The organism is Colwellia sp. BRX10-4, from assembly GCF_014077465.1.
In the GTDB taxonomy this organism is placed as follows: domain Bacteria; phylum Pseudomonadota; class Gammaproteobacteria; order Enterobacterales; family Alteromonadaceae; genus Colwellia_A.
Genome location: NZ_JACGVZ010000024.1, coordinates 1 through 57,671, shown reverse-complemented (window position 1 = coordinate 57,671; position 57,671 = coordinate 1). Strand labels below are relative to the sequence as shown.

The following is a 57,671-nucleotide window of genomic DNA, read 5'->3' as shown; positions in this document are numbered from 1 at the left end:
AAACAAAGGTGTGGATGTTTTAGTGGCAACCCCCGGAAGATTGCTTGACCATATTATTAATGGCTCTTTAGCGTTAACGGAACTGGAATTTTTAGTCTTTGATGAAGCTGACCGTATGTTAGATATGGGCTTTAAAGATGAGATAGACCGTATCTTAAATCGGGTACCACTTAAGCGCCAAACCCTTTTGTTTTCAGCAACTTTCGACGATGCAATTTTTAAACTGAGTAAAAACTTATTAACCGATCCTGAGTTAATTGAAGTCAGTGAGCGAAATGCTGCGGCGGCAAAAGTAGAACAAATCCTTTATACCGTTGATAGTGATCGAAAGCGTGAATTAACCTCATTTTTAATCGGTTCAAAGAATTGGAAACAAGTCCTTATTTTCACCCGTACTAAGGTAACTGCCGACGCATTAGCGAAAGAAATGTGTAAAGACGGTATTAAAACGCAATCGATTCATGGCGATAAATCTCAGGGCGCAAGAGAAAAAGCCTTAGCAGAGTTTAAAGAAGGAAAAACTCGTGCCTTAGTGGCTACCGATGTTGCTTCTCGTGGTTTAGATATTGCAAACTTAAACTATGTCATTAACTACGAACTCCCTTATATTGCTGAAGATTATATTCATAGAATAGGAAGAACGGGTCGAGCAGGTAATGAAGGGGTAGCTGTTTCGTTGATGAGCCCTAGCGAAGAATGGTTATTAGAAGCGGTTGAAAAAGTACTCGATACGCGCTTATTACAGCAATGGTATCCTGGTTATGAACCTGACTTAACAAAAACAGAGAAGCCCGCCCGTAAAGGTGGCCAAAAACAGCGCGATAGGAAAAAAGCGTTAGGTCAAAGCGCACGCTCGAAAAAACGAACAAGTACAGAAAGTAAATATGGGCGCCGTTAAACTTATCTTTGTCAACTAACCTAAATACTAACTGACAATGGGCCAACTCATTAATATGCTAGCGCCAACAGTGGCGCTTTTATTTTGTCTGTTTTCAACACTAAGCTGGCCAAAGTGATTTTTTATAATTTCAGCACATAACGATAGACCTATGCCAGATCCTCCAGGTTTAGTGGTATAAAAAGGGGTTAATACATTGTTGAGATTAGCAAAACCTGGCCCGTTATCTTCAACTTCAATTATTTGTTGCTCTTGTTTATAAAATGCTTTTATGACTATTTTAGTTTGGATATTTTCACTTGCTTCTTGAGCATTCTTTACTAAATTTATAATCACTTGAGCTATTTGTTCTTCATCACCGAAGCATTGTTGATTACCTTGGAATTCAATAGCACAAAGCTGCTCATTAACTAATAATTTCGTTTCATCAATAATTTCACTTAAATTAAACCACTCAAGCTTAGGTAATGGAAGTTGAGTTAATTTGCTGTATTCACTAATAAAAGACAATAATCGATTACTACGTTTATGGATACGAGAAAGTACTAAACGCGTTTGTTGCTCATCTAATTCATCAGCAGATAATAAAGTATCTGTCATAGAAGCCATCGGAGTAAGAGAGTTACGTAATTCATGCCCTAAAACACGTATTAGGTTTTGTTGGGTTACGCTACTATTCTTATTTAATAATTGAGAAATGTTGATAGCAGAAAAAAGCCAATGATCTTGGTTCTCTTGCTTGTATTGAATACTTTGACACTGCCATTGTTGATCAAACTTGGGGTGAGTTAACTGTCCATTTTGATGTTTGAAACCTAAGTCGCTTGCAAAACTTCCTACTAGCATAGGTTGTTGGATCTGTTCATTCATTGCTGTATTACGATAGGTGAGTTGTTGGTTTTCGTCGAACAAGCATACAGGTACAGACCAAGCATTGAGAATGTGATTTAATAAATTGTCTAAGCTTTGATGATTACGTGATTTGGTCAAATTTACTTGAGCTAATCCGGTAATTTCTTTTTGTAAAGCAAGCAGTAAATTATCGGGATGTTGTTGTTTAAAGCGAAGGTTCTGTTCACCCTCCTTAAGTATTTGGGTGAAAGTAGTCAGTTGCCTAATGGCTTGGCACCAAAATGAATAACAACGCCATGCTACCCAGATTAATGGGTAGGCAAGTGCAAATAATAATGTGGCTACACCGAGCAAGCTCCAACCTAAAGTTAAGGTGAGTGCGGCAACCAAACTTATTATTAATAAAACCACAAAACTTAGCGCGATGACTAAGTTTTTTTCATTGCTCACTTAACCGTACCTGCTTTCATATACTTACTCTTTAGAGATGTTTTCATTATTAGCAAATTTTTCTAAGCGTCGATAAAGCGCATTACGCGAAATATCCAAAATTTTAGCAGCTTCAATAACGTTACCTTGTGTAACCGTCATCGCCTTGTCGATAAGCTGCTGCTCGGCTACTTCTAACGGTTGTAGAACAATATGATTTTGTTCATTTTGTGGAACTTCAAGTAATAACTGTAAATCTGTTATTTCATTACTGGTTGCCATTAATACGGCTCGTTCAATAACGTGACTCAATTCGCGTATATTACCCGGCCAGTTATGTCGAGTAAGTTTAGTTAAAGCAGAGTCAGATAAGGTTATGGGATCCTTCTGATATTTTTTACAAAACGTATTAATAAAGTTTACTGTTAATAGCGCCATGTCAGCAAGGCGTTCTCGCAAAGGTGGTAAGGTGATTACGAACGTATTTAATCGGTAAAGTAAGTCTTGTCGAAAGCCACCTTCGGTAACCAAATAGTGTAAATTTGCATTGGTTGCGCTGATCAAACGAACATTAGCACTTTGTGTTTGGCTTGAACCTAATATTTCATATTGACCCGTTTCTAAAACGCGTAATAACTTAGGCTGTAAAATAAGGGGTAAAGAGCCGATTTCATCAAAAAACAAACTGCCTTGATCTGCTAATTGAAAACGGCCAATTCTATTTTGTTTCGCATCAGTAAATGCACCTTTTTGATGACCGAATAATTCACTTTCAAATAAATTTTCAGGTATCGCTGCCATGTTAACTGAAATTAAGGGGGCATTATGACGTGTTGAAAGTTGATGAATACGTTCTGCCAGAAGCGACTTTCCTGTACCGTTCTCACCTAAAATAAGTACATTGGCATCGATCGGAGCTATTTGCTTAACTAGTTGCTCGATGGCAATCATAGCAGGTGATTGGCAAATCCATGTCGATGGCGTTTTATTTTCTACTGCTGAATTTAATAAAGCACGATAGCCTTGATTTTCTTGCTGAAGTTTAGCCACATTAAGCTGCTGATGAATGCTATTGAGGAGCTTCTCTTTTTGCCATGGTTTTTCAATAAAATCGCACGCACCTTGTTTTAAACCCTTAACGGCAAGTTCAATACTGCCCCACGCGGTCATTAAAATAACGGGAATTTTATTTTTATGGAGTTGAGTGAGAATTTCTAAACCTTCTTTTCCGCTGGTGGTATCACGGCTAAAGTTCATGTCTAATAAAATTAAATCAGGCTTTTGTCGTTCTGCTTGAATAATCACTTCTTTAGGATTTTCGGCTTCAATTATACGAAAGCCACTCGCTTGTAATAGTAACGTTAGGGCTAACCTAATATCTTCATCATCATCGGCGATGAGAATCGTGGCATTATTTTTATAATCCAACAAAAAATCCTTAACTATTTATATTGTTAATGTTGAGGCAGTAATAGACATATACAAAGTGAGGAACTCTTGGTCAACCCTCACTTAACTTTATCAATTTACCTAATGATAACGTAATTTTAAGTATGAAAAAATGTTACTCTTCACGTAATGCTTGCATTGGGTCAGCACTTATTACGCGCCAAGCAGGAATAATGACAGACAAGAACACAATAAAAATCAAACCTAAATCTAATATCGTCATAGCGACGCCATTAAATTCAGGTAACATCGTTAAGTGCTTTTGAAGTTGCTCATAACCAAAAACTGAAAATGCAAAGCCTAGTCCTAAACCCAATACCAACATCCACAAAGCATCTTTTAAAATAAAGCGTACTAATAGTGACTGTTTCGCGCCAGTCGCCATGCGTACGGCTAATTCATACTTACGATGGTTTGTTGTCATTTGAGTCAAACCTGCAACACCAATAGCGGCAAGTATTATGGTCAGTAGTGTCACCGTGACTATTATCCATAAACTAGTACGATGCATTTGAGTCATTTCAGCCCACGTATCATTCAATGCGCTAATTTCTAAGTTTTTGAACAGAGGGAATTGCGCTTTGAACTTATCTTCTATCATTGAAGTCGTTAGTTTTTTTCCTTCAGGCATCATAACCGTGTAGGTTAAATAATTTGATGAACTGGGTTCCACGTTATAAACAATGGGTAGCTGATGTGTTTTCAAGTGTCCTGGTAGGCTTTTAAGTGTCGGCACAATGCCTTGGATAATCGCGTCTGAAACTCTTAGTTTTTTACCAATAATTTCATTAAATGAAAGCTTGGGGTACATGATTTTTGCCATCGCGGCGTCTACAATAACTATTTGCTCATCATTTTCTATTTGTTCTTTTGTAATGTTTTCCCCTGCTATCAAGGGGATTTTAAAGGCTGAAAAGTAACCTTCGTTGAAATATTTTTTTTCATAGCTTATTGAAAAATTAGTATTCTCTTCTTTATACGTTTGTATTGTAAAACTTCCATTAAGTGGCCCAGACGAAGGAACAATAACTTTGCTGCCACTTACATTGCTTTCAATAAACGTCATCATTGTTGTGTCATGATTACTTAATACCATCGTTTCAAGGTGTTCATATAGAACGTTTTTAGGTCCCTTCGTTTTAGGTTCCATACTAATCTGATAGCTATTACCTAATGTATAACCGACCTCACCAAAGACCTCTTCATAACTTTGCAGTGCGAGCATTACGCTTGATGTTAATAAAATAGAAGCTAAAGATAGCTGAAGTACCATTAATACTTTACTTAATGTTTGGTTGTTTTGTGTCTGTATACCTTTACCGCTGCTATTTAGATTATCTACTAAGCTATGTTTATTAACGTCAATAGTCGCGAGTAAACTAAAAATTAGTGTCAATAACATTACAATTAATAAAGCGGCGATCACCGTTGGAAAATCAAGGCTTATTGTTGCTAATAAAGGTAAATTGTTGCCAGCTAATATAGGCAAGAGTTTGATTATCCAGCCTGCTGACAATAAGCCAGTTATGGCTGCTAAACTGAAGCAAGGGAGGTTTTCCAAAAAAATTAGTAGCCGTAATTTATTTAGGTTGGCGCCTAAACTTAGCTGAATTGCAAATTCTTTACTTCTCGCCTGATAATGTGCAATAAACAAGTTTAATAAATTAAGTGTGGCCATTAATAATAAACCAACAACCGTTACCAATAAAGTGACAATAAGTGATACTGAAGAGCCTAGTAAATTTTCACGGTAGCTTTTATTACTAATGCTTAGTTCGAAGTTTTTACTAAACATTTTGAATGTGGCTGCTGCCTCAGCAGTAAAGTTGTTCTCTACGTATCTTGTACTCCATTCTTTAATTTCATTTTCAGTTAAAATTCTACGATTATCTTTTTGTAAAACAATAATATTTTCTAAGTCGCCATTAAGTGCGTTTGACTCAGGCTCAGACTTTTTCTGTGGTAAGTTACTTATCTGCCACACTTGTTTTGAATTGATAATTCCCGTACTTTTTATGGCTGTCACGTCTTCAATAACACCTGCAATGGTATAATTTTTATCTTCTAGTTGAATTATTGATCCTAAGGCAGAATTTTTGTTCGAAAATGCACTTTGCCATAAGCTATTTGAGATCCAAACAAAGCGTTCAGGTGAAGTAATATTAACGTCTTGGCCTTTAATTAATTTTGATCCCAATACGGTTAGAATGTTACTAGACGCTTTATGCTTATTTACCTCATATTGAGTATTATTGATGGAAATCTTGGCTGTTTGGGTAGAAATACTTGCCCACTCACCTAATGCTGAATAATCATCATAAAAGTGAGCTAGACGTTTCATTTCAAAAAAAGGCACAATAAAATCATCACTAAATGGAACATTTATTGAATAAGTATGAAGCTTATCCTCATTAGGCACACCTTGTAACGGCTGCAAAAAAAGAGTCGATGAAATCGCTATTACCGTTAACACCGCACCAAGTGTTAGCCCTAAGGTTAGAATAAGCGGTACACTTAAACGAGGTAAAGAAAATACCCGTCCGATGCCGCTATAGAAAGCTTTTCTGACTAAGCTCATGCAACCCCCTGCAATTTTCTATTTTTTTCGGCGTAGTTAGGTGGGGTTGTATTTGCTTGTGAAACTATTTGTCCATCAAGTAGCTGAATTTGGCGACTTGCACAACGTGCATAGCGAGAATCATGGGTTACCATTACAATAGTAGAGCCTGCTTTATTTAGTGTTTCCAATAAAGCCATAACTTGGTCACCATTTTTACTATCTAGGTTACCGGTGGGCTCATCCACTAAAATTAAATCAGGTTTCCCAACTAACGCACGAGCGATGGCGATACGTTGTTGTTGACCACCTGATAACTGATTAGGTCGATAACTTTGACGGTGTGCCATATCAACTTGTGCTAATACTTCTTCAACACGTTGCTTGATTTCTGCCTTTTTTACTTTCCTGTGTTCAAGTGGCAAAGCGACATTTTCAAAAACGGTCAAACTGTCGATTAAATTAAATGATTGAAATACATAGCCAATATGCTGGTTTCTTATTTGTGTTCTCTGGTCAACTTTCAAACCTTGGGTATTAATATCTGCTATTATATATTCACCTTCGCTGGCGTTATCCATTAACCCCATAATTGACAATAGTGTTGATTTTCCGCAACCAGAAGGTCCGGTAATAGCAACAAACTCACCTTGATTAATATCTAAAGACAGACCTTGTAGTGCATGCGTTTCAATTTGTTTGCTATCGAAACGTTTATGAACGTTATTCATGTTAACTATAGTTTTCATTATTATTTCCTTATTTTTATGATTGTTTTAATGACTACATTTTTATAATCAATACTTAGAATTACGTTAATAAGTAAGGGTTAATTCTTTGAATCTTTCATAATGGCGAGTATCACTGCTAATAATTTCATCGCCAATACTTAACCCCTCAATTATCATCAATTTGTTTTGAGAAAGTTCTCCGAAAACAACTTCTCGTTGCACAACAGTATTTTTGTTAGTTTTTACGAATACACTTTGTTTTGAACGTGGGCGAAGCCCCGATGTTTGCTTGATAAAAGTGGCATTGGTTTCGTGTTTTACAAATACTTGTGCAGACACTGACAAAGAGGGGCGAGCGTTCGAAGTCAGTTCGCTGTCAATTACCACCTCAGCTAATACAGAGCCATTCGTTACAATACTTTCAATACGGCTTATATGTGCTTTGACTGAGCCTTTTTGAGTGTTAATCGTGACGAGGGCACCAATATCAATTTGATCTGCTAACTGTTGAGGCAAGCGTAAACGCGCGATTAACGCTAAATCACTACCTACTTTCGCAAGTGATTGGCCCAACTGAACACTTTGGCCTAATTCAACTTCTAAACTTTGTAATGAACCGGAAATCCCACCTTTTACATGCATGTCTTCAAGTTGTTTTTCTAATAAAACCACTTGAGATTCTTGCTGAGTAATCGTGATATCGCGTTGGGTTAGTTGGTATCCTTGCATTTCAACAAATTGTATTAATTTTTCATTTTCAAACTTTAATCGCTTGGTTTGTTGTTTCACTGATAATTTAGCGCGTTGCAAATCTATTTGTGAGGAAACGCCTAAATCCATTAAGTTTTCATTAACAGAGAGTTCAAGCTGAGCTTTTTCAATTTCGGCCTCAATATCAGCGATACGACCTTGATAATTTAAGCGCAGACTTTGTTGCTCATATTTAAAGGCTTCACGTTGCGCTTGTTGTTGTGCTAACAAGCCTTTAGCTTGGTTAACTTCTTGCTCAAGTTTAGGGTTTGTTAATAATAGTATGATAGTTTCAGTTGTTATTTTTGTCCCTGGGCGAACTAAAATCTCAGCGACTTTACCCATTGCTGGCGCCGTGAGTAAACGCTCTTTGGCAGAATAAAACTCACCATAAGCATTTGTGTAAATATCAATAGCACCTTGCTCAACGGCTTGAAAAGTTAACGTGCCATAAGCTACTTCTTTGATCGCTTTACTACTCACAGCGAAAGCAGCATAACCAATAAGTGCAATAAATAAACTAAAGGCTAACCATTTTTTCCAAGGTTTTTGTTTTAATAATTTTATTTCCATTGAACGTCTATTGCTATAAGTATAAAGTTGAATAGTGCAATGGAAGAGTTGTGCCAATAATTAAATTGTATATATATCAATTGAATATGTATTTTAGTTTAATACAGAGGTGAGTAACTGTTCGTTTTTGATAGGCGTATGTTCGGAAATGTAAAATCTATTAAGTTCACCTTAATAGATTTTTATAATGGAGAAGGTAAATAATTGACCATTAAAGCGTAAAGAGGTGCGCGACTAATGCGGTGTAGTCAGCGAAAAAGTTTTTATCATCAAGGGCTTTAGAATTTATCAAATATTTACCATTAACCACCATAGTCGGAACACCGGTTAATTGACGAGCTGCTGATAACTTATCCTGAGTCTGCTTATTACGCTTAGCTTCACTAATAATGCTAAAGTTTTTCATGCCTTTATCAAATTTAGCACCATCTCCGCCACTCAATACAAAAATGTTACGAATATCTTCTTCGCTATTTATCGTTGCACGCTCGGTCTGTAAATAGTTAAAAATGGCAGGAGAGAATTTTTTAGCAATAGCCGTTTTCTCGGCAATAATAAGGGCTTTACTTAGCATAAACTGAATTTCTGGCGCAGTTTGTTGCATAAAGTCCACGTGCGTTTTTTCTAGCTTAGCCCCATTGGGCAATATCTTTTCGAATTCATTTAAATAGGGCTCATAAGCGCGACACGCAGGACAGTAATAAGAGAAGTATTCACGCAGCTCAGGTTTGTTGGTCGTTTGTTCAGATATAACGCTATAGTGCTTACCTTCTTCAAATTTACTGTCTTGTGCTGCAATCGCTGTCGCAGCGAATAAGGTCAAGGCGATGAATCCGCCAAATAGTGTTTTAAGAGCTTTCATGGTTATCCTTAGAGAATCATTTATTAGTTTTTATTGTTGCGAGTATAGACCAAAGTAAAAAGCGTCGGTTCATCGTAAAATGTAAAAGTTTATTACGAAAATTTTTTATCGAAAGTCATTATTTAAAATGAATTAAAAGACATAAGTTTAAATTATTTGAAATAATAGTTAAACGTTGTTGAATTGTAGCCGTTTTGTTTTTTAGTACATTACTATTTTCATCAGTAAATGGTTTGTTTATTTCATTATTATCAGTGGTTAATGTTTTTGTGGCTTTTCCATTATCTATCCTTATTTGTGGGTGTAAGACTATTCTGTCAAAACAATAAATGACAAACCAACGATATAAACTTACACTTAATATAAGTTAAGCTTATGGGCAATAAGTAAAAATGGATCAACGACTCAAGTATTTAAATGCAATGCGTACCTTTGAAAGTGCTGCTCGACATAAAAGCTATAGTCAAGCGGCAGAAGAGTTGTTTGTTTCTCAAGCGGCGGTTAGCCAACAAATGCGGCAATTGGAAAATGTTTTATCCGTAAAATTATTCGTTCGTACCGGCCGTAAAATGTTGTTAACGCCAAGCGGCGAGACTTTGTATGAGTCGACACATCAAGCGCTTAACACATTAATAAAAGGGCTTAACAGTATCCAACAAGAAGATATTGCTGGCGATTTAACGATTACGTCAACACAAGCATTTTGTTCTTTATGGTTAATGCCTCGTTTATATAAATTTTCTCAAGTACACCCGGATGTTAATGTACGCATATTAGGCTCAAATCAGAAAGAAGATTTACAACAAAAACATATAGATTTGGCGATACGCTTTGGTGTTAAAAAACAAATGTCCAACGCTGACAATCTCGTTATGGAAGATTTTGGTGAAGACGTTGTTTATCCCGTTTGCTCCCCCAAGTTATTACAACACATGTGGCTTCAAAGCCCCAAAGACCTCCTAGACTGCACCTTAGTTAGCTTAGCTAATGAGCAGGTAGTTACTTGGGATAAATGGTTTGAGCATGCAGGCGTCAAAGGCTTTGAAAACATGACTAAGAAAACAGAAGTTACCTCGAGCGACATGGCCTTAAATGCGGTATTAAGTGGTCATGGCGTTACACTTGCTGCCAATGCAATGTTTTCACAATACATTCAGACTAAGCAATTAGTTGTGCCTTTTAAAATTAAGCATCCAGTGATTTGGAAACGCTATTTGGCCTACGATCCCAATTCAGCTAAGCTTAAACGTATTCAGGTTTTTATTGACTGGGTGCGCGCCGAAATGGCAAGCTCAGCACCGAAAGTATTATTAAGATAATCTTGCTTTCGTTACATTTATCTAAGGAATATCAGTAGATGCCCTGTATTTTAGTTATTGATGACCGTCCGGATATCCGTCTAAGTTTAGCGGTATTGTTAGAAGATCATCACTACACCGTTATTGAAGCCGACAACCCTCAAGTTGCACAAGTGAAATTAAAAAACCATGCTATATCCTTGATATTGCTTGATATGAACTATCAATTAGACACAACGTCTGGTGAAGAAGGTTTAGCTTTTCTTACCTGGTTACAAAACTCTTCATTTGGACATACACCAATAATAGCAATGACCGCTTGGTCCAACACCGACCTAGTCGTAAAAGCAATGAACTTAGGTGCCAACGACTTTATTGAAAAGCCTTGGCGTAATAAACACTTACTACACACTGTGGCGCAGCAGCTCAATCTTTTAAACCTTTCAAGTCAAAATAAAAGATTAAAACAACAACTTATCAATGAAAGTTGTGACGATTACGTCTGGCAATCACCCGTTATGACGCAATTATTGAAAAAAGTAAAAGCGGTGGCACATACCGATGTCAGTATTTTATTAACCGGTGATAATGGCACAGGTAAAAGCGAACTTGCTCGTTTTATTCATCAAGGATCACCGCGTAATAACGAAGCTTTTATTGCCATAAATATGGGCGCTATCAGCGAGTCACTGTTTGAAAGCGAGATGTTTGGCCATAAAAAAGGCGCTTTTACTGATGCCAAACAAAACCGTATTGGGCGTTTTGAACTCGCTGAAAATGGCACTTTATTCTTGGATGAAATCGCCAATATTCCACTTTCCCAACAAGCTAAACTACTACGTGTATTAGAAAATGGAGAATACGAAACCCTTGGGTCAAGTCTAACACAAAAAACAAATACCCGCATAATATCAGCGACTAATGGTGACTTTGCTCAGTTACTAAGTACTGAGTTATTTAGAGAAGACTTATATTACCGTCTTAATACGATTGAATTTAGAGTACCGTCGTTAAAAGAACGCACGGAAGATATTTTATTGTTAGCGCAATTCTTTGTTGATAAATTCACTAAAAAATATCAACGGCCTACTTGTTCTATATCGCATGGTGCACAGCAAGCTATGCTTGATTACCATTGGCCAGGAAATGTGAGGGAAATGAGCCACTTAGTTGAACGAGCAGTCTTGTTAGCTGAACATGAACAGTTATTGGCAGAAGATTTGCACATTAGAAATGTCAGTCCTGCGGGGGCAGTCGAAAACTTAGCCAACAATGTGCTTCAAAATAATGAGCCGAGTAATCAATTACCATTAATGACATTGGCTGAAGCGGAAGTTGCTATGGTTAAATTAGCGCTCAAACAAAGCGCAGGAAATATACCCCAAGCGGCGTTATTACTGGGTTTAACAAAAGCGTCGATGTATCGACGTGTGGAGAAATATGGCCTTGCTAAAAACTAATTCTCTAGAAAGCTATATACAAAAAAAACTTGCCATACTCTGTACTGTTATTTTGTTGTTAACTGGTTATATTTCATGGCTTTTAACAATAAAGTGGCAGTGGATTGTTATTATTGAATTAGTGCTTTTTACGATTTGTTTTGGCTTTACTTTGTCAATAAAGCAGCGCGTGATGCGATCTTTTACCCGTGCTTCTTTACATTTAGATGCCATTACTCAGGAAGATTATAACCAATTTGGAAAATCAACTTTCCCAAAGGGTAAGGTTAGCGAATTTCATCAGCAATTGAAAAAACTAAGTGAAAAGTTACAAACACAAAAGTCTCATTATGATCAGCAGGCTTTTCTGGTTTATCAATTGATCTCACAGTTAGATACACCAGTTTTAATATTTAATGAAAAACAACAACTTACACTTGGTAACGAAGCTTTTTATTATCTGTTTAAGCAACCATGGCAAATGTTTCGTCACGCCACTGCCGATTTATTGGGCTTATATTACAATGAAGGACACTGGAAGTTCATAGACCAAGCGAAAAAAAATCGCTGGCAAATACGTCACAGTGAATTTATAGATGATGGTGAAAATCATCAACTGCTGCTTTTTATTGATATTGAACCCGCATTACGAGAAAGCCAATTAAATGCTTGGCAGCAAATCATTCGCGTACTCGGTCATGAGATCCGTAATTCATTAACACCGGTATCTTCAATGGCAGAGACGCTAGCAGATAAAGCAAGCAATGAACGAGACAAAATGGTGCTTGGTGTTATTACCGAGCGTTGTTTGCATTTACAATCTTTTGTGAACCGATACTCGTCGTTATCACAAAAGCTACAAATAAATTGCCAGTGGTTGTCTGTAGAGCATGTGATTAGATCTGTTTCAGGTTTGTTCACCGATATAAACATTACCCTTAACGCGCGTGTTAATGAATTTTGGGCAGATGGCGAATTTATAGAACAAATTTTTATTAACTTATTTAAAAATGCTAAAGAGGCAGGCGCCACAGAAATAACGGTTAGCCTTGCTTTAGAAGATCAATATTATATTATTGAAATTACCGACGATGGTCATGGTTTCTCTAACATGAACAACTTATTTGTTCCGCTCTATTCAACTAAGCCACAAGGTCAAGGAATAGGGTTAAGCTTTTGTCGTAATATTATTGAACAGCATCATGGGGTAATGGAACTGCATAATAATAACGAGAGTGATCAACAGCAACAAGGAGTTACCGTAATGATGATTCTTCCTAAACCCACTATTGACAAAGGTTAGCAGCGGGTTCAATTATGAACTAGGTATTAGTTCGAAAATGAACCTTTGTTTATTTGAGTAAGTTAACCCGATAAAACTGTTTGTAACAACAAGTTGATTTGGAAAAATATTTATTGTTATTTAATAGAGAAGTTTTGCTATAGTGATAAAAATTACCATAAGGACAATAAATAAAATGAAATTATTTACAAAAGTAGTAGCCGCGAGTATTTTTACTGTATTAGCTACAGGTGCAATCGCTAACTCAGCAAGCTCTTTAAAACATGCAGAAAAAGCGACTGACTTACGCCAATCAATATTTAGTTTATTGGGCAGCAACATGGGTCCTTTAGGCGGCATGGCTAAAGGAAAAATTGAATTTGACGCGGAAAAAGTATCAACGCATGCTTTACGCATTAATCAATTATCACTGATGATTGCAGACTACACCCGCACGAACACTTCGGCACATAAAGTGAAGACTGAAGCACTCGACAAAATTTGGGAACAACCAGATGCATTTTCAAAACGTATTGATGACTTAACACAAGCATCGGCTAATTTGCAAAAAGCAGCTTTAAGTGGAGATGAAAGTCTTATTAAAAAAGCGATTGGTGGTGTAGGTAAAACCTGTGGCGGCTGCCATGATGACTTTAAAGCAGAATAGTGCTTAACCCGTCACCATTTAACGGCTTTGAAGTCTGATGGTTTCGGGTTTAATTAACATAAATTAATAGGTGATTTCAGTGGTGCAAAAATCTTCTAATCACCTATTGTTAAAATAACAAATGTATTAGTAGTAATATTCTTCTATAACCGGTGCATTAAGCACAACCAGCCAATAAACAAAAACCACAGCCACTATTACAATTAAAAGCGCAATCCATAACTTAGAGTGTTTGATTACATTTTTATTATCTACTTTAGCAGTAAGCTTTTTTCCTGTGATCATCGGCAGTATTAACGACTGTTTTTTTATTCGTTCATAATAGGCGATTGCCAATAGGTGCATAGCAATGGCTGCAATCATAAAGTCAAAAACATTGTGATGTAAAAACATCATAACTTGTTCGACTTCTTTGCTAACACTATCGTAGTAAGGTCCAGAAGAAAATACATCATCATTGATAAACAAGCCACTTACTGCCTGTAAACTGATGAGAAAAATCATCAAAAAAACCATCAAACTGCCTAATGGATTATGACCACTACTATTTTTAACTTGATTGTTTTTTAGATCACCAATGTAGTTAATAAGGCGCTTAGGTGTTGGAACAAAAGAGCTAAAGAGTGAGTGTTTAGTACCGAAGAATCCCCACAAAATTCTGAAAACAAGTAAGCCTAAAGCGAAATAGCCAAGTTTCATATGAATATCAATCAGGTCATTGTCTTGATCAGAAGTGTACCAAGAGGCAATAACAGTAAAGGCAAATAGCCAATGAAAAAGTCGTAAAGGTAAATCCCAAATAAGAACATGTTTCAGCAAGAGTCTATCCCAAATAAAAATAAAGTATTAATTGTAATGGCTACAAATTATGAAGTAAAAAGGAATCACCGAATTACTTCACATCAATAACGAAAGTTTTTGAGTTCATTATCGAACTAGTACGAAAGTTGGTTTGCTGATTTAATGTTTCGTATTGATTTGTATGGGAAATATTATTGGCACGAAATTCGCTATATCAATAAATATAGAAAGACGGTTAAGCAACAGCCAAGAGAATAATGTGGATATTTTAAAACAGAAGCCTAAAAAGACATTGCTCAATAACAAAGGACTAATAGTAACGATCGCCGTTGTTATTGTTATTGTATTGGTAAGTTATGCAAAAGCGTCACTTAATAGTGTCAGCCTAGCAAGAAAAGATTTATTGCTTGCAACGGTAAAGCAAGGAAATATAGACGTTACCGTAGAAGGATACGGCAAGTTAACCTCAGATAAATTGCAATTAATTACTACCCTCACCAAAGCAACGGTTGAAGAAATCGTATTAAAACCTGGCGCGACTGTTACCAAAGAAAGTGTAATCGTAAAATTAGCGAACCCAGAACTGCAGCAACAAGTGCAAAGTGCTGAATATTCAGTAGCTGAGTCAAGAGCCAATTTACGTCAACTAAAATTAAACCAAAGACGCGAAACACTCACCGAAAAGTCTAGTTATTTAGAACTTGTATCACAGCACAAAGGGGCTCGTTTAACGTTAACCGCACAAAATAAATTGGTAAAAAGCGGTATTGTCAAACAAATAGACTATCAAGAAAGCATATTGCGTGAAGATCAGTTAAAAGAACGAATCGAAATTTTTAAAGAACGTAATGAACAGCTTAAAGAAGTACATAAAGAAGCGATAAATATACAATTAGAACGTATTAAGCAAGTCGAACAAAGACTAACAATCGCTAAAGACCGGAAAAATAAATTAGTAGTAAAGGCTGGCTTTGACGGTGTGCTACAACGTTTATCTGTAAATTTAGGACAAAGCTTGTCTGCAGGGCAAGAAGTCGCCTTAATTGGTAGTGTTACCGAATTAATTGCGTTAATCCGTGTGCCACAAAACCAAGTGCAATTAGTTAAAATTGGTCAGAACGTTATCGTTGATACCCGACAAGAACTCATTAAGGGAAAAGTTAAGCGTATTGACCCTATTGTTGACCAAAACACCGTCGAGGTTGAAATATCATTTTCTGGGAAACTGCCTAAAAGTGCAAGGCCCGAACAAAACATTGATGCCGTGATAACGGCTAAAGTGCTGAAAAACATTTACTACATAGACCGACCTGCCAATGTGCAAGCGCATAGTATAACTTCGCTGTACCAGCTTAATAAAGAAATGTCCGAAGCTAAAAGAGTCGACATAAGTTTTGGAGAAAAAACTGGACGATTTATTGAAATAAGTGCGGGAGCCAACTTAGGCGACCAATTTATTATTTCAGATTTAAATAACTATAAAACAGCAAAAATCTCGATTCTATAATTGAGTCATAAAATTACAAAAGGATAGGTACATGAGCAAAGCCATTTTATTATTAAAAAATATCGGTAAAATTTTTGAAACCGAAGAACTTGAAACACATGCTTTGAAATCAATTAACTTAACCGTTAATAAAGGAGATTACGTTTCAATATCTGGTCCTTCTGGCTGTGGTAAATCAACACTTTTATCAATTATGGGCTTACTTGATGTGAGTAGCGGTGGAGAGTATTTCATTGAAGGGGTCAATGTAACTGACTTATCGCTGGATCAAGCTGCAGAAGTCAGAAATGCAAAGATTGGATTTATATTTCAATCGTTTAATTTAATAGACGAGCTTTCAGTTTTCGACAACGTGGCGCTTCCATTACGCTACCATGCAGATAAGCCTAATAACGCGACAATTAAAAAGCGTGTCATAGAATGTTTAGAAAAAGTAGGCTTGTCACATCGAATTAGCCACAAACCTAATCAGCTTTCGGGCGGACAACAACAACGTGTTGCTATTGCTCGTGCCCTAGTCGCAAACCCTGCCGTCTTATTAGTCGATGAACCTACGGGTAACCTTGATTCAAAAAGTGCTGACCAAGTTATGGATGTACTCGACCAATTAAATAAAGCGGGTACAACTATTTGTATGGTAACGCATGATCCGCGCTATGCAGATATGGCGCGTACTAAAGTACAACTTCTTGATGGCGCTATTTTACACTCACCGGGTGTAAAACTAGTCGGGTAAATCGGCTAACTCAATAAGTACTTTGTACCGTCATACTGAATTTATTTCAGTATCTAAAGTTGTTGAAAAGTTTAAAAACCAGATCCTGAAACAAGTTCAGGATGACGATAGAGACTGCCTGAAACACAGGTTTATGTTCCAGACTAAACCTAAGCAACTACATACGTGTAGGCAAGTTCCGGGTGACGGCAGATATTACATTATGATCAACGGAAAACTTAACAAATGAACTTATTCTGCTATCAACTTAAACAAGCGTATTTAAGCTTGAAGCAAAAACCGATTTTTGTGCTCAGTGTAGTTTCTACCATGGGCGTAACCTTAGGTGCTTTACTATGTGTGCTGACCTTAGCGTATGTCATGTTAATAAAACCCTTACCGTATCCTGACCAAGACCGTTTATATAATGTTGAACATCAATTAATCAGTAATGAAAATGCTATTGATGGCCGCGCTTTTACTTACCCTAATCTAATGCATTTATATAACCAGCAATCGTTATTTGAGCAAAGTGTTTTAATGTATGTTGATGGCGGGGTCATTACTTCTTTGCCAAGCGAACCCATGGTGGCAATATCATTTATAACGCCGCAATGGTTTTCATTGTTCTCTGCCAAAATGGCGTTAGGGAAAGGATTTGAAGAAAGTGAAAAAGTTAACAGTTATAACCCCGTTGCCGTTTTAACTTATGAAACATGGCAAAATAAGTTTAATGGTGACATCAATGTACTTGAAAAAAGCCTGACGTTAAGCGGAAATAACTACCGAATTATTGGTGTACTCGCAGAAAATAACATTGAAGCGCCACTCGCCGGCGCTGGTTTTAAAACAGAGTTATACCTTCCATGGGATTATAATTCGGTAAGCGAACGAGAACGAAAACGTTGGGGAAATGATGATAGCGGTTTGATATATGTTGGTAAGCTGAATAAGCAATATGCGGAATATTCCAAGCCACAAATTGATCAAATACTAACAAAGGTCGTCAATGAGAATTGGCAAAGTAAGGTATCGGGTCATGATTTTTTTAAAAATTGGTCGATCGTACTCGAAACACAAACATTAAAATCTTTTATTGTGAGCGATGGTGAACGTAGTGTTTACTTATTATTAATTGGATCATTAGGGTTATTGTTTATTGCTTGCGCTAATATCGCCAATTTATTTGTTTCACGAACAGTAGAACGTCAACAACAACTTGCGATTTCTGCTGCCGTAGGTGCTTCTAAAGCACAATTGTTTCGCAATATTTTAGCTGAAACAGGGCTGTTAATGTTTGCTGCTATTTTACTCGCACAGGTCGTTATTTTTGTTGGCTTTAGCGTATTACAATATTACCTTGGTGATTTTCTACCACGCATTGATGAACTTGAACTTAGTGCATTTTCATTTTCAGTTTCTATTTTACTCTTAGTCTTGTTAACACTTGTCTTCTCACATTTATGTTTGAAAATGATTAACTATCATGCGCTTAACGCTACTTTGCAATCAAGTGGCAAAGGCAGTGGTATTCAAGTGTCAAAGCGTGTGAGAAACATCTTAATTAGCAGTCAAATAGCGACAGCAACCGCCTTAGTCTTTATTAATGTCGTTTTGTATAAAGACGCCAGTGAATTAGTAAACCAACCTTTGGGTTATCAAACAAATAATATTACCTCGGTTGTATTGGCATTACCCAATGTAGAAAACGGCATAAAAGCACAAAAACTCACCGCGCTTAAAGCTGAATTATTAGCCCATCCGAAAATAAAAAAGGTAAGCCAAGCGATGAGACCTACAGGCTTCGGTACTTTGGCATTAACAGCTATGGAAACAGACAATCGTTATACCGTGCTAGGGAAAGATATTGATGATCAATACTTTAGCATGCTCAAACAAGCGATTATTGAAGGTGACAACTTTAGTGCTGCAGATATTAAAGACAACAGAAGCGTGATGATTGTTAATGATATTTTTGCCAGAAAATTAGCACCAAATGGCAGTGCAATTGGCTTTAAATTTAAAAATGGTGTTGAAGTCATTGGTGTTGTAAAAAGTATTAATATGCCTGGCATCCAAAGAATAGATGCTCGTTTCTATTACCCCGCAAGTTTGGCAAGAAACATGTTGCTAATAGAGCAGCATCAAGGGCAAATATTTAATCGTGATGAAATGATTGAGGTAATGAAGAGCGTTGATAAAAAATTAAGTTTATTCACTTTCACATCACTCAATGAATATAAAGACCGTCGATTATTTTCTTCAGTAACAACAGCCGTTACGACACTGGTATTGGCTATTTTAACGTTATTACTCTCGGGTTTAGGTCTGTACGGTATTCTTAATTATTCTAGCCAAATGCGTCGTTTTGAAATTGGCACTCGCATGGCTATTGGTGCAAAAGGTAAAGACATTGTTAGCTTAGTATTTAAAGATAATGCTGGCGCATTAGGCATTGGTTTAGCGGTAAGCTTTATAGTATTACTTGTTTTGTATCTTGGTTTTAGTGACAGTTTAAGTGCTTATGTCAACGTAGAGCTTCTTCCTTTATTTATTCTCACACTGGGAGCAATATCGCTGCTTTCAGCTCTTGCTTGTTATGTGCCATTACGCCCGTTTATTAAAAATCCTGTTATTCATGCCTTAAAGGGGAGTGAATAATGCACCTGTTTGCCTATCAATTAAAACAAGCGTTTCTTAGTCTTAAACAAAAGCCGGGCTTTGTTTTTAGTATTGTTTCAACAATGGGTATAACGTTAGGTGCTTTGTTATGTGTGTTAACACTAGCCTATTTATTGTTGATTGAGCCATTGCCTTACCCCGAGCAAGATCGACTGTTTGTTGCAGAACATAAAGTTCTCGGAGATAAAAAAGAGACCAAAACAGTTGCTTATAGTTATGCTGGCTTGGTGCATTTATACAAAAGTAAAGTGGCCTTTGAAAAAGCGACAATCATGTATTATGACCAAGATGTGATCCTTTCTCACCTTAGCCAACCACTGGTTAATACCACTTATGCCACGCCGGAGTTACATCAACTGTTAGCGTCGACTATGGCAACAGGTCGAATGTTTGCGGCGAGCGAAGCCTTAGATACCAATAACCCAGTAGCTATGCTCAGTTATAATACTTGGCAGAATAAGTATGATGGCAGTGTGGATATTCTTGAGCAAAAAATGAATATCAGAGGAGTTAGTTATCGCATTATTGGTGTATTAGCCGAAAACTTTGTTGAACCCACATTGGCTGAGATTGGGCGTGAAACGCAAGTTTGGCTGCCATGGGATTATAATCAGACTGACCAAGTAAGCAGAAAAAGTTTTTTGAGCATAAAAGGTAACTTTAAATTTATTGGTCAATTGAAAAAAGGGCTTAGCCAAAGCCAAGCACAACAACTTTTAACCCCCTTAGTGAGTGAACGTTGGCAAGAAGGTGTTGCTGATATGGAATTCTTCAAGGATTGGTCAATCGAAATGCGAGTCAGCTCAGTGAAGGACGTTATGCTCGGGGAGAGTGAGTCTATTGCGTTAATGCTGCTAGCGGGTGTGATTGGTTTAGTATTGATTGCCTGCGCAAATATCTCTAATTTGTTTATCGCACGTACTGCAGAAAAACAGCGTCAAATGGCGATTCAAGCAGCGATTGGTGCCACTAAGAAACAGTTATTTAAAGGGATGTTTGCTGAAACTAGTTTGCTGATGTTGATGTCGATTATACTCGCCTTGATACTTGCCAAGGGCGGGTTTTATCTTATGCAGAAATATTTGGGGGCGGTATTACCGCGAGTAAACGAGTTATCGCTTAATCAGATAACCCTTAGCTGTGCGGCGCTGATCACCATTATTTTTGCATTATTTTTTGCTAAATTAAGTACGCGTATTATCAATTATTGTGAGCTCAATGCTAGCTTACAAAGTAGTGGTAAGGGCAGTGGTTTACGGGTATCAACAAAGACACGCCAAGTATTAATCGCCAGTCAAGTGGCATTAGCGACGCTATTAGTATTTGCCAACTTTAGCTTACTTAAAGATGCCGTTAAAACCATTAATACCCCGATAGGTTTTACCACTAATAATATCTCAACGTTAACTTTAAACTTCTCTTCAAACCCATTATCTAGCGAGGAAGAGGTCATAGCCATTATGGCTGAGATCATAGAAAAGCTTAAAACCTTACCACAGGTGGAAGCCATTGCGCATGGGAGTTCACCTTTAGATGGCTTTGGTATTAAATTGCTAACCAAACTTGATAATAATGAAGGGCATTCACCGTATTTAAAAAGAATTGATCATAGATATTTTAAACTAATTGAACAACCGCTATTACAAGGTGAAAATTTTACCAAGCTAGATAGCCGAGATAACAACTATTTGATGATTGTTAACCAAGCGTTTGCTAAGCAGTTAACACCTGACGGTGATGTCGTAGGTATGCGACTAGTATCGATAAATGAGCCTGAATTTAAAATAATAGGTATTGTTAAAGATATTGCTATTCCTGGCGATACTCCGTTTGGCAGCGACGATGTAGCTGCGCCTATACCAAGGGCCTATGTGCCCGATAATCTAAACGACAACAAATTTATACTTAAAATAAAGGCTGACCAGTCTATTAGTCGTCAACAGTTGGGAAAATTATTAGCCGAAGTTGACGCTAGATATTCTGTATTTAGCTTCAAATCAGCAGATGACATGCTTACTCAAAGCCTGTTTACTCAAATTACTACCGCGGTGACAACGACAGCTTTAACGTTAATCACTTTTTTCCTCGCGGGCATTGGCCTCTATGGCATTTTAAGTTACAGCACACAAATGCGCCGTTTTGAGATTGGAACACGAATGGCAATAGGCGCTAAACGTGGTGACTTAATATTACTGATCATAAAAGACAACGTGAAGCCTATTGTTTTCGGTTTATTGCTTAGCCTCGTTATTTTATTGAGTGTGTATTTCTTTTTTAGTGTAGAGCTTTCATCTTATATCACAGCGCAATTAGCGCCGTTGTTTCTCGTGACGCTTGTATTAATTTCTACTCTTTCGTTATTGGCTTGTTATTTACCATTAAGACGATTTATTAATTCTCCTGCGATAAATAGCTTACGAGGTAATGAATAATGACAACTATCCCTGAAAAAGTTATTCCCCGTCATGCTGAATTTATTTCAGTATCTCGCTGTCGCGAGCTGTCGTTTAAAAATAAAGCTAGTCATCAACATTGTCGAAGGATTTTCTAATGAACTTATTTACCTATCAACTAAAACAAGCATTTTTAAGCTTGAAGAAAAAACCGGGCTTTGTTTTTAGTGTTGTTTCAACCATGGGAATAACGTTAGGTGCTTTGCTTTGTGTATTAACGCTGGCGTATGTGATGTTGATTAAACCGCTACCGTATCCAGAGCAAGACCGATTGTTCTTAGTCGAGTCAACGGTGGTAGATAAAGATCAAAAGAAAATATTTAGCGCTTTTAATTATCGCTCACTAGTAGACTTATATCGCAAACAAACCAGTTTCGAAAGTGCGGCTTTATTAGCATATGGAAAGAATGTGCTTGTTTCGCAACCTTCACAACCGCAAGTGACAACCACTTATGTCACAGCAGAAATATTTGAATTATTGAATATTCCCATGGCTATCGGCCGTTCATTTGGCATTGATGAACAGCTTGATAGTTATAACCCCGTGGCTATTTTAAGTTATGACACTTGGCAAAACGAGTTTGCTGGTAGTCTTGATATTCTTGATGAAAAACTCGTTGTAGACAATGTAAGCTTTAGTATTATCGGTGTGGTGGCTGAGCGATTTGCCGAACCCAAAACTTATTATATAAAGCACCCGTTAACCGATGTTTGGTTCCCATGGGATTATAACTATATCAGTGCTGAACGCAGAAAAGAAACCGGTTCAATGTCACTTGATACTATGTTTTTAGGGCGAACAATTAAAGGTCTTTCTTCTTCACAAGTAGAGCAAACGATAACGCCATTAGTGAATTTACCATGGAAAGAAATGGTAAGTGAATTTGAATATTATTCATCGAAGAATATTCAAATGAAGTTAACCCCTTTGAAAGAAATACTCATTGGTGATTCAAACAATATTATTTTTATGTTAATTGCTGGCGTATTAGGTGTGTTATTGGTTGCAGTTACCAATATCGCTAATTTATTTATGGCGCGTGCGGCTGAACAAAAAGGGCTTTACAGTGTTCACGCTTCGCTTGGGGCAAGTAAAAGCACACTCTTTAAAACTATGCTAAGCGACGCTGCTTTGTTGATGTTTTCTTCATTACTGCTAGCTTTTGTTGTTGCGCTAGTGGGTTTTGAGCTACTTAGTAAGCATCTTTTAGAAATACTCCCTCGCGTTAACGAATTATCATTTAGCTACTTTTCATTTTGCCTCACCGGATTGATATTTTTTACCTTTACTTGGATTTTTGCCAAGCTATTAAGTAAAAGTATTGACCATGAAAATTTAAATACTCAACTTAAAAGCGGCATCAAAGGAGGCAGTAAGCAAGTATCTAAAGGTAAGCGTCAATTCCTTATTGTTAGCCAAATAGCGATAGCGACGCTGTTGGTTTTTATTAATCTCAATTTATTTATAGATACATGGAAAGTTATTAATAACCCGCTTAGCATAAATATCGAAAATACTATTCATGTTGAAATGTCGACAGACCCAACGACCACTTTAACAGATGAAGAAAAAATTCAGATAAATAAAAACATACAATCGGCTTTAGAAGTTTTACCGCAAGTTGAGCGAGTTAGTTTGGCAAATGGTTCACCTTTTATCGTTGGTCAAGGCCTAAGGCAGGCAAGAGTTAAAGGCAGTGAGACTACCTACCCGGGCAGCAGTTTAAAAATAGATAATGATTATTTTGCTCTTTATCAGCACAAATTATTAGCAGGCGATTTTTTCAGTAAAAGCGATGTTCTCGATGAAAATAAAATTGCTATTGTTAACGAAGACTTTGCCAAAATAGTCGCGCCTACGGGTAGTGCAATTGGCAAAGAGTTAGAGTTTTTTGGTGAATACATTTACACCATAACAGGAGTGATTAAAGGCTTTAAGAAGCCTGGGGAAGTAGAAAACGAAAACCGGATATATTTTCCAGGGGTGAGTGCTCGTAGTCGCATAGTTATACGTTTAAAAGAGCAGGCCAAATTTTCAAGGCAAGAATTTGCATCATTTTTAAAAACGGTGACCAGTAAATACCGCGTACAGCTTTTTGAAACAGACCATAATAAAAAAAATGAAATGCTTTTTATTCACTACATGGTGTTAACAACGACTGGGTTTTTAGCGTTATTAACCTTTTTCTTAGCAGCTATCGGTCTTTATGGTGTTCTTAGTTATAGCACGCAAATGCGTCAGTTTGAAATTGGTACTCGATTAGCTGTGGGCGCTAAACGTGGCGACGTGATCAAACTGATTATTAAAGACAATGTGAGTGCAATATTATCAGGTGTGTTAGTTAGTATCGGTGCTTTGTTGTTATTAACAATTGGGTTTAGCGAACAAATAAGCCGCTACTTAACACTACAGTTATTACCTATTTTCATCGTTACATTAGCTTTGGTAAGTGTGTTATCACTCTTCGCCTGTTATATCCCTTTGCGTCAATACATCAATAAACCTGTGATCCATTCTCTAAAGGGAAGCGAATAATGAATCTATTTATCTACCAATTGAAACAAGTATTTCTAAGCCTCAAGAAAAAGCCAGGCTTTGTCGTTAGTGTTGTTTCAACCATGGGAATAACGTTAGGTGCTTTGTTGTGTGTGATTACACTTGCGTATGTGATGTTACTTAAGCCGTTGCCATATCCTGAACAAGAGAAATTATATGTCGTTGAAAGTAAAATAAAAGGGAGTGAGCGTGCGCCCAAAATATCGATGTATTCATACCCAGTATTTATTGAATTATATAAAAAACAATCGGCTTTAAATAAAGTAGCAATGATCGCCTACGAAAATACCAATATTACCTCTCATGCCGAACAGCCAAGAATTAATAACGCTTTTATTAGCCCTGAATATTTTAGCTTACTTAATCCTCCTATAGCACTAGGACGAACTTTTGAAGCAAGCGAAGCATTGAACACGAACAACCCAGTGGCGGTTATTAGCTTTGCTACTTGGCAAATATTATATGACCAGCAAGTAGATGTGTTGGAAAAAAACTTAACCGTTAATGGAGTGAGCTTTCGTATTGTAGGCGTAAGTGCTGAGACATTTATAGAACCTAGCTTGTATCAAACAGGTGAAAAAACTCAAGTATGGTTGCCGTGGGATTTCAATCCTGTCTCTGAAATTAAACGTAAAGCATGGGGGAATTTCGCGCCGAATATGTTTTTATTAGCCAAGCTCGATAACACCCTAACGGCTAAACAAGCTGAAATGATATTAACACCACAATTAACGGAGCGCTGGCAACAAGAGTTAGTAGGTAATGCTCGCTTTAAAGGAATGTCATTAAAAGTTGAGATGAAACCACTAATCAATGTGATTTCAGGAAACAATAACACCAATCTTGTTTTGCTATTTTTAGCTATTGTGGGATTACTCGTGATCACTGTGACTAATGTTAGCCACTTATTTGTCGCACGTAGTGCAGAACAACAACATCAAATGGCAATAAAAGCGTCATTGGGTATGAATCGTAAACAAGGAGCTATGCAGATTTTTGTCGAAACGTCCTGCTTGATGATATTGGCATTCATTGTTGCATTGGCTACTGCTAACATTGGTTTTGTTATATTGAAAACCTATCTAGCAGAATTATTTAATCGAGTTGACGAGTTGTCAATCTCGCTGATGCCACTCTTTATTTTAGTGATCACAATGTTGTTAATTACGCTAATTCTAACGAAGTTAACCCTTAAAAATTTCAAGTTCATATCGTTAAATACCACGCTACAAAATAGCAATAAAGGGCAGGGAGCTAAAGTATCGACTTTTTTTCAGCAAGGCGTAATCATGAGCCAGATATTGGTGACCGTATTGATCATTTTTGCCAATATGGTTTTGTTCAAACAAGCATATGAAAGTGTTAATCATGAAACAGGTTTTGATATTGAGCAAATAGAACATTTAGTTTTAGCTTTTAATGGCTCGGGTCGCCCCAATGTTGCAGAGCAACAAGCGACATATAAACAAATAAAAGCGCAGTTATTGCAAATGCCGCAGGTGAGTTCAGTTAGTCTGGGAAATTCGCCTTTGTCTTCTTACAGCGTTAGAAAGTTCGGTTTAGGAAAAGGCGCGCTAGAGTTTTCTATTGAGCAGAAAGAGATTGATGAGCACTATTTTTCGATGATAAAGCAATCTTTGATCTCGGGTGATTACTTCACTAGCAGTGAACTTAATAACAATGACAATGTGGTTATTATTAATGAGAGCTTAGCAAAGCAGTTGAAAGAGTTTGGTGAAGTTATCGGGCAACAAATAAAAGGATCTCGTGACGAACTATTGATAGTCAAAGGTATTGTTACCGATATTCATTTACCCAATAGTGAACGGCCTGAAATGAACAATAATTTTCTACTTTATCGTCCAAGTAAGCTAGGCCGAGGGACAGGCTTTATGGTGAAACTTAAAGCGGATCAAATATTACCTCGAGAGCAATTAGTAACAATAATTACAGAGGCTGACGCAAGGTACTCTATTTATGAATACCAAAGCCTCACTGAAAACTATCAACAGCTACTGCTGAATAAAAAAATAACTTTGTTTACCACGGGTATTATTACTTTAGTAGTCATTATTCTGGCGGCATTAGGGGTGTTCGGTGTGCTTGATTTTAATACTCGAATTCGCCGCTTTGAAATAGGTACACGGTTGGCGATTGGCGCGAAAGGACAAGATATTATACAGCTAATTTTGAAAGATAATTCCAAGGGGATTTTTATTGGTGTAGGGCTTAGTATGATGATATTGCTTAGCGTATGGGGAGGCTTTGGCGAAAGTTTTCAACAGTATCTCAACTTGCAAATATTACCCTTGTTTATATTGACGTTAGCGCTTATTTCTCTTATTTCATTTATTGCCTGTTATTTACCTCTGCGACAATACATCAATAAACCTGTGATAAATGCGTTAAAGGGAAGCTGACCGTGATACTGCATAAATTCAGCAGTACGGCTTCATTTATATGCACATCTACTAATTCCTTCGTAATTAATGCTTGTATGATTTTTATACCAATGGTATAAAAAATAATGGAATAAAAAAGAGTATAAAATGGAATACAGTGAATCAATAATTGAAGGTAGTATAATCAATGAGTTAACTTGTCCTGATTGTGGTTGTAAGCATCATCAGGTGAAAGGTGTGATTAAATATGCCTTCTTTTTTATTGAGTCTATTCCATTTTACCCGGTTAAAAAAAGTACTATTGTTCAATGTCAGCAATGCTGGGTTCAAACCGATGCAGCTACTTTACCAAAACAGCGTGTCAAAGAATTGTCAAAAAATCTATTTCCCGCTTGGCGATTGTTCAGTAAATTTTTAGGATCGCTTTTAACGTTAATGTTCCTAAGTTACTTAGTACAAGGTGAAATCAAACAACATCAATTGTCTGATCATTTTATCGAAACCCCGGCTGTTAATGACTTCTATCATGTTGATTTTCGGTATCTTTCTAGTGAGTTACGACCCAATGAAAAATACCGTGTTGGGAAGGTTACTGATATTACCGGTGATGTAGCAACCGTAGTCTATAGCCGATTATTTTATCGTATGCAGCATGGTGCAGATGAAAGCATTAGAGTCGGGCATGTAACTCACTTTAGTTTTTTTTCAAGAAAAGAATATCATTACAGTTTTGCTGAATTATATAAAATGCGCACGCAAGGTGCTATTTATCGGGTTGAAAGACCGATTAAAAATGAATTAAGGGGTAAGCCCGTTGTAACCGCGAAAAAGCGTTTTTTAAGCAGTACTTACTTCCCCGGCGCAAGACAGAACAATTCAGGTTTAGCTTTTTTAGAAGCAAGCTATATAGATAACCATATTGAACTAGCCTTTGAAAAATTCAATCTCTCAGCTGAAAGAGGCTACAAGCTTGGGCAAGTTAATTTAGCTGAACTTTACATCACAGGTAAGCATGGTGAGCAAGACTTAAACCAAGCACTATTTTGGTTACAAGAAGCGGCCTTACAAGACCACCAACCCGCCATAGATAAATACCTTATTGTTTGCCAGCAAGTTGCACAGTGCAGTAAAAGTGACTTTATCAAGGTATTATCAGAGCAAGGTGTTAATTTTCATATAGACAAATAAAACCTAAATAGACTGGGTGGGTATAGATTTAAAAGTAAGAGACTGTAACATCGGATTTATTGTCGATGTTCATTAAGAAAACATGCTCTTTAAACGACTAAAGAGCTTCCCGTCACTTTGCGCAGACTCATCGTATTCGTAAGGTGAATCTAATACGGCTAAACGCAATGAATACGTGCCTCCGTGTCCCCAAGGCCACCATAACGCTATAATCGCTGGTGTTGAATCTGTGGCAGGTCGAGCTAAAATAAGTTGATCTTTGTTAAGTTTAATTAAGGGACCTAAGTATTCTTTAATTTCATGTGGTGCTTTTTTTGCCGTTTTTTTATTCCATTCATGTTGAAATTGCTGGCGAAGTGCGTCTAGCGTTTTATCTTTTTTATCACGAGAGAATTCAGACAGCATAGCGGAAAATCTGTCTTCCCAGCGCCATGTTAATTGGTCGCCTAATAAATTAATTATGGGATGAGTAAATTCTTCGATTTTTTCTTGGCAATATGACACAAAAAAGTCCTATAAAATACGCTAAAAAGAAACTAGCTCTTAGCATAACAACAAATTATAGCTGATATATTACAACTGAATCACCATAAAAATAAAGCCTTTATTGGTAATAATTATCATTTGTAATAAATGTAATATAAAAGTGATTAAAATGTAAACTTACAATAAGCAATTGAAAGAAGTAAAGTTAATGGAAAGGTTAACTTTACTTTTTGCATAACTTTTACAGGCTAGAAGTTAGAACTCTATTTATTTTTATCGCTATTTTCTTCTGGCTTATCTACGCCAAGCCATGCCAATAAAAATGCTTTTTGTGATTCGCTTATCTCTTCATCATCTAGGGCTATTACTTTCACTTCTGGATTTTCAATAAAGGTAATCGTGGTTGATAGTTTTTCACCACGTTGAATGTATTCAATCGTTGTACTTTCGCCCGGTTTAAATTGCCCTAAAGCACTTGTCCATTGACTGTCGTTACCTATAGTTCTTCGACCTACTTTAACTATTTGGTCAGTGCGTTCAAGACCTGCTTGATAAAGAGGAGAGCCAATTTTTATTGGTTTCTCAATAATGGCAGCTTCGCCACTAAAATTAAATTTAACCTGACCTAAAAAAGCATCACCCGGGTGAGCACTGACTACTTTTAAGCCAGCATGAGTTAATAGTGATGCGTAATCAGGCTTTACTTGTCCATAAATATATTGCTCAAAGAACTGCTTAGCAAAGGTATCATTATTTAATAAAGCCCCTAAGGTGTGGCGTAAATCTTCACGGGTGTAAGGAATTTCTGGTTTACCAAAATCTGTCCACATTTTTCTCATAAAATCATCAAGTGATTTTCCTGGAAATTGCTGGCGAATAGATAAATCTAGTGCTAATGCCATGGCACTGCCATAACTGTAATAGCTGAAAAAGATATTACTAAAATTAGTTTTATCAATAGAAGTACCCGCATCGGTAAACGTTGCCAGCATACTCGCACCTTCAGGGGTGAAAAATTGTCGACCAGGTAACTGCTCAACCTGATTAACTGTCTTGGTAACAGCTTTTAAGTATTCATCAACCGTAGACTCTTGCGCTCTGCGGATCATTAATTTGTCATAGTAAGAAGTAAAGCCTTCGGCAAACCATAAGTTTGTTGTCATGTTATGAGTACTGAAGTTAAAAGGTTCTAATGCTTTAGGTCTTATGCGTTCAACATTCCAAGCATGAAAGAACTCGTGTGATAAGGTGCCTATTTGCGAGAAATCACCTTCATCTAATGATTTGGTATTAGTGAGAATGGTTGAGTTTCTATGCTCCATGCCATCGCGATTGACGTGGGGTAAATAACAGGCAATAAAAGTGTATTCTCCGTAATCAAAAGCAGGTAATTCGCCATAAACTTTAATTTGTTCAGCAACTACAGCTTTAGCTTGACGGGTAAATTCAACTAAATCTTCTTCTAGACCATTGTGATGCACAGCTAAGTTAATTTGGTAATCTTTGCCACTTGAGCGAACAGTCCAGCTTTTTACTTGGTGGTCACTAAGCTCTGTTGGGCTGTCCATAAAATAGGCTAAGTTGGGGGCAGTGAAGGTATATTTATCTTGGGTTTTTTGTAGCTGAGTGGCCACTTTCCATGTTGAACTAAAAGGTTCAAATGTTACTTTTATAGGACGCTTCTCATGGTTTGATGCCCACATAAACGTAGCAGGAATATTCAAGTGAGCATGTGTTCTGTCTATTTGAGCATAAGTACCATCAGCGCGGTCACCAAATAAGGTGTACGTTACGGTTACCTCACCATCGTGATTGTCGATTGCCCACTGATAAGGGTTAGGTCGCGTAATTTCTAAGGGCTCGCCCATACTGTTTACAGCAGTCACGTTATAAACGTTTTTAGCAAATTCATGTAAAGCATAGCGCCCTGGAGAGGTGCGGCTCATTTGAACGGTCAAAACTTGGCTTTCAATGTCTGGAAAGGTTACCGAAATTCGCGCTTCATGATGAACCGCGTTTTCGAAAGTTACTTTATAATGTGTAACGTTGTCTTTAACAGGTAATGAGTGACTTGAAAAAGCCACTATTAATGCTAAAAGAACTGTGGGGGCAATTCTCATTTTTTAATCCTAAGCGTTTTATATTGTATAATTATTGGCTTAGTGTAGAGAATTATTACTATTTTTTACAGCAGTACTTTTAACAATAATGAAGGTAAGCAAGCCATATCATTAAAAAAAGCTCATGATAAACAATATTATAGCGTTAGCATTTTATTGGTGGCATTAATTAACTGATCTCTTGTTTCAGGTTCAATTGAAGCATGGCCAGCCATTGTACTGAACAATGTAGAATTTGGCAGTTGTTGATGTAAGAGCCAAGCATTGTCAAAAGGGCAGACAATATCGTAGCGGCCATGAACAATAACCATAGGAATATTTTCAATCTTATGACAATCTTTTAGTATCTGATTTTCAGATAAAAAGCAGCCATGCACCATATAATGAGCCTCATGACGAGAGAGAGTCCAAGAAGAATCATCGCCGGTGAGTGCAGCAACAAACTCTTCGTTAGGCTTTAGCGTGCAACAACGGATCTCCCATTTAGCCCATGCTTGTGCAACTCGCTCTGCGGCTATTTTATCGTCACCTGTCATAATGTCGTAGGCTGTTTTAACACCTGTCTGAATTTCACCATTAGGCAGAGCATCAAGATACTCTTGCCAATAATCAGGAAAAATTCGAGTACCACCTCCGCCTTCAAATGCCCATCGAGTATCCTCGGCACGCCCTAAAAAAATACCGCGTAATACCAAGCTGATCACTGATTCAGGGTGATTTTGTGCATAGACTAAAGCCAGTGTTGATCCCCAAGAACCACCAAAAGCATGCCATTTTTTAATCTTTAGCTTTATACGAATTTTCTCAATATCGGCAACTAATAACTGAGTATTATTATTATCTAAACTACCAAAAGGCAACGAACGACCACAGCCACGTTGGTCAAATAAAATGATATGGTATTTTTCTGGGTCAAAAAAACGTCGGTCATTGGCTGAACTCCCGGCTCCTGGTCCACCATGAATAAAAACAACGGCTTGTCCTTTTGGATCACCACATTGTTCTACATAGAGTTTATGTTGGTCACCGACGGGTAATAAAAAATGATTAAAAGGTGTGATTTCTGGATAAAGTTCGTTCATTGCTACGCTCATCGTTAATAATGAAATGAATTAATCTCACTAGGGTTAATGTTATCGCTATCTAGCTAGTTCATGAATAAATACATAGTTACACTGGAGTATAAATTATTTATAAAGTGCAGGTAAATCGGTAGGTAAATACCACCGCTACTATAGCGTGATACACCTAAAATAATGGCTAAAGGAAATAATATCACGAGTATGTTTATATCGTACTGGCCCGCATGAATTAAAGTAAATAACACACTGGTTATAATAATCGTAACAATAACACCTAAAGGCGATCTTGCTAATCCTTTAAAAATAAAGCCCCTAAAAATAACTTCTTCAAAAAATGGGGCGGCTATCACGACGGCAATAAAAAGCAAGAATAGATAATCAGTTGTATTGTAAATATTTATCATACTTTGTGGCGTTTTTATACCTAAGGCATCTGAGGCAAAGTAGGAAAAGATAAAATAACCTATTAGTGCAACATTATAATTAATGAAGATGGCTTTATTTGGTCGTTTGTCAAAACCTAAATAGGCCGCAGCTGTTGTTAGCTTTCTTCTTGCTGCGCAATAAAAGATCAAGGGGGTTAAGCATAAAGCCGTGATCAGATAGTTAATCGCATTAAAGTCACCATCGAGTGCTAACCTTTGACTTATTTTTACCCCAGCGGTTAAGGCGCGATCTATACTCATTCCTGGTGCGGCGACTTCTATGCCTGCAGCTATAGCAAGAACAGTAATCGAAATAATAAAGTAAAGGATGAAAAACAGTAAGGTTAACCCTAACGTTGCAGAAGCGCTCCACCGGCGAGGAGTTTCAGTTAATGTTACCGCTATTTTTTGTGTATCAGCTAACATTGCTTTTCCTTGGTATTAGGACATAAAGAGAAAACATTCAGTAGTATCATTTACAGTAAATAGGCAAAGTGTTTTTCCTCTGCTGATTAAGTACTTGCAGTACTAAATGTTTAAAAATTAGCGAGTTGGGAATTACGTTACAGTGCGGTGAAGTTATCTTTTTCAGTTAAATTAAATTTTTTAATACATGCTTGGCAGATACAACTTTTACCCTTGGCTTTACCGGGAACTTGTTGAATTAAGGCTTTGGGCACTTTTTCTAGAGTGCACCAACATTGCTTAGGTGAATCGACATCACAACAATTTTTTTGTTGGCAAAGAGGGCAGTTACTGGTTTCTATATTTATAGTCATAGATTATTTACGCTTGAATTGTAGGGCGGCATTGTAGCTCGACAAGCATAGCAAGAAAAACCTAAGCGGACTTTACTTTTATAGGCAGTGGAGCTTTTGATTCGCATCGCTAATGTTGTTAAAAATGTTGCTTTATTGACCTAATTAAAGGCAAACTAACTAAATAATAAAAAAAAGGATTTTTTTTGCGTATTTTCAATTCTTTACCTCCAATAAAAACATTTATCATTAGTGCCTTATTACTCTTACTGAGCGGCTTAACGCACGGCGAAAAATATGATGGCATTTATATTGATGCAGCCCCTGCTTGGGTTGAGTCTCGTGATATCACACTAACAAAAGACATTCCCGTCGACGAAATAACCGATGGTGTATTTTATCAATTACTGGATTCACAAAGGAAATTATCTGAAAAACAACAAAGTGCTTGGTATTCTCGTTATGTTCAAACAGTTGTAAACCAAGCTGGTGTTGATTATATCTCGCAAATAAATCTCGATTTTGACCCTACTTACCGAAAGCTGGTACTCAATACCTTGTTCGTTATTCGAGATGGGCAACGTATTGATAAATTGTCGAGTGCAAAGATTTCATTATTAAACCGAGAAACCGAATTAGAAAATCAAATTTATAATGGCTCTTTAACACTCAATATCCTTATTGACGATATTCAAGAGGGTGACACCATTGATTATAGTTTTACACGTTATGGCGACAATCCGGTTTATAAAGGTATTTTCGCTTATAGTCGAACACTGAGTTGGAGTGTGCCAATACGAGATCAATTTGTTCGAGTGCTTTGGGGGAAAAGTAAGCCTTTATTTTCCAGCACGCGCAATGTATCAGTGCCAATTACAGAAAAAAAGCTGGGTGAGTACACCGAATACCAAGTGCATATGCATAACGCTGAAACACTTTCTTCAGCAAGCGAAGTGCCAGGTTGGTATGAACCTTATGGCTTAGTATCCTTTAGTGAAAGTAAAAACTGGGGCGATGTTGCTGTCTGGGCTGAAACCTTGTATCAACCGAGTGAACAACATAAAACGATTATTGAAATTGCTAATGAGCTTCAGCAAAAAAATAAAAGCCAAGCAGAGCAAATTGCAGCAGCATTAAAATATACGCAAGACAATATACGCTATGTTGGTTTAGAAATGGGGGTTAATTCCCATTTACCGACACCGGCCCATGAAACCTTAGCGTTGAAATATGGCGACTGTAAAGACAAAGCCTTATTGTTTATTACGCTGTTAAACGCATTGGGCATTGATGCATATCCCGCCTTAGTTAATACCGAAGAAACTAAATTTCTTGTTGAACAACTCCCTGCGGTTAATTTGTTTAATCACGTTATTGTTACCTTAGAATTTAATGGTAAACGTATTTGGTTAGATCCGACGTTAAGTTATCAAGAAGGGCGTTTAGCGTATCTTTTTCAACCGGATTATGGATTTGCCTTGGTAGTTAAATCGGGAGAAACAACATTAACATCAATGGCTAATAGTCAGTCAAATTCTTATACTCATGTTGAAGACCGTTATGTTATTGGCGAAAATGTAGAGCAAGCAGTACCCTATTATATTGTCAGTGAATATTTAGGTGATACCGCGCAAACTAAGCATAGTCAAATTGAACAAGCGGGTAAAAAGAAACTTTCCACAGACTATGAAACCTTTTATCAAAGTACCTATCCTAAATTAACAGCTACTTCCGCCGTTGATATTACAACAGATTATTCAACAGGCGTGTTGAAATTGGCCGAAAGCTACACGATTAAGGAATTTTGGAAAAAAGGAGAGGTTGATTATGAAAGAAGCTTCTATCCTACGGATATCAGAAATGCTGTTTATAAGCCCAAGCAAGTTGCAAGAGTAGCGCCGCTGTGGTTCGCTTACCCAAATAATATTATTAATAAAATCACCTTAGAATTCGAAGAACAAAACTGGGAATTTGATGATGAAAGCTTCGTTGAAGATAACGACTTTTTCTTTTTTAAACGCAATGTTTCCTTTACCGATAATATCTTAAACTTAACTTTTGAATACCGCTCTAAGACTGATCATATTCCGGCAAATGAAGTGGAAAGTTATCTTGCTGCAAGAAAAACGTTAAGAAGTAAAGCTTATTATGGCATTACTAAATATGCAAAACAGACAACCAGTACGGTTGACGTTGACGTTGACGATGAAGAAAGTCCTTTAGCTAGTTGGATGCTTATCGCAATGTGGACTTATGCTATCGGCTTGGTTGCTATTCTTGTTAGCTGGCGAATCGAGTCTAATAAACGACCGGTATTTGCTGATAGTCATTTTTTTCCAGTAGCATTAGTTAAATTTATTACCATGTCATTTTTTACCTTTGGACTTTATAGTGCCTATTGGATGTATCGAAATTGGCAGGTTATTAAGCAAAAACAGCAAAGCGATATCATGCCAATCGTACGAGGTTTCTTTTCTATCATTTGGTTCTATCCACTATTTTTAGCATTAAAAAATGACAGTATTGAACGTTTTGATAAAAACAAAGTGATGCTGCCTTTTATCGCGGTAATTTTTGCATTGGTATATTTAATACTCTCATTAGTGGGTAACTATACAGAGCAAAAGGTTTTGAATGTATTGATAATGTTATTACCTTTACTCTTCATTCCTTTTGTAAAATACATTAATAGTATTAACGATCGAAACAGTGAGGCCATTCAGTACAATTCAAGATGGAACGTACACAGCATTGTTGCGATTATATTATGTTTACCACTGCTGAGTTTAACCGTCGCTCAAGAAACGCCGTTTTTGCCAAGTGATTCGGTTATTTCGCAAAATAAAATTATGCAACACGACATGAAGTATCTTTATCGACAGAATGTTGTTGCTACCGGTGAAAGAATCCATTATTTTTATAGTGATGCTTTTTTTACTATCCGTGATGACGGAAATGGCTTTACCGATAAAGAAGTGTTCTCTTATTGGCAAGATGACAATGATGGTTTCCAGCTTGAAAAAGTCCAATTTCACGAGATTAAAGACATCAATGTTACTTATGGCAAAGCAACAGATGAAAATACTATAGTGACGGTTACCCGTCTTGATGACACTAATTTTAAACTGTTTGTTGCTTCGACAAATGCAGGCGATAAATTATTTGTCGATAAGTTAACAGCACTCTGGGAGTTATCTAAGATACGTTAGCGGTATCTTTGTAATGGGATAAGTAAATGATAGATATTTCAATTGAGAAGATAATCATTGATTCTTTAGCATTAACTAAAGATGGAGTAGGAATTTTCAATAGAGATGATCGTCTCATTTATTGTAATGATGCTATCGGTCGATTATTTGGTATGTCTGCTGAAGAGGCACTTAACAAAAGCTTTTCTGAGCTAAGTGCAGACTGCTTCAATAGTTCAAAAGGGATTAATATTGAATTTACAACTTTAGAAGCTTGGTTATCTCATGCCTCAGCGAAGAGAAGGAGTTGTCCTTATAGAGCGTTTGAAGTCGATACCCAAGAAGATAAGTGGTTTCTTGTTACCGAACAGATTGTTCATAATGATTACCTTTATATGTACATCACAGATATTACAGAAAAAAAGGCAAACGTGAGAGTGTTACAGCTTATGTCTGAACAATTTCAAAAGCTTGCTACTACCGACTCTCTTACCGGTATTTATAATCGCCGTTATTTCTATGAAAAAGCTGAGGCCGAGTTCAATCGAAGTAGCAGGAAAAACAAACTATTTTCAATAATGTTTTTGGACTTAGATAAGTTCAAGCATATTAATGATAAATTTGGTCATGCCGCCGGTGATGCATTTTTAAAAGGTTTTGCAGACAATGTTCAGACGCACCTAAGAAGCTATGATACTTTTGCTAGGGTAGGTGGGGAAGAATTTGCCATATTATTACCTAATACCGACAAAAATAATGCCAGTATTATTGCCGAACGAATAAGAGCATCAACAGAAGCCCTTATTATTCCTTTTGAAAATCAATTATTAAAGATCACGGTATCAGTGGGTGTGGTAGAAAATTCAAATGAGATCAAATCAATTGACCAAATAATGAATAATGCAGATAAACGCTTATACCAAGCGAAATGTAATGGGCGTAACCAGATTTGTTAATAAGGGATTTAACAAATCTGTATAACTACTGATGAATAGTCGCTTAATAGGGCGAAGTTCTTAGTCGAGTCAGTAGACGTTAGAATAACAACCGGAATAGCGCAGACTAAGATACTATTATTTATTACACTACCGCCAAGCCGGTTGCCACTCCTTGAGCCCAGCACGCTTGAAAGTTATAACCCCCCAACCAGCCAGTAACGTCAATCACTTCACCAATAAAATACAAGTCATCGCTCTTTTTGGCGGCAAACGTTTTTGAAGATAATTCGTCGGTATCAACACCGCCAAGTGTAACTTCCGCTGTTCGATAACCTTCAGTGCCATTGGGCTTGATTTGCCATTGGTGAATAAAAGCATGAATGGCCTGAATTTCTGCATGGTTGAGTTGATTAACCGCTTTGTCTGGAATGTCTTTGCTTTCAATTAAGCACTCAATGAACCTTTTGGGTAGTAAGGTCGCGAGCAAATTTTTAAGCGATTTTTGCGCCTGATGCTGGCGCCATTCAGCGATGATGTCATTTAAGCTGTGATCGGGTAACAAATTAATGGTTACTTCTTGACCTGCTTGCCAAAAAGAGGATATTTGCAAAATGGCGGGGCCAGACAAACCTCGATGGGTAAATAAAATATTTTCTTTAAAGGTTTCGCCGCTGTCACTAGCGACTTCAGTAAATATACTTATACCAGATAAACCATCAAAGCGGGTTTTATCGTGATCATGCAAAGTAAAAGGCACTAATGCCGCTGTTGTTGGTAATACATTCAAGCCAAACTGTTCTGCTATTTTATAGCCAATAGGACTTGCGCCAAGCTTTGGCATTGTTAGGCCGCCAGAAGCGACCACTAATGATTTGCAGCTATAACTGGCTTCTGTTGTTTGGACTTGGTAACCACTGTCAGTTTTAGTGACTGAGAGTACTTCATTACGCATTTTAACGTCAACGCCTGCCCAATCACATTCGGTCATCAAAACGTCAACAATATCTTTTGCACTGTCATCACAAAATAATTGCCCTAATGTTTTATGATGATAATTTACGCCATGGCGTTCAACAAGTTCAATGAAGTCTTGTGCTGAATAACGACTTAATGCTGATTTTATGAAGTGAGGGTTTTGGCAAATATAGTGTTCCGCACGGGCATTTTCATTAGTGAAATTACAGCGTCCGCCACCACTGATCAGTATTTTACGGCCTGGTTTTTTGCCCATATCGACAACAATGACTTTCTTACCGCGATAACCGGCAGTTGCCGCACACATCAATCCTGCAGCACCTGCACCAATAACTAACACGTCAATTTGCAAAGCATTTTCCTATGATTTTAAGTTTACTTTATTTCTTATAAATCATTATATCTTGAATAGTCGTGTTATTACACGAGATGTTGTCTAAACAAAAAGCCGCCAAGATAAAGAAATGCAAAGATTGTGTAAAGGTCAGAACTAATCAGCAGCACTTGACTCTATTGCCATTGAAGCTGCCAAAATTTCATTGGCAATATTTAAACGGCTAATAAAGCGCAGACAACAATAAAGAGTTAGGTGAGTCAATGAATACTAAAAAGTACATACTTTGCATTAAAAGAATAAAGTTTTTAATGGTAATGACGATAATATTAAGTCTATCAGCTTGCGGTGGGTCTGATAGTGACTCTAATGCAGAAGGTTATGTGAAGCTCTACAACACCACGAAGAATTCTCCTGCGATCTATTTAACGATAGATGAAGATTTTTCGACAAGTGACGATGACATTGAGTTTACTTATAACGGTATCCCTTATGGCAGTGCATCGAACACAAACATTGTAGACAATGGTTCTTACTTCTATGAACTGGCGTGGCAAGATGGCGATAGCACAGACAGTAGCGACTTAACGGTCGTTTATACCAATAGTATCAAAATTAACAATGATGCGATTCAATTGATTGTCATCGGAGAAGATATTTTAGCGCCTTCAGTGACCACTTACGATATAGATATTATTGATGATGAAGATGATGATAGCTACGATCGCTTCAATTTTAGAGTGTTGAATATGCATGACGATAGCGAAGGTATCGATGTCTATTTATCTAAAGCCGATGAAACCTTCAATGAAGCTAACTTTATTGGTAGCTACAGTTATCAAGAATTATCGGTTAATCAAAAATTTGATCAAGATGATTATATTTTTTATATCACAACACCAGGAAGCACTGAAGTTTTGTTTCAATCGAATGATATAAGCTTTTCATACAGTAGCCAATATATCATCGCAATACGTGAAAATAATGGCGTGGGAAGCTCACCATATATCCTTGATAAAATGTCTAATTCACTCATAGAATCATTTATTGATTCTGACTCAGAAGCAAAAATTAATGCGTACAATGCGATTGGTAAGCATGATTTGCTACCTGATTATCAAGGTGAATTTTCCTTATATTTAAATGGTGTAGACGACTCTCCAGAAATTAAAGCCTTATCGTTAGGTGTGTTAAGTCAGCCTATTGAACTTGCTAAAGGAGACTACAGTGTCGATTTGGTTGTCGGTGATGGAAATGAACTATTGTTGAAAAACCATTTACTTTCTTTAGGGGAAAATAGCCATAAAACCGCTTTCTTTTATATTGATGAAGTGGCTGTTGATGACGATGGAGATGGAGATGGAGATGGTGATGTTGATGAAAACGGTGATGGTAATATTGATGAGATAAAGCTAAATGTGCATTCGTTAGTCGTTAGTAATAGTAGTAGAACAAGTATTTATGATCATGAAATTAAAATGGTTAATCTTGTCGACAGTACTGATTTTGGTACGTTTACTATTTATTTTGTCCGAAGTGATGAAACCATTGAGAGTGCTTTTTATAAAAAAGCCGTTAGCTTTGCCAACAGCGAACTCGTGTATTTAAAAAATAATACCTACCAAGTTTATGTGGTTGCTAAAGACAACAGCAGTGAGATTATCTTGAATGCTTTTGAACTCGTCCTAGATGAAGAATCGAAAGAGCAATTTATGGTTGTTGAAGTTGATGACACTGCTCCTACTGGTTATAAAGTGAGTTTGTTTGATCAAACAATATAATGTTGGTATCTGATAAAATTATAATCGCCGATGTAGAAATTTTTCCAGGTAGTCGAGAAGTTTATTACTGCAACCGTTTGGTTACAATGACCGGATTAGAATTTAATTTATTGTGGTTGCTGATGAGTGATTTTCCACAACTAGTGACCCGTGAAAGTATCGCTGAGCATATATTTAAGCGTAGTCTGGTCGAGTCTAATCGAAGTATTAATATGCATATTTCAACCATCAGAAAAAAGTTATTAGTGAATACTGATAAATCACAGATTAAAACTTTTCGTGGTGAAGGATACGTTTTTAACGAATAATGATAGGATATCATCTAAAAAGGCTTCATATAGAAGCCCTTTCTATCTGGTGTATTATTGATTGTGACTAAACGGGTGCGCCCGTCATGATACTTGTAGTACCTACTTTAGCCATTTCTGCTAAATCTTTATCAACAAAAAATAACGCATGACCGTCATGGCCAACCAAGTTAATTTTATCTAAAACACTTTTGAATAAGGTTTCTTCTTCGTGTTGCTCTGCGACATACCATTGCAAGAAGTTAAACGTTGAATAATCTTGGTTCGTAAATGCCTGATGCGCTAATGTATTGATACGTTCAGTAATATGGCATTCATGCTCGTATGTTTTTTCAAATATGTCAGCTAATGACTTAAATTCGTGTGGTGGTGACTCAACCGTACCGATAATAGGTAACGCGCCGGTTTCACTGACGTACGTGAATAAACGTGTCATGTGGTCCATTTCTTCTGCCGCATGTTTACGCATAAATGTTGCGGCACCCTCAAAGCCTTTCTCTTCACACCAAGCACTCATTTGTAAGTATAAGTTTGACGAGTAAAACTCTAAGTTTATTTGATTATTTAGTTGCTTGACCATTTCAGGTTTTAACATGATAGTGCCTCATTAATATATATAGTCTAATCTTGCCTGTTTTGTGTGTGTGTTACAAGCTAAAAAGCGTAAGTTACCGTAATAAAAATTATTTAAAATACATAAAAAACAATGAGATAACTAACGCAAATCATTATCATTATCATTAACTTATAGCGTTTTTAATATAGCTTCAGCTTTACTGACGTCAAATTCTTTAGGTTTCTCAACATGTAAATTAATAATGATGCCGTTTTCAATGACCATAGCATAACGTTGAGAGCGTAAGCCACCAAAGCTGGCTGTTTCCATAACTAAACCAAGTGCTTTCGTATAGCTACCGTCACCATCAGCAAGCATCATAATATTTTCAGCATTTTGTGCCTCGCCCCACGCATTCATTACAAAAGCATCATTTACCGATAAACAGATAATGGCATCGACTCCTTTAGCTTTTAATTCATCAGCTGATACAACATAACCGGGTAAATGAGCGGCTGAACACGTTGGGGTGAATGCACCGGGAACGGCAAATAACACCACTTTTTTGTTGGCAAAAAGCTCATCGGTATTATGGGTAATCATATTGCCGTCTTTTAACTGTGACAATTCGCCTGAAGGCATGGATTTATTTTCTTCAATCATAAAAATTCTTCTTATTTTAAGGGTTAACTCGGTGGATGGTTTAGTGGAAGCGTTATCGCTTTACATAAAAAATTTTTATCGTGTGCGGAACGCGCGCAGTCTTTGCAGATAAAACGTGGTTTATCAACAATATGCGCAAGCTCATGAAGACTTTTTTCTATGTCTTTTTTTTTCCATTTACAAAGTGCTTTTGCCATAAAAGCCTCAAAAAATCTCATTACTACGCTTATTTTAGAAGATAGAACGCAGAGATGCATCTATTTATCGATAAATATAACTAAAATAACTTTTAACGTTAGGCTCTTTTATCGAGTGTTAAACCAATATCATTGACATGGCTATTCACATCAATAGAAATGATATTAGCAAGCTCTTGAGAGTTACTCACTTCTTTATCAACATTACTCATTGCGCGTTCAAACGCAATAAAGTGCTGGCGTTGCAATGTTATTTGCGTAAGGGAGTCTTGTGCGACGGTGGCTGATAATTTCGCTTGGCCAGTAACTTCTAAAGCCGTTTCTTGTAATTGGTCGGCAATTGTTTTTTGGTTGTATGACGCTTTTTCAATATCAATAATTGTTTTTTCAATTGAGTTACTTGCACTTTGTAGCTGATCTAAACGTTGAGATATTTGTTTAAGCGAATCTTGAGTTTTACCAGCAAGTTGTCTCACTTCATCAGCAACAACCGAGAAGCCTCTGCCGTGTTCACCTGCTCTTGCTGCTTCAATCGCTGCATTTAACGCCAATAAATTAGTTTGATCCGCAATTGCGCCAATAACATCAACGATAGAAGTTACACTGTCAACAGATTGAAAAAGTGAGGTTATCGCAGTTTTACTTTGTTGTGCAGCCATACTGGTTGAATCGCTTGCAGCGAGCACTTGTGCAACTCGGCTTTGACTTGTTTCCATTGCCTGTTGAGTCGCTTGTGCGTTATTTACTACCTGCTCGGACAACGTATTTACCGTTTCAGTCGCTTGGCCTAATGCATTCATAATTTCGCGAGCACCTTGTACATGCGTGCTGGTACTCTTTGATGATTGATAAATGTTTTTAACTTGGCTCTCCATGGTTGTTAATGCTTTAGCCACTAAATCAAGTTGTTGTGCTTTCGCTTTATCATCTTGTGCAAGTTTATTCACCATTTTATTGAAGCTCGAAGATATTTCGCCCAATTCAGTTTTTGCTGGAATATCCGTAATGTTATCGACCTTTCCTTGCTCAACGAGTTGAACAAAACCGTTTCTTAACTTACGTAATGGATTCAAAATCACGCTGCGTTGCAACCAGTAATTGGCAACTAAGAAACAGATTAAAAAGGATAGCAAACCAATAACTATTCGATAAAGTTGCTGGTTCAACACTTGTTGTTTTTTTAATATTTCTGTTTCGGCGATAAGAATAATACCTTCCAACGCGGTAACATTTTGCTTGAGCAATGCTAAGCCAGCGGTGCGCTGATTCTGTGAATTTAGGGTGTTTTCAAACTCACTTTGATAACGATTAATGAGTGAATTGAGTTCATCAATCGCTTCTTCGCTAATGTCTTCTTTATCATCGTCATTGGAAAAAAAGTCATCTTCATCACTATCATTGTCGCTTTCAAGGAAAATAGCTAATAAAGGATAATTTGTTAATTGTTGATGCAGTTGTGCTAATTCTTGTAACGCATTTTTAAAGCCAGTATCGCTAATGTTTTGGCTAAGGAACGACTTTTCACGCGTGTTGATTAAATGGTTTAATGCGCGTGCAATATTGCCCATCGTTACTAAATAATTTATGCGTTGCTGTTCGTCTAGTGCCTCACTCTCAGAGGCATATTTTATCAGCGAGTGAGTAATGGCAACCATGTTCTGTTCACTGTTACGAAGCAAAGCGAGTGGGTTACCACTTAACTTACCCATAGCACGATATTTTGTTTCAATATTTTTATTAAGTTTGCCCGCTTCTTCAGTAATGTTATGGCTTAAGTTACCAATATCTAAGCTCGTTGAGCGTGTAATTATTTCGTTGAGTTGCTCTTGGGCGGTATTAAGCAGGCTGGCATCACCGTTTTGTAGATAGGTTGCAATGGTGCGATAAAACTTCACGGTGGTTAACGTTTTCAATGCATGATATTCAGCGTACTGGCTTCTACTTGATGTAAGAGAAGTGCCAACATGATACATGGTTGCAACGAATATGACAGCAAAAATACTGATGGCAATAACAGACAATCGTGAAAAACTTGATACTCGCATAGTCAATCCTTGAAGGGTATTCACAGATAAATTAATGCTGATTCTTACTGATCTTTGTTACGGTTTTATGACAAGATTTTACTGAGCAAGTATGAAGTATGAAGTATGTTGTGGTTAAATCTGATTAATTTTAACTCTAGAGGCTAAAATATATCGCAAGCCCCGTGAAAGTTTTTTCATGGGCTTGCGCAAATACAGCACAGTCCATTAATTGATGTTAACGACTGTTTAAACTCGGGATACTAGGTTAATTGTTTTTAGGAATAGCCTGATTCACATAAACATCAAAACGATTCTTCTTCATTTTTATACTAGTTGAAGGCGTTTTGTTATTTAAGGGTGGCGCATAACTTGGGCGCTTAACCACAACGCGATATTTAGCTAACTTCAATGCTGGTTCAAGTAAATCATCTGCATCTAAGTCTTCACCGACGAGTGATTGGAATACGCGCATTTCTTTTTTCACTGCGGCCGACTTTTCACGATGTGGATACATAGGGTCGAGATAAATAACATCAGGTTGCTGAGTGAATGACACCTCTTCAATCGTTGCCGCATGAACGAGTGACATACGACTGGCAATATCACTGACCTCACTGTTCAATTTAGCGCGTTCTAAGCCATTTTCTAGCAGTGCTGCGACAATAGGCATACGTTCTTTCATGGTTACTGTACAACCTAAGGTAGCCAATACAAAAGAGTCTCGTCCTAAGCCTGCGGTAGCATCAAGTACATGTGGGGTAAAACCATGTTTTAGCCCAATCGCTTTAGCAATGTCTTGGCCACGCCCTCCACCAAATTTTCGTCGATGGGCAACTGCGCCATCAACAAAGTCTACTTTAATACCACCGAGTTTAGGCTCATCAAGTTTGATCAGTTCTAATTCTTGAAAGTTGACTTGTAATAAAAAAAGTAAGCTTGGATGCTTAGTAACTGAAGCGCTGTCACCGATATAGGCTAATTGCCATTTTTTAGCAATTTTTTTAGCTAAATCAACATCGGTTTTATCAAGGTACCCAACGGCTATTTTAGATATATCCATTAATCAAACTCTATTTGAACATTGTTATCACCGGTTGCATAGGCAACTAAGCGGCTGAGTTGACTCAGTGATAAGTCACTTTCACTTTGCCATTGATTAAAGGCATTTTGAATGGCGATTAAGCTTTTTCTACTTTGCAGTCCGCCGTCAATAATTTTATTCGCACGAAAATAAGCTTCAATGTCACGGGTTAATAAAAAAGTATCTTTACCAATAGCACGTAAAGCATAAGGTCCTGTATTACCGCCTAAACGTTGACCTTTTTTCTTTAAGTAATCCCATAAACCTATCATGTTATTGCTTGGCCATGCCGCAATAAATTTAGCAAAACTATCGTGCTGGCTATTATCGCTATGTATTTCATCAAACATCATATGGGCATTAGCTTGAATAGTTTTTACTTTATTAAAATTACGAATAATTCGAGCATCAGCCGCTTTACGTTCTTGCATTTCTTCGGGCATCATCAGTATTTTTGTCAGATCAAAATTAAAAAACATTTCTTCAAAGTTTGGCCATTTATTTTCTACCACTCGCCAAACAAAACCACTTTGAAAAATTTTTTTAGTAAAGGCTGATAAAATTCTATCGTCACCTAGTTTAGCGACTAAATTATCTTGTTGAGTATCACCTAGTAATAGGTTTAGCACAGCAGTTCCGCCCTTACGTTCTGCGGCGCGTCGGTATAGAGAGTCGAATTTTTCTAAAGACATAAATATTCTATTTAAGTTGCAATTACTTTTACGAGAGAAAATATTAACACAGTGCAAGTAAAAGGTGGGAAGCAAGTTACCGTTAATCCCCGATAGAGGGTACTTTATTTTTCATATTAGAGAAATAATAGGGGAGAGTATAAAATACTCCTTGAAGATCTAATTGAGAATGATTATCATTAAGTTTTTATTGGTAGTTAATCATCAAAAATATCAATTAATTCAGTTTAAACTTATTGACACAGGAAAGGGGGAACTATGAGGCAATGGCAACGTTTATTGAGTGACGGTAATGCATTTTTTGATAATAAAAAATGGGTACAAGCGGAATATTGTTATAAAGAAGCCGCTTCATATCTTGATAATTTATGGTCAGTGGATACCATGAATATTGAATTATTAATGGCATGGATAGGGACTTGTCATAATTTAGCGGTACTCTATGAAACAAAGGGTAACCCCCAAGTTTCGTTAGAATATCTGCTAATTCCACATCATCGTATGTTAGCACTAAGTCAAAATAGCCAACAATGCGATGACATACAACTTATTGCATTAAAAGCATTACAATTGACTTTTATGCCCGTACTCTTGTTTTCACGAAAATATTCAATTTGTAAAAAATGTCAAAAAGGATTGAAAGAATTTAAAGCGCAACTTGATGAAAACCAAGGGACTGTTCATTAACGGAATGTCTGCTATAAAATAGATAAATGAGGGTGCACTATGCTATATCACTTAATTAAGAAACTCGATAATAAAGTCAATTTCGCCACTGTGGTGGCGCATTGTGGTATTGCTTCTAAAAGTTATAAGCCACTGTTAGTCGTAGTCGAAACAACCTTTGTGGCTCAATGTACTTATTCGCGAAATCTAATGCGCCCTACACTAAACACATGACGTTTTTAGGCTTTAAAATTTGGAAAGTCACTGGACATAGTATGTTTCCGCGCATCCCTGAATATAGTTATGTGCTGGTGTGTCACTGGTGGAAGTACCTACAGATAAAACCAGAACAAATAATATTAGTTCATCACCGTCAATACGGGGTCATCATAAAAACAGTAGCATTAATTGATGGCAATGGCTTTATTTGGTGTAAAGGTGAAAACTTATCGAGTATTGCTGTTGAACAATTTGGTCCGGTGAGCCGAAGCCAAATTATAGGGCGGGTACTGAGTGTATTTAAAAAGTGAGTTCTCTTTAAATACACTCAGTGTTTTACGTTAACTGACCGCGTTATTTATCCTTCAATACCACAGTGACGAAGTAAAGCATCGATCTTAGGCTCTCGACCACGGAAAGCTTTAAATAATACACTCGGCTCCTCAGAACCACCTTTTTCTAATATATTAGTAAGAAAGTCTTTACCTACTTGTGCATTAAAAATCCCTTCTTCTTCAAAACGGCTAAAGGCGTCAGCTGATAATACTTCTGCCCATTTGTAACTGTAGTAACCAGCCGAATAACCGCCACCAAAAATATGACCAAAGCCATGTTGAAAGCGATTAAAGTCGGCGGCTTTCAATACTGAATATTCTACACGTACTTGATTTAATGTTTGCTGAATATACCCAGAGTTATCTTGTGCAGGTTGGTAATCTTTATGCATTTTAAAATCAAAAATACTGAATTCTAATTGACGTAACATTTGCATCGCAGATTGGTAATTCTTTGCCGCTAACATTTTATCAAGCATAGCTTGCGGCAGTGGTTCACCCGTTTGGTAGTGTCCTGAGATAAAGGCTAATGCCTCTGGCTGCCAGCACCAATTTTCTAAAAATTGGCTAGGTAACTCTACTGCATCCCATGGCACACCGTCGATACCTGAAACGCCACTGGTGTTAATTTGTGTCAGCATATGGTGAATGCCATGGCCAAATTCGTGAAATAAAGTAACCACTTCGTCATGGGTAAATAGCGCAGGCTTATCACCAATAGGCTTATTAAAATTACAGGTTAGGTAGGCAACTGGGTATTGAATATCACCATTGGCTAATTCACGACGACTTTTACAATCGTCCATCCATGCGCCACCACGTTTGTGGGCGCGGGCGTATAAATCTAAATAAAAGCGGCCACGCAAATTATTATTGCGATCGTATACTTGATAAAACTTCACATCTTTGTGCCAAGTGTCGATGTTAGCTACTTGGTTAATTTTCATACCAAATAAACGATGAACAACTTCAAATAAGCCAGCTACAACTTTTTCTTCTGGAAAATAAGGGCGACATTCTTCGTCTGAAATAGCATAACGGCTTTGCTTTAATTTTTCACTATAGTAGGGCAGATCCCAAGCTTGTAAGTCTGTTTGGTTAAATTCTTTTTCAGTGAAAGATTTAACTTCATCTAAGTCTTGTTGACCTTGAACCTTCGATTTTACCGCTAGGTTTTCTAGAAAGTCTAAAACCTCAGTGGTTGATGATGCCATTTTGGTAGCAATTGATTTCTCAGCAAAATTATTAAAGCCCAATAGCTGTGCTAATTCATGACGAAGTAGTAATAGTTCGTTCATGATGTCGCTGTTATCGAATTTCCCGGCATTGGGACCTTGGTCTGAAGCGCGAGTAACAAAGCCACGATAGAGCTGTTCACGTAATATAGCATTGCTGCAGTAAGTCATTACGGGTAAATAACTAGGGATGTCTAAGGTAAATAGCCAGCCTTGTTTTTCTTGTTCTTTTGCTAGTTCTGCTGCGGCTTCTATAGCGCTGTCAGGTAAGCCAGTAAGTTCACTTTTATCGGTAATATTAACGCTATAAGCGTGCGTAGCATCGAGTACATTATTGCCAAATGTTGAGCTTAACTCCGATAAACGAGTAACAATTTCACCGTATCGTTTTTTGTCATTATCGTTTAAAGCGATGCCCGACAATTTAAAGTCACGTAAGGCATTCTCAATGACTTTCTTTTGAGGAATACTTAATTGTGAATATTCATCACTGTTGGCAAATTGTTGGTAGGCTTGATATAACCCTTGATGCTGGCCCACAAAAGTACTGTATTCAGACAACAGTGGTAAGCATGATTCGTATGCATCACGTAATTCGTCACTATTAACCACTGAATTCATATGTGATACCGGCGACCATAGCTTACTTAACGTATCGTCAGCTTCATCAGTAGGCATGATTAAATTAGCCCAGGTAAATGTTTTTGCTTCAAGCACTGCTGCAATCACTTTTTTGCATTCTGCTATCGCATGCTCAACAGCAGGCTTGATATGTTCAGGCTTGATTTGAGAAAACTGGGGTAAATCTGAAACTGTTAATAATGGATTGCTCATAATGCGGTATTCTTTATTAAATGATGATGTAGATGTAAGACCTTAATGGGAGAGATTCAAGGTGTAGCGCTTTTTGTTTTCAATCTATTTTACTTAAAATTGACCACCTTAAAAAAATAAATGCTACTGTCTATGTTAATAGGGTGTTTGTTATTGTTAATTATGCTCTTTATTTACCCTTTTAGTTCGGATAAATATTTATTTTAATTGTATTTTACTTATACTAAAAATGTATTATTCGTCTTCGTCATGAGTTTCTCGAGGTGTTATGTTTCGTTTTTTTGCTGTGAATTCCTTATGTTCACTTTTTTTACTGTACGCTATGCTTTTTACAGATACAGCACAAGCAGAGGTGAACAATTTATATTTAGAAAACTTGTCAGTTGAACATGGATTGTCTCAAGGCTCGGTTAAAGCTATTTTTCAAGATGATGAAGGTTTTATTTGGGTAGGCACTGAAAGTGGTTTGAATATGTATGACGGTTATAGCTTTCGAACTTTACCTGGGCCAGGTAATGATTTTGATAATTACGAAACGTACCGGATTATTCAAGATAAGGACAAACTACTTTGGCTGAACATTGTTGATAAAGGACTGTATACTTATAATAAAAAAACAGATGTTTATCAACAAATTCTAGAAACAGATCCGATAAATAAAGATTATCTTATAGCTGATATGGTTGAGGGTAACAATAATGACTTTTTTATTGCTAGTGCAAAAACTATCATCGTGTATAACAAAATATCTCAAAAAAGTACGCGTCTACTAGATTTATCAGATGAGCTTGCTGCGATTAATAATATTTTCGAAATATTGTTACACCAAAATATCTTATATATTACTACACGTGTTGGTGTTTTTGCGCTGAATATCGAGACTAAAGTATGGAAGAAATTACCTGCCGTTACGTCGACTGAAATTAGTTCAGACAGCTTTAGTGCTGTTGGTGCAAATAAAGTGTACGACCTTAATATAAGTGCAAGCAATGATCTTTATTTAGCGACAGAACATGGTGTTTATAGCTTATCTATTAATAAAATGAATGATTATTTAGTAGGCGATTTTCAATTACCTGCTTATAAAGTGATCACTGATGCCGTGTCAAGTTGGCAGCTTTATGCTGATGGCGATAATTTATACCAAGGCAGTCACTTAGGGTTGTCAGTCATTAATACCACCACCGACACCACCGAATTTCTTTTCTCATTTAATGAATTTTTTGACCATATTAAAAGCAATGATGTTATTTCTATTTTGAAAGACAAAAGAGGTTCATTTTGGTTAGGTTCTAGGGCAACAGGTCTGTATAAATGGGATCCTAAGCGGAGCTTAATCAGTAATTATGGTTACAAAAAAGACAATGCAAACAGTTTGACAGATAATGTTGTTTGGTTTATTACCGCACTACGTAGCGATCCTGAACAGCTATGGGTGGGTACAAGAAATGGGCTTAATTTACTTAATACGCGTGATAAAAAAATATCACACTATTTAACAACTAATAACCCCAAAAGCACTTTTAATATTAGCCGTGTAGATGGCATTTATGAAGATTTACAGCAACGTTTATGGCTTTCTACTGCAAAAGGTGTGGTTTTATTTGATATAGAAAGTAAAAAACTCATTGATATTCCGTATGATGATAAAGTGAAAGAACTCCTTGCGTTAAGGCAGTATTCTTTCTTTTATGATAAAGGTAATACGTTGTGGAGTATCACTGAAAAAGGTGTCAATCGTATTTCACTGACAACGGGGATTATTGACCCACTGGATGAGATGAGTGAAAAAATAGCAGAAGACAAAATTTTCAATATTCTAGGTTATTTACCTAATAGTGATAAAATGCTCTTTTCTACCAATAATTCACTATGGTTTTTTGACCTAAAAACTCGCACAAATACATTGATATATCAAAATCTTAATATCAAAGAAACCGAGTTTATATCTATAGAAAGCTTAGTCTCTGATAATAAAGGCATGCTTTGGTTTAGTTTTTCAGGCAAAGGGCTTGTTGGTTTAGACAGTAAAACGTACGAACAAAAATATTTTTATCACAAAGAGAATTCTATTGTCGGCAATCATATCTATGGTTTATTGGTAGACTCTGAAGGTGACCTTTGGTACGCCAGTCATAATGGCATTTACATGATAGATATTAAAACACACCATATTCGTAACTTCGGTATCAGTGATGGATTAATTGGCAGAGAGTTTAATGGTGGCGCTTTCTCTGAAATGGCTAATCAAAATTTTGCTTACGGTGCGATGAATGGCTTAAGTATTTTTAATCCCCTGAGCTTAAAGAAGAAAAATTATGAAGATCAGCTTAGTGTTCATGCTACTAATATTGATGTGTTATCACGTGATTTAGCTTTGCCTTTTGTGCTGAGTAATGGTGATACCGTTCAGTTAAATTATGATGATGTGGGTATTCGTATTGATTTCTCGCCATTAACTTACAACAGCACTAATAACATCCTGTTTGAATATAAGTTACAAGGTGCTGATGACATAAGTTATCCATTAACTGCTGAAAATCATATTACTTTTTCAAGCTTATCTTCAGGGGCGCATTCGCTGATAGTACGTATTCAATCAACTGAAACTAAAAAATATTCTGACGCCTTTGTTATTAACTTTATGGTGCAATATGCTCCATGGTCTTCGCCGCTAGCTTACTTAGTTTATGTTGTGCTCTTGTTAACTTTATTTATGCTCTGGCATGTAAAACGCCAACAAAATACGCGCTTATTACTTGCCGTACATGAAGAGGTAAAATATCGAGAGAATAGACTGCAACTGGCATTAACTGGTAGTAATAGTGAAGTGTGGGATTGGCAAAGCGATGATAACTTAATGTTTGCTAAACGGGCCTCTGAAGAATTAGGGTATAGCGACCTTCAACATTCTTATAGCTTTAATAAGCATTTATCGTTAATTCACAAAGATGAACGTGAATTGTTTCATTCTCAGTGGTTAAAATTTGTGGTTACAGCTGATATTAAGACCAGCTTTTCATGTAGCTATCGAATGAAAAAATTCAATGGTCAGTGGTTGTGGTTTAAAGATCTTGGAAAAATTGTGGCAACTGACATCAAAGGCAGACCAACCAGAATTACCGGCGCATATACGAATATTACCCAGTCGTTAGCCGACGCCGAACGTGCTCACTTTTATGGTGAAGCTTTTAAGAAAACTAAAGATTGGGTCTTAATTATTAGTGATAATTTTAGTCGGGTAATCGCGAATGAATCGTTACGGCACGCCTTTGCTTGGCGCGAGGAAGAATTTGCCTTTGATGCTAAATTATTTGGATTAACTAACGATCGCTTTAGTTTTTACCAGACGTTATTTTCTCATTTAAAGGCTGGTGATGATTGGCGAGGTGAAGAGCTCATCAAAACGAAAGCTGGCGAAGAGTATCATGTTATTTTAACTGTGAGCGCGAGCCTCAATGAATCAACGAATAGCATTTATTTTGTTTGTATTTTTACTGATATTTCCGCGCAAAAGCATGCAGAAAAAGAGCTTCGTTATTTAGCAAATTATGATTATTTAACGGATTTACCTAATCGTTCATTATTGCTCGACAGAATAAAGCATGCGATGGACTATTCTGCCCGCATGTCACAATCCATTGCTTTGTTTTTTATTGACCTAGACAGGTTTAAACAAGTTAATGATTCATTGGGTCATGACTGTGGAGATTTGCTCTTACAAGAAGTCACCAGGCGTTTAAAAGCAGTTCTGAGGGTTGATGATACCGTTGCTCGCATTGGCGGTGATGAATTCGTTGTTCTGCTAGAGTCTTTTCGCGGCCATGGTCAGCTGGGTCGAGTTGCACAGAAGGTGATTACTGCCGTTGGCGAGCCTGTGCTATTAAACGGTAATACGGTTAGTGTGGGCGCTAGTATTGGCATTGCTCTTTTTCCCGAAGATGCCAAAGATAGTGACGAATTGCTTCGTCACGCCGATGTCGCTATGTATCATTCTAAACAACTGGGTCGTAATACCTTTCAATTTTACACGCCACGTATGAACGTTGAAGCAAGTGAACGTTTATATGCAGAGTCTACACTTAAGCTCGCTTTTGAAAACAGTGAGTTTGTTAATTATTATCAGCCTATTGTTGACTCATACCAAGGTAAGGCCGTTGGCGCCGAATTATTATTACGTTGGCAAAGTGGCGACAAGTTAATTCTACCTGATAATTTTATTCCACTTTCTGAAGATCTGGGTTTGATTATATCTATGACTGAAGCGGCTATTTTACGTGGTGTGATAGATTTGAAAAAATGGCGAGCTATTCGTCCTAATATGTACTTATCGATTAATCTGTCTGTTCAGCACTTTCTTGAAGACAATTTAATTCCTTATTTGAAAAGTATTTTACAAACACATAATTTACCCGCTGAAGCGCTTAAGTTTGAAGTCACTGAAAGTATGCTTATTTCTGATCCAGATAAAGCTATTGCGACTATGACAGCGCTTGATAAATTAGGTGTGGTAATTGCCTTAGATGATTTTGGTACCGGTTACTCATCATTATCTTACTTAAAAAAATTGCCTTTGAAAATTTTAAAAATTGACCGGAGCTTTGTTTCAGGGATTGGTATTAACTCTGCTGATGAAGCGATTGTCGCGGCTACTTTAGTGTTGGCCAAAAATTTGAAAATGGTCTGCATTGCTGAAGGTGTAGAAAATGAAATACAGCTGAAATTTTTAGGTGAGAAACACTGTCACCTTATTCAAGGCTACCTTTATAGTAAGCCAGTTGAAGCTGCTAAAATTGAACAATTTTTGCATGATGACATTATCGCGATAAAAGTTAATAGGCCAGAATAGCTAATTGGCTTGAATAACGCTTGTTTAACCACATATATAACACATACACTTTTTCTAGGAATAAAAACATGACTCAACATTTTGACTTTCTTGCCATTGGCGCAGGAAGTGGCGGTATTGCTTCTGCAAATCGCGCAGCAAAGCTTGGTAAAAAAGCAGCAGTAATAGAAGCTAAGCAAATTGGCGGTACGTGTGTTAATGTGGGTTGTGTGCCGAAAAAAGCCATGTGGTATGCTGGGCAAATTGCCGATGCGTTACACTACTCTGCTGATTACGGTTTTAATGCGCCGTTACAAGGTTTTAATTGGAGCACGTTAGTTAAAAACAGGGAAGCTTATATAGAGCGAATTCATGCAGCCTATGCTCGTGGTTTTGCCAGCAACGGTGTTACTGTTATCGATGGCTTTGCTAAATTTATCAATAAAAACACTGTCGAAGTTAATGGCGAACAAATTACCGCTGACCATATTGTTATTGCTACCGGTGGTCGTCCTAGCATTCCAAGTATTGAAGGTGCAGAGTATGGTATTGATTCAGACGGTTTTTTTGCTTTAACAGAACAACCAAAAAGTGTTGCTGTTGTTGGTGCTGGTTATATTGCCGTAGAACTTGCTGGCGTATTTCATGCTTTAGGCACCACCTCACATTTATTAGTGCGTAAAGAAAAGCCACTACGTGGTTTTGACGATATGCTCAGTGACACGTTAGTCGAACAAATGGCAAAACATGGTCCAACACTGCATACCCATAGCACACCCAGTCATGTTGAAAAACATGATAATGGTCAACTGACCATCCATTTGGAAAATGGTAAGTCTGTTGGGCCTGTTGATTCTTTAATTTGGGCAATAGGGCGAGAGCCAGCAACAGATAAAATTAATCTAGAGTTGGCTGGTGTCGCAATCAACGAACAAGGTTTTATTTCAACAGACAAATACCAAAATACTAATGTTAAGGGTATCTATGCAGTGGGTGATAATACTGGTCGTGCACAATTAACACCAGTAGCTGTTGCCGCAGGTCGTCGCTTATGTGAGCGTTTATTTAATAATAAACCTGACGAGCATTTAGACTATTCAAATATTGCCACGGTTGTGTTTAGCCACCCAGTTATTGGTACGGTTGGTTTATCAGAAAAAGAAGCGCTTGACGAATACGGCGTAGAAGAGGTTAAGGTTTACAATTCACAGTTCACTGCTTTGTATCAGGCGATGACTGAAGATTATCGTGATCCCACGCGTATGAAACTTATTTGTGTTGGCAAAGAAGAAAAAATTGTTGGCATACACAGTATTGGGTTTGGTAGTGATGAATTGTTGCAAGGGTTTGCGGTTGCCATGAAAATGGGCGCAACTAAAGCCGACTTTGATAATACTATTGCGATACACCCAACGAGTGCAGAAGAGTTTGTTACCATGAATTAAGTGGCGTTAACCACGCCATATAAATAAGTGTTGGCGTCATCTTCTGGCAATTAATGATGACGCTCGACACAACTTTAACTAGAGGTAATTCATTTGTCACTTAAAGTGTAAAACGCTCTACTGAGCTTGTTAGAGAATGCGCTAAAGTGCTGACATCTTCACTTCTTTTGTGCATATTACTCGCTTCCATCGCATTCTTATTTGCGGCATCAGCCGTTTCATTCATTGTTTGTTCAATTTGCTCACTATAAACCAACTGCTCTTGTGCTGCAGTAGTAATGCTTTTGCTCATTGAGTCAATTGCTTTTAAGGTATCCTCAATTTGGTTAATGGCATGACTTAATTGCTGACTTTGAGCAACACATTCACTGGCTTGTGTTTGACCTTCTGAAATCGCCTTGACCGCAATAGACGTATCTTTTTGTAAATTATTAATCATTACTTGTATTTCAGCGGTAGACGCCTGAGTTCGAGAAGCTAATGATCTTACTTCATCAGCAACCACAGAAAAACCACGACCTTGCTCTCCGGCCCTTGCTGCTTCGATAGCCGCGTTTAAAGCCAGCAGGTTAGTCTGCTCAGCAATACCACCGATGGTATCTAAAATACTACCTATGTTGCGGCTATGTTGGCTAAGTAGTTCCATGACTCCCACTGATTCACCCAGTCGAGTTGATAGCTGCTTAATACGCTGACTGTTATCGTTAGCAATATTATTAATGTCTTGGCTGCGTTGCGATGCTTCAGTGACATGGGAAGCAGTAGTAACTGCTTCATCTTTTACCATACTTGAACTAGCAAACATTTGTTCAGCAAGCTGTTTGGCATTATCAATACGGGTAATTTGTTGACTGGCTGATTCTGATATAAACAAACTTTGTTGATTGGTTAACGCCGCAGATTTATCAAGCGAATGGGCGTCTTTATTAATGGCGTTAAGCAAATGAGTAAGATCATCAGATAACTTATTAATATTAGTAATAAGCCCACCGAACTCATCATCACTGCGTTTTTCCATGCGCTTTGACAAGTTACCACTAGCGATTAATGCCAAGGCTTTGTTTACTGCCCGTAACGGACCAATCATCGCTTTAGTTGTGACATAAGTAATAAAGCTCGCCATAACAATAAAGATTAACGCTAAAACGATGGCTAAAGTTTTTCCTCTTTCAATTTCCTCTTGGGCATTGCTTTGAAAATGAGCAAAACGTTTATTCGCCAATAATACTAATTCATCAAGCTTTGCATAGCTTAAATTATAAGATTGAGTTGCAGAAAGATAAGCCTCTTTTGCTTGATATTGTAGATCAATTGTTTGTTGTTGTAGTTGGTATAAACGACCTGGTTGTTGAATTGATTCTTGTATCAGTGTCAAGTTCTGCTTAAAGTCACTTAACAGTTCACTCGCATTAAGTGGTTCAGCTTGCTGGACTAAATAAGCAAAATTAGTTTCAATATTATTGATTAAAAAAATCATATCACCTTGATGTTTAGTCACTAAGTCTGTTGATTCTATTCGGTCAAGCCCTGACATAGAGTTTTTTAAGCTAAAAAGTGAGTCATCAATGCGCGTACCTGTACCAATAACTTCATCAAGTAACTTCTCTTGCCCCGTCGCTTCAATAATTTCTAAATCAAGCATATAGGTGCTTGCTTGATAACGCGCATTTTCAAAAGTTTTATAGTCACCCTGGAAGTCTCTTGTTGCTTGCTGATGCCCTATTTTAGCAAAGAACATTGCTTGAATATCAGTTGAATATTGTTGATATTGAACTTGTGCTTCTTCAAGAGCCGATTGCATTTTTGCTTGTTTAGTCACTTTCAGACGTAGTCGCTGGACAGTTGCTTGGTAATCTTTTTGTAGATGATTAAACTGCTCTAAACTTTCCTGTAACTTATTAGCATCAGATTGCGTATAAGCGACAGCCGCTTGCTTCATCATTTTCAACAATTGAACTTGTAAAGTGCCACTTTGTTTTTGCACAGGAACAGCTAATGTTTCAACATTATTATTGGCGTCAGAAATTTTACTTAATGAATAGTAAAAAAAGCTACTCGCCGTTAATAATAATAATCCAATCGTGCTAAAACCAAAGATGATTTTTTGTTTTATGGTGAGATTTAGCATTAATTAAGCCTTTTTTTACGTTGCTCATTCTTTAATTGTAATCCGATATTTACTTAATGTGATAAATATGAGCATTTATTATTATAATGTCTTGGATAAAAGTGTTTACCTAACAATTAATCCAAATTAAAGGGTGGCCTACTGACCTAAAAGAGATCCATATCTTAAGTTTAATTACAATATCACGGTAATCTTCTCTACTCAAAGATAGCTTAGTTAAAAAAACCATTACAAAATTACAAAATTACAAAATATTAAAATATTAAAATATTAAAATA

General features: G+C 37.1%; 41 protein-coding genes (1 of these 41 running past the window's edge). 20 read left to right on the top strand and 21 right to left on the bottom strand.

The window, feature by feature from the left end; translation table 11 throughout:
* Window positions 1–898, top strand: partial view of a DEAD/DEAH box helicase gene (locus H4J67_RS16185; protein ID WP_182204364.1) — the 3' portion only. 356 nt of this gene lie to the left of the window's left edge; the window shows 898 of its 1,254 coding nt (coding positions 357–1,254); its start codon lies beyond the left edge, outside the window; its stop codon occupies window positions 896–898.
* 27 nt (window positions 899–925) lie between these two features.
* On the opposite strand, the gene H4J67_RS16180 is transcribed toward H4J67_RS16185, so the two are convergent.
* From H4J67_RS16180 to H4J67_RS16155, 6 genes are all read right to left on the bottom strand, one after another.
* Window positions 926–2,200 carry a PAS domain-containing sensor histidine kinase gene (locus H4J67_RS16180; protein ID WP_182204362.1) on the bottom strand — a complete coding sequence of 425 codons (1,275 nt, stop codon included), beginning with the start codon at window positions 2,198–2,200 and terminating at the stop codon, window positions 926–928.
* A gap of 24 nt (window positions 2,201–2,224) precedes the next feature.
* Window positions 2,225–3,607, bottom strand: a complete 1,383-nt coding sequence (locus H4J67_RS16175; RefSeq protein WP_220471668.1) for a sigma-54 dependent transcriptional regulator — start codon at window positions 3,605–3,607, stop codon at window positions 2,225–2,227.
* A 136-nt stretch (window positions 3,608–3,743) separates the two neighbouring features.
* Window positions 3,744–6,206 (bottom strand): ABC transporter permease, encoded by a 2,463-nt coding sequence (locus tag H4J67_RS16170; protein ID WP_182204360.1) that lies wholly within the window; start codon window positions 6,204–6,206, stop codon window positions 3,744–3,746.
* A complete protein-coding gene (locus H4J67_RS16165; RefSeq protein ID WP_182204359.1) occupies window positions 6,203–6,934 on the bottom strand; it encodes an ABC transporter ATP-binding protein in 732 nt (243 codons plus the stop codon). Before H4J67_RS16165 ends, H4J67_RS16170 begins: the two co-directional genes overlap by 4 nt.
* A 66-nt stretch (window positions 6,935–7,000) precedes the next feature.
* Window positions 7,001–8,239, bottom strand: coding sequence for an efflux RND transporter periplasmic adaptor subunit (locus tag H4J67_RS16160; protein ID WP_182204357.1), 1,239 nt, complete (start codon window positions 8,237–8,239; stop codon window positions 7,001–7,003).
* Window positions 8,240–8,450: 211 nt separating this feature from the next.
* Window positions 8,451–9,101: a thiol:disulfide interchange protein DsbA/DsbL gene (locus tag H4J67_RS16155; RefSeq protein WP_182170497.1), complete on the bottom strand. Its 651-nt coding sequence runs from the start codon at window positions 9,099–9,101 to the stop codon at window positions 8,451–8,453.
* Window positions 9,102–9,493: 392 nt separating this feature from the next.
* Between H4J67_RS16155 and H4J67_RS16150 the strand changes: the two genes are divergently transcribed.
* The 4 genes from H4J67_RS16150 to H4J67_RS16135 all read left to right on the top strand — a co-directional run bounded on the left by H4J67_RS16150 (window position 9,494) and on the right by H4J67_RS16135 (window position 13,787).
* The gene (locus tag H4J67_RS16150; RefSeq protein ID WP_182170500.1) at window positions 9,494–10,420 is read left to right on the top strand and encodes a LysR substrate-binding domain-containing protein; all 927 of its coding nucleotides are present in this window, start codon (window positions 9,494–9,496) and stop codon (window positions 10,418–10,420) included.
* A 38-nt stretch (window positions 10,421–10,458) separates the two neighbouring features.
* On the top strand, window positions 10,459–11,859 hold the full coding sequence (locus H4J67_RS16145) for a sigma-54 dependent transcriptional regulator (protein WP_182204355.1): 1,401 nt from the start codon (window positions 10,459–10,461) through the stop codon (window positions 11,857–11,859).
* Window positions 11,840–13,141 (top strand): PAS domain-containing sensor histidine kinase, encoded by a 1,302-nt coding sequence (locus H4J67_RS16140; RefSeq protein WP_182170506.1) that lies wholly within the window; start codon window positions 11,840–11,842, stop codon window positions 13,139–13,141. The genes H4J67_RS16145 and H4J67_RS16140 overlap by 20 nt, the downstream gene beginning before the upstream one ends.
* 175 nt (window positions 13,142–13,316) lie before the next feature.
* Window positions 13,317–13,787 (top strand): cytochrome c, encoded by a 471-nt coding sequence (locus tag H4J67_RS16135; protein ID WP_182170509.1) that lies wholly within the window; start codon window positions 13,317–13,319, stop codon window positions 13,785–13,787.
* A 126-nt stretch (window positions 13,788–13,913) separates the two neighbouring features.
* On the opposite strand, the gene H4J67_RS16130 is transcribed toward H4J67_RS16135, so the two are convergent.
* The gene (locus H4J67_RS16130) at window positions 13,914–14,606 is read right to left on the bottom strand and encodes a cytochrome b/b6 domain-containing protein (protein WP_220463186.1); all 693 of its coding nucleotides are present in this window, start codon (window positions 14,604–14,606) and stop codon (window positions 13,914–13,916) included.
* A 241-nt stretch (window positions 14,607–14,847) separates the two neighbouring features.
* Here H4J67_RS16130 and H4J67_RS16125 point away from each other — a divergent pair, with 241 nt between their 5' ends.
* The 7 genes from H4J67_RS16125 (at window position 14,848) to H4J67_RS16095 (ending at window position 28,092) form a co-directional block, all read left to right on the top strand.
* Window positions 14,848–16,095, top strand: coding sequence for an HlyD family efflux transporter periplasmic adaptor subunit (locus H4J67_RS16125; protein WP_310740636.1), 1,248 nt, complete (start codon window positions 14,848–14,850; stop codon window positions 16,093–16,095).
* 31 nt (window positions 16,096–16,126) lie between these two features.
* Window positions 16,127–16,831: an ABC transporter ATP-binding protein gene (locus tag H4J67_RS16120; protein ID WP_182170515.1), complete on the top strand. Its 705-nt coding sequence runs from the start codon at window positions 16,127–16,129 to the stop codon at window positions 16,829–16,831.
* A 225-nt stretch (window positions 16,832–17,056) separates the two neighbouring features.
* Window positions 17,057–19,471: an ABC transporter permease gene (locus H4J67_RS16115; RefSeq protein WP_182204352.1), complete on the top strand. Its 2,415-nt coding sequence runs from the start codon at window positions 17,057–17,059 to the stop codon at window positions 19,469–19,471.
* Window positions 19,471–21,924: an ABC transporter permease gene (locus H4J67_RS16110; RefSeq protein ID WP_182204350.1), complete on the top strand. Its 2,454-nt coding sequence runs from the start codon at window positions 19,471–19,473 to the stop codon at window positions 21,922–21,924. The genes H4J67_RS16115 and H4J67_RS16110 overlap by 1 nt, the downstream gene beginning before the upstream one ends.
* Window positions 21,925–22,042: 118 nt before the next feature.
* Window positions 22,043–24,481: an ABC transporter permease gene (locus tag H4J67_RS16105; RefSeq protein ID WP_182204348.1), complete on the top strand. Its 2,439-nt coding sequence runs from the start codon at window positions 22,043–22,045 to the stop codon at window positions 24,479–24,481.
* Window positions 24,481–26,922 carry an ABC transporter permease gene (locus H4J67_RS16100; RefSeq protein WP_182204346.1) on the top strand — a complete coding sequence of 814 codons (2,442 nt, stop codon included), beginning with the start codon at window positions 24,481–24,483 and terminating at the stop codon, window positions 26,920–26,922. The genes H4J67_RS16105 and H4J67_RS16100 overlap by 1 nt, the downstream gene beginning before the upstream one ends.
* A 129-nt stretch (window positions 26,923–27,051) precedes the next feature.
* Entirely contained in the window at window positions 27,052–28,092 is a 1,041-nt protein-coding gene (locus H4J67_RS16095) for a tetratricopeptide repeat protein (protein WP_182204345.1), read from the top strand.
* A gap of 72 nt (window positions 28,093–28,164) precedes the next feature.
* Here H4J67_RS16095 and H4J67_RS16090 read toward each other — a convergent pair whose 3' ends face one another.
* The 5 genes from H4J67_RS16090 to H4J67_RS16070 all read right to left on the bottom strand — a co-directional run bounded on the left by H4J67_RS16090 (window position 28,165) and on the right by H4J67_RS16070 (window position 32,984).
* Window positions 28,165–28,596 (bottom strand): hypothetical protein, encoded by a 432-nt coding sequence (locus tag H4J67_RS16090; protein WP_070375238.1) that lies wholly within the window; start codon window positions 28,594–28,596, stop codon window positions 28,165–28,167.
* 245 nt (window positions 28,597–28,841) lie between these two features.
* Window positions 28,842–30,698, bottom strand: a complete 1,857-nt coding sequence (locus H4J67_RS16085; RefSeq protein WP_182204343.1) for a M61 family metallopeptidase — start codon at window positions 30,696–30,698, stop codon at window positions 28,842–28,844.
* A gap of 137 nt (window positions 30,699–30,835) precedes the next feature.
* Window positions 30,836–31,780 (bottom strand): prolyl aminopeptidase, encoded by a 945-nt coding sequence (gene pip / locus H4J67_RS16080; RefSeq protein WP_182204342.1) that lies wholly within the window; start codon window positions 31,778–31,780, stop codon window positions 30,836–30,838.
* A 65-nt stretch (window positions 31,781–31,845) separates the two neighbouring features.
* A complete protein-coding gene (locus H4J67_RS16075) occupies window positions 31,846–32,631 on the bottom strand; it encodes a CPBP family intramembrane glutamic endopeptidase (RefSeq protein WP_182204340.1) in 786 nt (261 codons plus the stop codon).
* Window positions 32,632–32,768: 137 nt separating this feature from the next.
* Window positions 32,769–32,984 carry a cysteine-rich CWC family protein gene (locus H4J67_RS16070; RefSeq protein ID WP_182170536.1) on the bottom strand — a complete coding sequence of 72 codons (216 nt, stop codon included), beginning with the start codon at window positions 32,982–32,984 and terminating at the stop codon, window positions 32,769–32,771.
* Window positions 32,985–33,169: 185 nt separating this feature from the next.
* Between H4J67_RS16070 and H4J67_RS16065 the strand changes: the two genes are divergently transcribed.
* Together H4J67_RS16065 and H4J67_RS16060 are read left to right on the top strand one after the other, a co-directional pair.
* Window positions 33,170–36,172: a DUF3857 domain-containing transglutaminase family protein gene (locus H4J67_RS16065; RefSeq protein ID WP_182204338.1), complete on the top strand. Its 3,003-nt coding sequence runs from the start codon at window positions 33,170–33,172 to the stop codon at window positions 36,170–36,172.
* Between the two features lie 26 nt (window positions 36,173–36,198).
* The gene (locus H4J67_RS16060) at window positions 36,199–37,107 is read left to right on the top strand and encodes a diguanylate cyclase (RefSeq protein ID WP_182204336.1); all 909 of its coding nucleotides are present in this window, start codon (window positions 36,199–36,201) and stop codon (window positions 37,105–37,107) included.
* A gap of 124 nt (window positions 37,108–37,231) precedes the next feature.
* Here the strand turns inward: H4J67_RS16060 and H4J67_RS16055 are convergent, their stop codons facing one another.
* On the bottom strand, window positions 37,232–38,416 hold the full coding sequence (locus H4J67_RS16055) for an NAD(P)/FAD-dependent oxidoreductase (protein ID WP_259368643.1): 1,185 nt from the start codon (window positions 38,414–38,416) through the stop codon (window positions 37,232–37,234).
* Between the two features lie 245 nt (window positions 38,417–38,661).
* On the opposite strand from H4J67_RS16055, the gene H4J67_RS16050 reads away from it, so the two are divergent.
* A complete protein-coding gene (locus H4J67_RS16050; RefSeq protein ID WP_182204335.1) occupies window positions 38,662–40,179 on the top strand; it encodes a hypothetical protein in 1,518 nt (505 codons plus the stop codon).
* Window positions 40,179–40,487 carry a winged helix-turn-helix domain-containing protein gene (locus H4J67_RS16045; RefSeq protein ID WP_182204333.1) on the top strand — a complete coding sequence of 103 codons (309 nt, stop codon included), beginning with the start codon at window positions 40,179–40,181 and terminating at the stop codon, window positions 40,485–40,487. Before H4J67_RS16050 ends, H4J67_RS16045 begins: the two co-directional genes overlap by 1 nt.
* Before the next feature lie 67 nt (window positions 40,488–40,554).
* Here H4J67_RS16045 and ftnA read toward each other — a convergent pair whose 3' ends face one another.
* The 6 genes from ftnA to H4J67_RS16015 all read right to left on the bottom strand — a co-directional run bounded on the left by ftnA (window position 40,555) and on the right by H4J67_RS16015 (window position 45,703).
* Window positions 40,555–41,082, bottom strand: a complete 528-nt coding sequence (ftnA, locus tag H4J67_RS16040; RefSeq protein WP_182170550.1) for a non-heme ferritin — start codon at window positions 41,080–41,082, stop codon at window positions 40,555–40,557.
* Between the two features lie 150 nt (window positions 41,083–41,232).
* Window positions 41,233–41,706: a peroxiredoxin gene (locus tag H4J67_RS16035; RefSeq protein ID WP_182170553.1), complete on the bottom strand. Its 474-nt coding sequence runs from the start codon at window positions 41,704–41,706 to the stop codon at window positions 41,233–41,235.
* A 23-nt stretch (window positions 41,707–41,729) separates the two neighbouring features.
* Complete coding sequence (locus H4J67_RS16030) at window positions 41,730–41,924, bottom strand: hypothetical protein (RefSeq protein ID WP_182170581.1); 195 nt, start codon at window positions 41,922–41,924, stop codon at window positions 41,730–41,732.
* 77 nt (window positions 41,925–42,001) lie between these two features.
* Window positions 42,002–43,948, bottom strand: a complete 1,947-nt coding sequence (locus tag H4J67_RS16025) for a methyl-accepting chemotaxis protein (RefSeq protein ID WP_182170555.1) — start codon at window positions 43,946–43,948, stop codon at window positions 42,002–42,004.
* A 247-nt stretch (window positions 43,949–44,195) separates the two neighbouring features.
* Entirely contained in the window at window positions 44,196–44,990 is a 795-nt protein-coding gene (locus H4J67_RS16020) for a class I SAM-dependent methyltransferase (RefSeq protein ID WP_182204331.1), read from the bottom strand.
* Window positions 44,990–45,703 carry a DNA-3-methyladenine glycosylase I gene (locus tag H4J67_RS16015; protein ID WP_182170559.1) on the bottom strand — a complete coding sequence of 238 codons (714 nt, stop codon included), beginning with the start codon at window positions 45,701–45,703 and terminating at the stop codon, window positions 44,990–44,992. The genes H4J67_RS16020 and H4J67_RS16015 overlap by 1 nt, the downstream gene beginning before the upstream one ends.
* Before the next feature lie 258 nt (window positions 45,704–45,961).
* On the opposite strand from H4J67_RS16015, the gene H4J67_RS16010 reads away from it, so the two are divergent.
* On the top strand, window positions 45,962–46,390 hold the full coding sequence (locus tag H4J67_RS16010) for a hypothetical protein (RefSeq protein ID WP_182170561.1): 429 nt from the start codon (window positions 45,962–45,964) through the stop codon (window positions 46,388–46,390).
* A 167-nt stretch (window positions 46,391–46,557) separates the two neighbouring features.
* Complete coding sequence (gene sodX / locus H4J67_RS16005; protein ID WP_310740635.1) at window positions 46,558–46,899, top strand: nickel-type superoxide dismutase maturation protease; 342 nt, start codon at window positions 46,558–46,560, stop codon at window positions 46,897–46,899.
* A gap of 47 nt (window positions 46,900–46,946) precedes the next feature.
* On the opposite strand, the gene prlC is transcribed toward sodX, so the two are convergent.
* On the bottom strand, window positions 46,947–48,992 hold the full coding sequence (gene prlC, locus H4J67_RS16000; protein WP_182170563.1) for an oligopeptidase A: 2,046 nt from the start codon (window positions 48,990–48,992) through the stop codon (window positions 46,947–46,949).
* Between the two features lie 322 nt (window positions 48,993–49,314).
* On the opposite strand from prlC, the gene H4J67_RS15995 reads away from it, so the two are divergent.
* Window positions 49,315–53,841 (top strand): EAL domain-containing protein, encoded by a 4,527-nt coding sequence (locus H4J67_RS15995; RefSeq protein ID WP_182204329.1) that lies wholly within the window; start codon window positions 49,315–49,317, stop codon window positions 53,839–53,841.
* Window positions 53,842–53,909: 68 nt separating this feature from the next.
* A complete protein-coding gene (gene gorA, locus H4J67_RS15990; RefSeq protein WP_182204327.1) occupies window positions 53,910–55,265 on the top strand; it encodes a glutathione-disulfide reductase in 1,356 nt (451 codons plus the stop codon).
* 100 nt (window positions 55,266–55,365) lie between these two features.
* Here gorA and H4J67_RS15985 read toward each other — a convergent pair whose 3' ends face one another.
* Window positions 55,366–57,393, bottom strand: coding sequence for a methyl-accepting chemotaxis protein (locus H4J67_RS15985; RefSeq protein WP_182170569.1), 2,028 nt, complete (start codon window positions 57,391–57,393; stop codon window positions 55,366–55,368).
* Between the last annotated feature and the right edge of the window lie 278 nt (window positions 57,394–57,671).

What these genes read in the sequence shown, in the direction of transcription:
- H4J67_RS16085 (WP_182204343.1), bottom strand. Translation starts at nt 30,698, where the DNA reads ATGAGAATTGCCCCCACAGTTCTTTTAGCATTAATAGTGGCTTTTTCA.
- H4J67_RS16115 (WP_182204352.1), top strand. Translation starts at nt 17,057, where the DNA reads ATGAACTTATTCTGCTATCAACTTAAACAAGCGTATTTAAGCTTGAAG.
- ftnA (WP_182170550.1), bottom strand. Translation starts at nt 41,082, where the DNA reads ATGTTAAAACCTGAAATGGTCAAGCAACTAAATAATCAAATAAACTTA.
- H4J67_RS16020 (WP_182204331.1), bottom strand. Translation starts at nt 44,990, where the DNA reads ATGGATATATCTAAAATAGCCGTTGGGTACCTTGATAAAACCGATGTT.
- H4J67_RS15995 (WP_182204329.1), top strand. Translation starts at nt 49,315, where the DNA reads ATGCTTTTTACAGATACAGCACAAGCAGAGGTGAACAATTTATATTTA.
- H4J67_RS16015 (WP_182170559.1), bottom strand. Translation starts at nt 45,703, where the DNA reads ATGTCTTTAGAAAAATTCGACTCTCTATACCGACGCGCCGCAGAACGT.
- sodX (WP_310740635.1), top strand. Translation starts at nt 46,558, where the DNA reads ATGTACTTATTCGCGAAATCTAATGCGCCCTACACTAAACACATGACG.
- H4J67_RS16165 (WP_182204359.1), bottom strand. Translation starts at nt 6,934, where the DNA reads ATGAAAACTATAGTTAACATGAATAACGTTCATAAACGTTTCGATAGC.
- H4J67_RS16145 (WP_182204355.1), top strand. Translation starts at nt 10,459, where the DNA reads ATGCCCTGTATTTTAGTTATTGATGACCGTCCGGATATCCGTCTAAGT.
- H4J67_RS16150 (WP_182170500.1), top strand. Translation starts at nt 9,494, where the DNA reads ATGGATCAACGACTCAAGTATTTAAATGCAATGCGTACCTTTGAAAGT.
- H4J67_RS16075 (WP_182204340.1), bottom strand. Translation starts at nt 32,631, where the DNA reads ATGTTAGCTGATACACAAAAAATAGCGGTAACATTAACTGAAACTCCT.
- gorA (WP_182204327.1), top strand. Translation starts at nt 53,910, where the DNA reads ATGACTCAACATTTTGACTTTCTTGCCATTGGCGCAGGAAGTGGCGGT.
- H4J67_RS16170 (WP_182204360.1), bottom strand. Translation starts at nt 6,206, where the DNA reads ATGAGCTTAGTCAGAAAAGCTTTCTATAGCGGCATCGGACGGGTATTT.
- H4J67_RS16070 (WP_182170536.1), bottom strand. Translation starts at nt 32,984, where the DNA reads ATGACTATAAATATAGAAACCAGTAACTGCCCTCTTTGCCAACAAAAA.
- H4J67_RS16120 (WP_182170515.1), top strand. Translation starts at nt 16,127, where the DNA reads ATGAGCAAAGCCATTTTATTATTAAAAAATATCGGTAAAATTTTTGAA.
- H4J67_RS16030 (WP_182170581.1), bottom strand. Translation starts at nt 41,924, where the DNA reads ATGAGATTTTTTGAGGCTTTTATGGCAAAAGCACTTTGTAAATGGAAA.
- H4J67_RS16160 (WP_182204357.1), bottom strand. Translation starts at nt 8,239, where the DNA reads ATGGAAATAAAATTATTAAAACAAAAACCTTGGAAAAAATGGTTAGCC.
- prlC (WP_182170563.1), bottom strand. Translation starts at nt 48,992, where the DNA reads ATGAGCAATCCATTATTAACAGTTTCAGATTTACCCCAGTTTTCTCAA.
- H4J67_RS15985 (WP_182170569.1), bottom strand. Translation starts at nt 57,393, where the DNA reads ATGCTAAATCTCACCATAAAACAAAAAATCATCTTTGGTTTTAGCACG.
- H4J67_RS16050 (WP_182204335.1), top strand. Translation starts at nt 38,662, where the DNA reads ATGAATACTAAAAAGTACATACTTTGCATTAAAAGAATAAAGTTTTTA.
- H4J67_RS16045 (WP_182204333.1), top strand. Translation starts at nt 40,179, where the DNA reads ATGTTGGTATCTGATAAAATTATAATCGCCGATGTAGAAATTTTTCCA.
- H4J67_RS16110 (WP_182204350.1), top strand. Translation starts at nt 19,471, where the DNA reads ATGCACCTGTTTGCCTATCAATTAAAACAAGCGTTTCTTAGTCTTAAA.
- H4J67_RS16035 (WP_182170553.1), bottom strand. Translation starts at nt 41,706, where the DNA reads ATGATTGAAGAAAATAAATCCATGCCTTCAGGCGAATTGTCACAGTTA.
- H4J67_RS16095 (WP_182204345.1), top strand. Translation starts at nt 27,052, where the DNA reads ATGGAATACAGTGAATCAATAATTGAAGGTAGTATAATCAATGAGTTA.
- H4J67_RS16060 (WP_182204336.1), top strand. Translation starts at nt 36,199, where the DNA reads ATGATAGATATTTCAATTGAGAAGATAATCATTGATTCTTTAGCATTA.
- H4J67_RS16140 (WP_182170506.1), top strand. Translation starts at nt 11,840, where the DNA reads ATGGCCTTGCTAAAAACTAATTCTCTAGAAAGCTATATACAAAAAAAA.
- H4J67_RS16010 (WP_182170561.1), top strand. Translation starts at nt 45,962, where the DNA reads ATGAGGCAATGGCAACGTTTATTGAGTGACGGTAATGCATTTTTTGAT.
- pip (WP_182204342.1), bottom strand. Translation starts at nt 31,780, where the DNA reads ATGAACGAACTTTATCCAGAAATCACACCTTTTAATCATTTTTTATTA.
- H4J67_RS16025 (WP_182170555.1), bottom strand. Translation starts at nt 43,948, where the DNA reads ATGCGAGTATCAAGTTTTTCACGATTGTCTGTTATTGCCATCAGTATT.
- H4J67_RS16135 (WP_182170509.1), top strand. Translation starts at nt 13,317, where the DNA reads ATGAAATTATTTACAAAAGTAGTAGCCGCGAGTATTTTTACTGTATTA.
- H4J67_RS16105 (WP_182204348.1), top strand. Translation starts at nt 22,043, where the DNA reads ATGAACTTATTTACCTATCAACTAAAACAAGCATTTTTAAGCTTGAAG.
- H4J67_RS16155 (WP_182170497.1), bottom strand. Translation starts at nt 9,101, where the DNA reads ATGAAAGCTCTTAAAACACTATTTGGCGGATTCATCGCCTTGACCTTA.
- H4J67_RS16100 (WP_182204346.1), top strand. Translation starts at nt 24,481, where the DNA reads ATGAATCTATTTATCTACCAATTGAAACAAGTATTTCTAAGCCTCAAG.